Here is a 42,529-nt window from a genome sequence, read left to right as displayed (position 1 = left end):
AATCGAGAGGACTTGCCCCGGCAAGCCGGGTCAAGCCTCTCATCTCAAACGTTAGACCTCTTGAGGCTTATGTGCTCAACCTAGAAATATCTCCGCTAATTGGCGTTGGCCCCATAAAGCTTGGAAGTCTTCGTGCGGAAGCTAGAGAGTTGTTGCTCAGTGCAGGCTTCCCGCTTGAGTCATCTCGTCGTGCTCTGGACTACTTTTGCAATGCTTCAATTCAGGTTGAATGCGACCCAGACGACCGAGTTAGATTTATTGGCATATCCGCTAGCGAGCGCTTTATTGCAACATTCCAAAGCCGTGATGTCTTTTCCCTCTCTGCCGAAGAGCTGTTCTCTCTAATAGCCAACGCAGATAACTCTGGCCCTCATCAGTTCATCGCCTCAGAGTACCTATTCCCAAATCAAATAATTACGCTTTGGGATGCTGACGAACAATATGACAGGCAAGGCAATGAAGCACGCCCAGTTTGGGCTCAGGTAGGAATTGGTAATGATTCATATGCAGCAGCTGTTGCCGCCATAAGGAGTAGAGTCTAACAATTGGTTCAAGTCACTCGCTTCGCTCGCTCGGGACCGGCTAAAGCCGGCCCCTTAACCAAACGTTAGAGATCATGGATAAATACGGACTACCACCACTAGTTTCAAAAATCCATAACAGGGATGTCACCTGGCAACGCATAGAAAGCATCGACTATGAGCTGCTTGGATATTTTCTTTCCTGCCACCTGATCATTGAGTATTACCTTGACGAATATTTGAAAACAAAATACTCGGAGCTTGATTGGGGCGCATCCAGACAGACATTCGCGCAGAAAATATCGCTTTTATCAAAAGAGCACTACCCAGATAAATACAATTCAATACCAGCAATAAAGCACCTCAACAGCATTAGAAATAAACTAAGCCACAACATCCAATTTAAAATAACTGAACCTGATCTGCTGCCTCTGACCCACTACCTACAAAAATCATGCGAAGGACTTGAAATCCCTAAAGATCCTAAAGATATTTTGGACCTTTTCACATCTATGGTTTGTGTATGGTTTGCATCTGGAATCAGCTCAACAGCAAGGCACAACAAGGTTACGAGGTAATGCTCTCTAACAATTGGTTCAAGTCGTTCGCTTCGCTCACTCGGGACCGGCTAAAGCCGGCCCCTTAACCAAACGTTATGCATATGAACGCACTGACAATTGAGTTGTACTTGGCAGTATCAATCCTGCTAGCTCTGCTTGCTATCCTTTCGGCGGCGGCTTTGCGCTTTTGTATACGCAATAATCCGTCTGCCTCTAAAACGCTTCTGAAAACTGGCAACCCCTTACTTGGGGCAACGGCCGTAGTCTCGACGCTGAATGGCTCATTTTTGCTTCCGTGGAAAAAATTACCGCCTACAGTTCAACTACAGGGCTGGGCCCTTACATTTTTCTGGGCGGCAAGGTTATGTGCTTGGAGCTCAGCAATAGTATTAATCTGCATGGCGCTAGCTAGCCAGTCGAGCGTGGTGGCGTAATGCATAACAAATGGTTCAAGTCACTCGCTTCGCTCGCTCGGGACCGGCTAAAGCCGGCCCCTTAACCAAACGTTAGAGTTCATTCGCTCATGCACATACCAGCCCTCATCATCATTGATATGCAGCGTGGCATGCTCGAACCGTCAGCAGGCGCTCGCAATAACCCGCAAGCAGAGCAAGCAATCGCAATTACGCTGAAAGCATGGAGAGATGCAAAGGCACCGATTGTTCATGTGCGTCACATTTCAAGAACACCTGGCTCTCCGTTCTGGCCTGGGCAGCCTGGTGTTGAGTTCCAAGAAGAACTACAACCATTAAGCACCGAGCATGTAGTTGAAAAGAACGTCCCGGACGCATTCATTAACTCCGGGCTTGAGCGCTGGCTTCGGATCAGAGGCATCGAAACCCTTGCAATCGTAGGTGTGAGTACCAACAACTCTGTCGAAGCAACAGCTCGTACAGCAGGCAATCTTGGGTTCAAAACTTATGTGGCAGCTGATGCAACGTTTGCATTCGCAAAACCTGACTACAACGGAGTTCTACGCAGCGCTGAAGAGGTACATGCTATGGCATTAGCAAATCTTCATGGTGAGTACGCAACAGTAGTCACAACCACCGAGTTACGAAATGCCCTCTAACAACTGGTTCAAGCCGTTCGCTTCGCTCACTCGGGACCGGCTAAAGCCGGCCCCTTAACCAAACGTTAGGCAATCAGTATGGCTAATACCGAAGAAGACTCTATTACCTACGTTATCGTCGTCAACGGCACAGAGCTGGAGGCCAGGAGTCTTTTTTGCGAGCACTTCCCAAATTTCCGGGGCGGAGCAAGGCCTGAAACATTGATACCCTATAGCTCCGTACCGTGCGAGCTAAACGAAATTGAAAGTGCCTTGGCGTGGGTCACAAAGAATCTAACGGGCAGTTACTCTGACATTTGTATTGGTATTGGAATTTACTCAACACGTAACTGGGCAAACTTCGCCGTACCGCATCAAATCATAGAGCTAGCTGAAAAATATCAGGCCAACTTAAAAATTTCGTTCTCTTCGCCAGTTCAAAAAAACAACAATGAAAGTCCGAGCAGGCCTAACAAGTGGTTCAAGTCGCTCGCTTCGCTCACTCGGGACTGGCTAAAGCCAGCCCCTTAACCAAACGTTAGACCTCTTCAATAATTTAATGTGAGATCCCGGAAAATGGATATAAAAAAAGCAGCAGGAATCGCAGGCAGCGCAGCCGCAACTATGTTTATCCCAGGAGGTTTTTTAGTTGGTCCTGTAGCAGCAATCGCTGCAGCACTTGCCGCTTCACAAGACGATATAAAAGAAGCTGAAAATAAAAGCCTGGAATCACTTGAGGCCGAGGCTAGAAAACAACAAATCGTCATGGACTTTCAAGCTCACCAAGCTCGTGTAGCACAAGAAATCTCAATTGCTCAACGTATAGCCTCATCAGAGGAAGTTGAAATAGAGGAATACTACGACACTTCCGGAAAGGCTAACGCAGGTCTAAAAGCAGAAAAAGAATCTCTGACATTAGGTTTGGCTGGTGAAGGCAGGAAAGTTACAAAACGAGTAATCAAATTCAAAGGCTGGAGCCCTCTACCTTCCAGCGAAGATAGTGCAGAAGTCTAACTAGTGGTTCAAATCGCTCGCTTTGCTCGCTGGGACGGGCTAAAGCCCGCCCCTTAACCAAACGTTAGGCGTCAGTCACTTTTAATATCGGTGCCAACATGGAAGTTGCGTCAGTTAGCCACAACATCAAACTTACTTCCGGCGCATCGCGCGGCCGGTTGGCACCCAATCCGCGCCTTCTGCTTGGCTCTCGCCCACACACCGCGCCAAGGTCTTCTACCTGCAACGCCGTATCGGGCCGGACAGCTCGCATGAGTGAGTACCCAGCAAAAACGAATCAGTTGCTTGCAAGGCCCTGGCGGGTTGGCCACAGTGCGGTATTCATCGCCTGCGCCCGGCTCGAAGTCCTCTGCCTAACAACTGGTTCAAGCCGCTCGCTTCGCTCGCTCGGGACCGCGTTCCGCGGCCCCTTAACCAAACGTTAGGCTCATATGGAAAAAGTCGTCTACGGAAGTCTAAACACTCAAGGTATCGAGGTCGTTATTCGCGAAGGACGATACCTCGTTCGATATGATGCAGGGGCTCATCAAGAGGCTTGGAGAGAGGATGAAATCACTCCATCTGAGTTCACCCGCCTGTCAGCCGGTGGCAACACAGAGAATGAGGTTATGTTCGAGATCCAACGTCGCCTAGAGAAATCCGGAGTAAAGCCATATGTGTCAAACTGGACTCCTAAAAAAGCCTAACAACTGGTTCAAGTCGTTCGCTTCGCTCACTGCAGGACCGGCTAAAGCCGGCCCCTTAACCAAACGTTAGGTGTCTTTAGTTATGCTCAGTAAGCTTCTTAGCCTATTTTCAAAAAATAGCATTAAAAATATTGAATCTTCTGAGCATTTAGAAAACTTCAAGCCAACATATCAACACCTTACAAAAGGGAAAACATATATTATCTCCAAGCAATTTCAAGACTATGACTACAAAATCCACAATGTCGGAACTGTCATTGAGTTTCTCGGTTATAATTTTTTCCCTTACGATGCAGGCTTAACCTTGCTATTCAATCAAGAATCATCTGAATATGTTATTCGCTTACGGTTAGACCAAGAAGATTCGCAAAGCGAGGTCAATGAAAATCTGGAGCAATACATTGCCAAACACGAAGAAAAACACACCTAACAATGCGCTCAAATCGCTCGTTTCACTCGCTGGGACCGGCGAAGCCGGCCCCTTAGCTTAATCGTTAGGCTTTAAGCATGAAGCGAATACTCTTGATTCTTGTACTAGCCAGTAGCAGCACAGTAGCAGACGAGAAAGACTGTATGTCGAGGGCCCAATCACATACCGAGCAGGATCAATGTCAGCTTGAAGAGTTAAACCGATTAGACAAAGAACTCAATCGTATTTACCCCTACGCGCTAAATTCTTTACCTGTGCACGATGAGTCAGACCCGAGAAAACAACAAGAACAGTTACGGAAATCGCAGCGCGCCTGGCTAGTTTATGTCCAAGAAAATTGCGCACTAGAAGGTGGGCTAGAAGGCGGCTCAAGTGCTTGGGTGTCGACGTTCAGTTCGTCTTGCAAAAAAGAAGAGCTTCGGAAGCGAATCGAATATTTAAGGAAAATCGCATGCAGAACTCAGGATTTCTGCAATTGAGTTTTCAACCCAAGGTCTGTGCTGCTGGCAATTTAATTTTAGGCTATCCAGCCCAGCATCCCGAGCCTAACAAATGGTTCAAGCCGCTCGCTTCGCTCACTCGGGACCGGCTAAAGCCGGCCCCTTAACCAAACGTTAGGCTCACAACAAGATCCAATCCACCCAACCTTCAAGGAAGAAAATGAAATACATAATCCTCATAATCTTGGCTGTCGGCGGTTACTACGCATACACAAACTATGCAGTAGAAAATATCACTGTGGATAGTTATCAGGCGCTACTCAAAAAAGTAGAGACAACAGAGGTAACTCTACAAGAGGTAAAAACCGGCTCAAACATGTTGGCCGAATTCTTCTGCAATGACGCCGAATTTCAAAAAAGCGGAGGTTCTAGCGTTAGCGCCTGCATGAGTAAGCTCAATAACTATCGCGAAATGTGTGAGTCCCGCATCTTCAATGATGCACCTGCTACCTTTACCGCCAAAGAGCAAGTAACAACCATTGCAAAAAGCTATGCCGCCTGCACTGGCAGCACCGGCTAGCCTAACAACTGGTTCAAGTCGTTCGCTTCGCTCACTCGGGACGTCCAAAAGCTACGCTTTTGGACGTCCCTTAACCAAACGTTATGCCCTGTGCAAGGATCGCATCATGAAGAAATCCACTTTATTTACTCTAATTACGATTAGCTTATTAAGTTCTCACGGCTGGAACAACGCACTTGCTCAGACCGAAATAAATCTAAGACTAAGAACCACGGATAAAACCGGCTGTTATCTGACAGATGGGAAATTTATCGGACCCACTATCGTACTAGCGGCCGGTCTGTATCACGAACCAGGATTCCCAAAAGACAAAGCCTTGAAGATAATTGATGTTGCTTTATCGTCCGGATGCAACATTGAAGAACCAGACGAAATAGGCTCAACCCCACTGATTGCCTCAATTATTTATAATGAGCCAGACTTGGCAAAAATACTTTTGGAAAAAGGTGCGAACCCCTACCTAAAAATATCAAGTCATAAAAAATATCTTAATGGGTTAAACTCCTTTGAGATAGCAGAGTTCCTAATTAAGAATCAGCCATCACAAAATAGAGAAAAAATATATTCCGAACTTAACATGTATAGAAAATAAGCATAACAAGCGGTTCAAATCGTTCGTTTCGCTCACTGGGACCGCGTGCCGCGGCCCCTTAACCTAAACGTTAGCGGCCACGGGGAGTTATATGAGACTCATAACAGCAATACTGTTAATTTTGTCCACGTACTCAGCCTTAGCCGATGAGCGCTATGAATTTTATAAATTCAACTGCTCCACAGTAATCCCCAGCTTCGAAGTCGATCGCATTAGTTACTGGAACATAAGGCAAGCCATCTGGCCAGAAGACTATGACTGGACAAAACACGTCCAACTACTTAAACGGCTGGAGCGCGAAAATAATATTTATGTCTTCAATGAATGGTACGGATATTACGATTCCCCTCAAGTCACTTTCAGTTGTGGAGAGTTTCAGGCAACGATCAACTACGACAAACAGAACCGCGAAATTGGCCCTGTTGGCTCTGAAAAGCCCGTACGCAGAAATGCATCAATCAGTGTTACATCAAAAAATCGAGAAATTATTAAAAAAATCAACATGGAGTTGATTGCCAGAATGAGTCTTTACAAAGACGAATCAGGACTAATTCTTGCCGAATACTGTACAGGCAATAACTGCACAGAACACCACATTGAAAACATCGAACCACTTTCTAACGAAAGTTTTTTACGGTTAGGTGAAAGTGGCCGCTAACAATGCGCTCAAAGCGCTCACTTCGTTCGCTGGGACCGCGTTCCGCGGCCCCTTAGCTTAATCGTTAGGCCCTTCAGGGAAAATCGATGATATTCGCCGAAATGGAGTACCCAGAAGAATACTGGGAGTTTCATGAGGAGCTAAAGCAGTATCTATCTCAACATTTCGAGAGTGTCGAGCATGGACTGCAAGCTGACTCTTGGTTTTGGATACACATCGAGAAAAACAAGGTCGCTATAGATACATTTTCCTCAATGAAGCATCAAGTCAAGTCCGCTGAGCACGGCTCACACGTTCAACAAGTCATCAGTGTGCTTCAAGATAAATACAAAGTTAGTGTTTACTCAGCTCCAAAACTAGAAGGGCATGAAGACTTTTTATAAGCCAGCCTGCAGCAACGAGCCTAACTACTGGCTCAAGCCGTTCGCTCCGCTCACTCGGGACCGGCATAGCCGGCCCCTTAGCCAAACGTTATGCACAGACACGTCGTTAAAACCATGAAAATCAATACAGCCTTGCTTTTATTACTTATATTTATTTCACTACCATTACATGCCAAGCCTATTACCCTTAAAAATGAAAAGGAGATCCATAGAGCAAATCAACTAAATCTGGCCATGGACGCTGTCTCAGAAAAAGTAATGGCCTGCATTAATGCAGGCAATAGCTCAAAAGAATCTTGCACATGCCCAAACATGGACTCTTGCAAATTCAAATCTGAATTCAAAAAAGCCACCTCACTATACTGCAGTTTAAAGTCCGACTTTCCAAAATGGATAAACAAACCCATTATTTACTCCATCAAAGGAAGCAAAATCACTCACGCATTAAGCATGGAGGCTCTTGAGAGACACTATGGCAAGTACTGTGAGTAAGGCATAACAATTGTATATGGACCCTCCCCACAAGTAGTGGGCAAAGCTTTTGCTCTGCTCCTGCCGGCGGTGCGGTTGCATGCGTATATCCGGCCTTTGCTGGGCGCAAGGCCCTGGCCATTCTGTAATTCGCGCAGCGGGGGCCCAGCGCTCAGTCGATCTATCAGATCATGATGGTTATAGGCCTTGCTCCGCTGCAGAACTCACCCTTTCCGACAGTCTCGCTTCTCACCACAAGCGCAGGAAAACTTCCGCGTCTTGCTGATTACCCCGCCGTCAGACGTTCCGGGGTATCTGCCTGGCAGCGTTTCACCGCCCGCAGCACCGCTCGTGCGCCGTGGGTTAAGCAGGGTGCCTCCGGCATCCCCCTCCGCCGCCTGCAGAGCGCTGACCGTGAGCAGGCCAATGCTCACTTCACTCGCTGGAACGGGCTAAGTTCCGTCTCTTGGCTTATGCTTAAAAACGAAAACACAGAACATTTCAGCCATCCAGATGTAACTTCACGATGAAGCCCATTGATAATTCAAAGTTCACAATATCCGTCATGTCGCGGGATGAGCTAAATACGGCAATAACCTGGGCAGCCAAAGAGGGATGGAACCCTGGGATTAACGATGCCTCGGCATTTTATGCAGCAGACGCAACCGGCTTTCTTGTCGGTAAATATGACGAAGCCCCGATAGCCACGATATCCGCCGTCAAATATGGGCAGTCATTTGGTTTTATTGGCCTGTACATCGTGCATGAAGCATTTCGCGGCAATGGCTTCGGATTTAAAATATGGGAGTCCGCCATCTCCAACCTAAGGGGAAGGAACATAGGCTTGGACGGGGTCTTGGCGCAGCAGGACAATTACAAAAAATCAGGCTTCAAACTGGCCCACAGAAACATCAGGTTCGCCGGGAAATCAACAAGGCAACAAATTCCAGTCAGCACGGTCGTCGAAGCCAAACACATTAATTTTCAAGGAATCGAGGAATACGACCGAGCCTTCTTTCCTGAGCAGAGAAGTATTTTCCTCAGAGAATGGATAGATCCCAAAAACTCTCACACGCTAGCAATAATTGAACAGTCGAAAATCATTGGCTATGGCTCCATTCGCGCCTGTGAGCACGGATTCAAAATCGGCCCTCTGAATGCCGAGAACAGCGACCTGGCATTTGATCTATTCCTGGCTTTAACGGCGCGAATACCTGAAGGCTCCGAGGTGTTTCTGGACGTACCGGAACCGAACCCAAAAGCCATCCATCTTGCTCAAAAAGCCGGGATGACTGCGGTCTTTGAAACAGCAAGAATGTACACAAAAGAATTCCCGCAACTGCCACTCGAGAAAATATACGGCATAACGACTTTTGAGCTGGGGTAAATGCCTCTAGCCGAGCATTACGCCTGACGCTCCCCACGCGCAGTATCACGTCCAAGCCACACACAATGCCCCGGAATCGCTCGCTCCGCTCACTGGGAGCGGCTAAGGCTGGCCCCTTGGCGCAAGCGTTAGGCGCCACTCGCTCTTGCTTACGGCGCCAACAGGGGGGACAGGCAAACGCTTCTCCCCTGCCTTACACGACCACTTGGCGGTAGATCCGCGGCGTCTTCCTTGCGCTTGCCCAGGCTCCGCGCCAGTGCGCAGGATGGCTTGCAGAGCGCAGGTCCCTGCCCCGTCGTCCGTACAGGACACTCCCTATACCGTCCAGCGGTGCGCGCGCCAGCGTTCGCCTCGCTCATCGGCTCGCCTGCTAGCCTAGTCGTTAGGCGCGGCAGAGTATCCACAGAGGAGGCAGGCATGGGCAAGGATCTGATCCCCAAGGTGGCTTGGGCCAGTTCGAGGCGGGCCTTCCTGTACCGTGGCACCTTAGCCCTTGGCGGTGCCCTGCTGGGCGGCCCAGTCTTTGCCGCCGAGCAAGTCTGCCGGCTCACCGAGCCCGAGATACTGGGCCCGTTCTATCGCTTTGGCGCGCCATTGCGCAGCCAGCTGGCTGGGCCCGAGGAGCCCGGTGAGCGGCTCGTCCTGACCGGCACGGTATTCAGCTCCGATTGCCACAGCCCCTTGCGGGGAGCATTGATTGAAGTATGGCAAGCGAACAGCGCTGGCCTATACGACACCCTCAAGCCCGGCAACTTCACCGAAGCCTCGACGTTCCACTTGCGGGGGACGTTGCAAACCGATGCGCAGGGGCGGTACGTGATCGAGACGGTCATGCCGGGGCGCTACCCGGTGCCCCCGAATCTGCCGGGGCTTGAGAAGTACGCGGGCATGATGCGGCCGGCCCACATTCACTTCCGGGTCATGGAATCGTTGCACATCCCGCTCACCACCCAGCTCTACTTCAAGGGCGACCCCTTCATCGCCACAGACCCCTGGGCCGACCACAAGCCGTCGCTGGCCATTGCCCTGGAGCAGGACGGCAAGATCCGTCGCGGGGTTTTCGACATCGTGCTCGCAAGGGGTTTCTAGCATCACCCTGCACAACGGTATGCGGCGACGCCTTGAGGCGCGCGACTCATGCCTGGCGCTCAACCACCATGGATGATCAACATGCTGAAAGTTGTCGCTGCACTTTCCTTCGCTATTGGATTACCCGATAACGCGGCGAATGCCACCCCGCTGGCTCTGCCAACGCCTAAGGAGGCTACCCAGGCCTTCATTGAAATGATGGACTTCCCCGAGCTGGCGACGGCCCGGCTCAAGCTGGGGACCTGCATTCCCGCGGTTCAAGCCGAGTACCCGAACCAGGTGGCTTGCACCGCCGCGGTGACGCTCGGTGCCGGCACCTCGGAAACCCAGGTCGACTTCTACCATGACGGCAGCAAGTGGGTGGCCCAGCCCAGCAACTCGCAGGATCAGTTGCCGTTTCCCGACCCCAAGCTCTAGCAGCCACGGCCGCACCCTCACGAGCAGGCTCACCCTGGCCGCTGGCAGGCGCCATGCCTCGTCCGCGGGCCCAAGGTTGTGCCTGCGGCGCTGGCGCTGGGGAATGGAGCGAGCCGCCCCTGCCCTCCAGGGGGAAAGCTCGGCCCCTCAACCCAACCGCTACTGCTGCATCTGCAGCAACGGCGAGACCTTGACCCGGGCGTGCATCTGTTCGCCGCCACCGCCGCGGCGCATGCCGCGCACCGGGCAGGCGTCGAGGTAGTCCAGGCCGACCGCCAGCTTGAGGTGGCGCTCCGGCCGGGCCAGCTGGTTGGTCACGTCGAAGCTGTACCAGGCGTCGTCCAGCCAGGCTTCGGCCCAGGCGTGGCTGGCCAGGTGGCCGCTGTCTTCGGTGAACAGGTAGCCGGACACGTAGCGCGCCGGTACGCCCAGGCTGCGCGCGCAGGCGAGGAAGGCATGGGTGTGGTCCTGGCAGACCCCGGCGCGGCCGGCGAAGGCCTCGGCGGCGGTGCTGTCGACCCGGGTGGCGCCCGGGGTGTAGGGCATCTGCGCGTGCAGGCCGTGCATCAGCTCGACCAGCCCGTCGCGGTCGCGGCGCCCGGCGCTGCCGAGCCGGGCGAACTCGCGCAGCGCCTCGTCGGGCTGGGTCAGGCGGGTGAAGCGCAGGTAGGGCAAGGCCGAGCCGCTGCCGCACTCGGATTCGCAGTGCTCGTCGATCTCGACCTGGCCGCGGGCGCCGATCACCAGCGCCTCGTGGGGTTCGTCTAGGGTCAGCACATGGAGGATATTGCCGAACGGGTCGCGCTGAGCGCGCACCTGGCGCGGCAGCTCGAGCTGCCAGCTGAGCACGTGCTGGCGCGCGCTTTCCTGCGGGGTCAGGCGCAGGTACTGGATGCTGGCGCGCACCTGGTCATCGTAGTTGTAGGTAGTGTCGTGACGGATCGAGAGTCTCATACGACCTCCAGATAGGACGTGTGGATGGCGCTGCCCAACTGCCGGACGAGCAGGATGAAATCGGTGAGCCAGACATGCAGACCCTCGCCCAGGACCTCGTCGATGCTGGTGTAGCGCAGGCGCGCGTCCAGTTCGGCGGCCATGCGCTGGGCCGGGCGGCCGTTCTCGCCGGGCAGGCCGGAGAGCATCAGGTTGAGCTCCTCCATGCAGGAGCGCAGCGAGCGCGGCACCTCGGGGCGCAGCAGCAGCAGTTCGGCGATCTTGTAGGTGCGCGGTGAGCCGCGGTAGATCTCGGTGAAGGCCTCGAACGAGGACAGCGCGCGGAGCAAGGCGCTCCACTGGTAGTAGCCGCGCGCCGAGGTGTCGCTGACCGTGTCGGCCTCCTCGCCGAGCATCTCGTAGCGGGCATCGAGCAGGCGCAGGGTGTTGTCGGCGCGTTCGATGAAGGTGCCCAGGCGGATGAAGCGGTAGGCCTCGCCGCGCATGATGGTGCCGAAGGTGGCGCCGCGGAACAGGTGCGAGCGCTCCTTGACCCACTCGCAGAAGCGGCTGATGCCGTAGCGGCCCAGGCCTTCGGCGGCGATGCCGCGCATTTCCAGCCAGGTGGCGTTGATGTTCTCCCACATGTCGGCGGTGATCCGCCCGCGCACCGCGTGGGCGTTGCTGCGCGCGGCCTGCAGGCAGCAGTAGATGCTCGCCGGGTTGTCCGCATCGAGGGCGAAGAAGTGCAGCATGCGCTCGGCGTGCATCTGCCCGTGGCGTTCCAGGTATTGGTCCAGGGTGCCGGTGATCAGCAGCGGCATGGCCAGTTCGTCGAGGCCGTCGCCGTGGCCGTCCTGCGGCATCAGCGACAGCGAATAGCTGACGTCGAGCATGCGCGCGAGGTTCTCGGCGCGCTCCAGGTAGCGCGACATCCAGTACAGATCGGAGGCAGTTCTCGAAAGCATGATGCGGTTTCCTTAATCCTCGACCACCCAGGTGTCCTTGGTCCCGCCGCCCTGCGACGAGTTGACCACCAGCGAGCCATCGCGCAGCGCCACGCGGGTCAGGCCGCCGGGCACCAGGCGGGTTTCGCGGCCGGACAGGACGAACGGGCGCAGGTCGATATGGCGCGGCGCCACGCCGCTCTCGACGAAGGTCGGGCAGGTCGACAGGCACAGGGTGGGCTGGGCGATATAGGCCGCCGGGTTGGCCTTGAGGCGGGCGCGGAAGGCCTCGATCTCGGCCTTGCTCGCCGCCGGGCCGACCAGCATGCCGTAGCCGCCGGAACCCTGGGTTTCCTTGACCACCAGTTCGGCCAGGTTGGCCAGCACGTGGGACAGGTCCTCGGGCTTGCGGCACTGCCAGGTCGGCACGTTCTTCAGGATCGGCTCCTCGTCCAGGTAGAAGCGGATCATGTCGGTGACGTAGGGGTAGATCGACTTGTCGTCCGCCACCCCGGTGCCCACCGCGTTGGCCAGCACCACGTTGCCGCTGCGATAGGACGAGAGCAGGCCGGGCACGCCGAGCATGGAGTCCGGGTTGAAGGCCAGCGGATCGAGGAAGGCGTCGTCCAGCCGGCGGTAGATCACGTCCACCGCCTGCGGGCCGGCGGTGGTGCGCATGAACACCCGGTCGTCGCGCACGAACAGGTCGGCGCCTTCGACCAGCTCCACACCCATCTCGCGGGCGAGGAAGGCGTGCTCGAAGTAGGCGCTGTTGAAGCGCCCCGGGGTCAGCACCACCACGCTGGGGTTGTCCAGCGGGCTCGCGCTTTTCAGGGTATCCAGCAGCAGGCTCGGGTAGTGGTCGATCGGCGCCACGCGCTGCATGGCGAACAGCTCGGGGAACAGGCGCATCATCATCTTGCGGTCTTCGAGCATGTAGCTGACGCCGCTGGGGGTGCGCAGGTTGTCTTCGAGCACGTAGTAGGTGCCGTCGCCGTCGCGCACCAGGTCGACCCCGGCGATGTGCGCGTAGATGTCGCGGTGCAGGTCGAGGCCCTGCATGGCCAGCTGGTAGCCCTCGTTGGCCAGCACCTGCTCGGCGGGGATGATGCCGGCCTTGATGATGCGCTGCTCGTGGTAGAGGTCGGCAAGGAACAGGTTCAGCGCCTGTACGCGCTGAATGCAGCCGGCCTCGACGATGCGCCATTCGCTGGCGGGGATGCTGCGCGGGATGATGTCGAAGGGGATCAGGCGCTCGGTGCCCTGCTCGTCGCCATAGAGGGTGAAGGTGATGCCGGCGCGATGGAACAGCAGATCGGCTTCACGCCGGCGCTGGGCCAGCAGCTCTTGCGGGGTGTCGGCCAGCCAGCGGGCGAATTCCCGGTAGTGCGGGCGGACGCTGCCACTCGCTTCGTACATTTCGTCAAAAAAGGTGCGGACCATGCCGTACTCCTTGCCACCTGGTCGTCAGTACCATCGCAAGGCCCGTGCCACAGAATTTTATTGTTTATTTTCAATAACTTGAATATTCGACCAGACGGTCACGCACCAGTTGAGGGCGTTAATCCAAGCCCCAAAACGGGTCACGCCCCAATCGGTGGCAGCTGGCGTCCGGCGTGGGAGCGGCTTTAGCCGCGATGGGAGCTGGTGGTGCGTGCAAGCGCATCGCGGCTGAAGCCGCTGCCACAGAGAGCGCTGGAGCCGGACAGCACGGCGCGGCAGGTGGACGTCGTTGTAGGAGCGGCTTTAGCCGCGATGGGAGGCGGTGGTGCGTGCAAGCGCATCGCGGCTGAAGCCGCTGCCACAGAGAGCGATGTGGGCGGATAGCACGGGGCGCCGCTGCCACGGAAGGCAGTGGAAACCGGGGGCTTTTTCACAGGCAAAAAAAAACCGACCCACGCCGGGAGACGTGGGCCGGAAAGCACTATCGGGTCGTGCGTGGTGCCCCGCCGGCAGGCACTGGGCCTGTGGCGGGGCTAAGGCAGCGACTGGACGACCGGCCAGCCGCGCCTGGGGGTATCAGATGTGGGCGTCCTGATATTCCTTCTCGGCTTCGTCGAAGCGCTTGAGCATGGTTTTCGACGGGCCGCTGCCGATGCGGCTGAACACCAGGATGGCCAGGGTGGCGAGGATGAAGCCCGGGATGATTTCGTACAGGCCCATGCCGATCCAGTTCTTCCACACCACCACGGTCACCGCACCGACCACCATGCCGGCCAGGGCGCCGTTGCGGGTCATGCCCTTCCACAGCAGGGACAGGATCACCACCGGACCGAAGGCGGCACCGAAGCCGGCCCAGGCGTAGGAGACCAGGCCCAGTACGCGGTTTTCCGGGTTGGAGGCCAGGGCGATGGCGATCAGCGCCACCAGCAGCACCATGGCGCGGCCGACCCAGACCAGCTCGACCTGGCTGGCGTTCTTGCGCAGGAAGGCCTTGTAGAAGTCTTCGGTCAGGGCGCTGGAGCAGACCAGCAGCTGGCAGCTCAGGGTGGACATCACCGCTGCCAGGATGGCGGACAGCAGCACACCGGCGATCCACGGGTTGAACAGGATCTTGGCCAGTTCGATGAACACCCGCTCCGGGTTCTCGGTCACGGCACCGGCCATGTCCGGATGCGCCGAGAAGTAGGCGATGCCGAAGAAGCCCACGGCCACCGCGCCGCCCAGGCAGAGGATCATCCAGGTCATGGAGATGCGGCGGGCATTGGGGATCGACTTCACCGAATCGGCGGCCATGAAGCGCGCCAGGATGTGCGGCTGACCGAAGTAGCCCAGGCCCCAGGCCATCAGCGAGATCACGCCGACGAAGGTGGCGCCCTTGAGCATGTCAAAGTTGGTGGCGTCTTCCAGCTGGATGGCAGCGAAGGTGCTGTCCATGCCGCCGGTGGCCACCATGACCATCACCGGAGCGAGGATCAGGGCGAAGATCATCAGGCTGGCCTGCACGGTATCGGTCCAGCTCACCGCGAGGAAACCACCGATGAAGGTGTAGGCGATGGTCGCCGCGGCGCCGGCCCACAGGGCGGTCTCGTAGCTCATGCCGAAGGTGCTTTCAAACAGGCGCGCACCGGCCACCACGCCCGAGGCGCAGTAGATGGTGAAGAACACCAGGATCACCAGGGCGGAGAAGATGCGCAGGATGCGGCTGCTGTCTTCGAAGCGGTTGGTGAAGTAGTCCGGCAGGGTCAGGGCGTTGCCGTTGTGCTCGGTCTGCACGCGCAGGCGGCCGGCGACGAACAGCCAGTTGAGGTAGGCGCCGACGATCAAGCCGATGGCGATCCAGCTCTCGGAAAGGCCGGACAGGTACACCGCGCCCGGCAGGCCCATGAGCAGCCAGCCGCTCATGTCGGAGGCGCCGGCGGACAGCGCGGTCACGAAGCTGCCGAGGCTGCGGCCACCGAGGATGTAGTCGGAAAGGTTCTTGGTACGCAAGTAGGCGAAGAGGCCGATAAAGACCATTGCCGCGATGTACACCACGAAGGTGATCAGCATCGGAGTGCTAGCTGTCATGGGGGAGTACCCTCTGGATTGTTTTTATCTCTCCGCAGCGGTTACTCCGCAGCGGGGTTGGCAAATCCGCCCGCTTGTGACGGGCGTTGCAATGGCCGCCGCCACCACGGGAGACGGACCCAAAACAAGGTTGGCCTGATCCACTTGCCTGCACGCCGCCTCCCTCCCGGAGACGGTTGGCTGCGGGTTGCCCCGCAGCGCGGCGCCGGCCCTTGTGGGGCCGGCGCCTGGTCCTGCCTGGTTACTCGGCGTCGCCCAGCGACAGCAGCGAGGCGTTGCCGCCCACCGCGGTGGTGTTGACCGAGGTGGTGCGCTCATTGGCGAAGCGCAGCAGGTAGCTCGGGCCACCGGCCTTCGGCCCGGTGCCGGACAGGCCGCAGCCGCCGAACGGCTGCACGCCGACCACCGCGCCGATCTGGTTGCGGTTGACGTACAGGTTGCCGACGCGGGCCTGGGCCTCGATGCGCTTGGCAGTTTCCTCGTTGCGGCTGTGCACGCCGAGGGTCAGGCCGTAGCCGGTGGCGTTGATCGCCGCGACCACCTGATCCAGCTCGTTGGCCTGGAAGCGCACCACGTGCAGGATCGGGCCGAAGTGTTCCTTGCTCAGCTCGTGGATGCCGCCGATCTCGAACGCCACCGGGGCGATGAAGTGGCCATTCAGGCCGGCCGGCAGCTTGGCTTCGGCAATCAGCTTGCCGGCGTCCTTGAGCTGCTTGATGTGGGCTTCCAGACCGGCCTTGGCTTCGCCGTCGATCACCGGGCCGACGTCGCTGACGCGCAGGTGGGTCGGGCCGACGGTCAGTTCGGCCATGGCGCCCTTGAGCAGGTCGAGCACGCGCTCGGCGATGTCGGCCTGCACGTACAGCACGCGCAGGGCCGAGCAACGCTGGCCGGCGCTGGTGAAGGCGGACTGCACGGCATCCTTGACCACCTGCTCGGGCAGCGCGGTGGAGTCGACGATCATCGCGTTCTGCCCGCCGGTTTCGGCGATCAGCGCGGCGATCGGGCCCGGCTTGTCGGCCAGCTGGCGGTTGATGATGCGCGCGGTGTCGGTGGAACCGGTGAAGCACACGCCGGCGACGCGGGCATCGCGGCAGAACACGCCGCCCAGGGTGGCGCCGTCGCCCGGCAACAGGGCGAACACGTCCTTGGGCAGGCCGGCCTCGAACATCAGCTCGGTGGCGCGGGCGGCGATCAGGCTGGTCTGCTCGGCCGGCTTGGCCAGCACGCAGTTGCCGGCGACCAGCGCGGCGCTGATCTGGCCCAGGTAGATGGCCAGCGGGAAGTTCCACGGGCTGACGCAGGCGAACACGCCGCGGCCTTCGTGGAACAGCTCGTTGCGCTCGCCGGTCGGGCCCTGCAGCTCTTCGCGGCCCAGGCGCAGGCGGGCCTGCTGGGCGTAGTAGCGGCAGAAGTCGACCGCTTCGCGGACTTCGTCGATGCCGTCCTGCAGCGATTTGCCGGCTTCCAGGGTGCACAGCGCCATCAGTTCGGCGCGGTTGGCTTCCAGCAGGTCGGCCAGACGGTCCAGCACGGCGGCGCGTTCGTCCACCGGGGTGGCGTTCCAGCGCGGCCAGGCGCCGCTGAGCACGTCGAGGGCCTTGGCGGCCTGCTCGGCGCTGGCCCACTGGGCAGTGCCGACCAGCTTGTTCAGGTCGTAGGGGCAGCGCACTTCCTGGGCGGTGCCGGCGAGTTTCTCGCCGTTGATCACCGGCGCAGCTTGCCAGGTCTTGTTCAGGTTGGCGTTGAAATCGGCCTCGAGGCCGGCCCACTGGCTCTGGATATTCATGTTGATGCCCTGCGAGTTTTTCCGCGCCGCGCCAAACAGCGCCAGCGGGTGGGGGATTCTGTCGTTACCGGGGGTTTTGAACTTGCGCAGTTGCGTCACCGGGTGATCGATCAGCGACTCGACCGGCACGCTGGGGTCGACCAGCTGATGGACGAACGACGAGTTGGCGCCGTTTTCCAGCAGGCGCCGCACCAGGTATGGCAGCAGGTCCTTGTGCGCGCCGACCGGGGCGTAGATGCGCACGTTCTTGCGGTGCTTCTCCAGCACCGTGTCGTACAGCGCATCGCCCATGCCGTGCAGGCGCTGGAACTCAAACTCGCGGTCGCCGGCCATGGCCAGGATGCAGGTCACGGTGTGCGCGTTGTGGCTGGCGAACTGCGGGTAGATCACCCCGCGGGTGTGCTCGCTCAGCAGGTAGCGGGCGCAGGCCAGGTAGGAGGTGTCGGTGCCTTCCTTGCGGGTGAACACCGGGTAGCCGCTGGCCCCCTGCACCTGGCACTGCTTGATCTCGCTGTCCCAGTAGGCGCCCTTGACCAGGCGCAGCGGCATCTTGGCGTCGAGTTCCTTGCCCAGCAGGGTCAGCCACACCAGCACCGGCAGGCAGCGCTTGGAGTAGGCCTGGACCACCAGACCGAACTCGCCCCAGCCTTTGAGGGCCGGGTCGCGCATCAGCTTCTCGTACAGTTCCAGGGACAGTTCGAGGCGGTCGGCCTCCTCCGCGTCCACGGAAATGCCGACATTGAGCTTGCGCGCACGGATGGCCAGCTCGCGCACATTGGCGAACAGCTCGCTGAGCACGCGCTCGCGCTGCGCCACTTCATAGCGCGGGTGCAGGGCGGACAGCTTGATCGAGATCGACGGGCGCGGGCCCGGGCCGACCTGCGGCTCGGCGCCGACGGTGTCGATCGCCTTGCGGTAGTCGGCCATGTACTTCTCGGCGTCGTCGGCGGTCAGCGCCGCCTCGCCGAGCATGTCGAAGGAATAGGTGTAGCCCTGTTCGCGGCACGGCCGGCCGTTCTTCAGCGCCTCGCTGATGCTGCGGCCGAGGACGAACTGCTTGCCCATCATCTTCATGGCCTGGTTCATCGCGGCGCGGATCACCGGCTCGCCGGAACGCTGGATCAGCTTGCCGAGCACGCTCTTCGGGCGGCCGTCGGCGGTTTGCGGGTCGACCACCTTGCCGGTCATGACCAGGCCCCAGGCGGCGAAGTTGACCAGCACGCTGTCGCTCTGGCCGAGGTGGCGTTCCCACTCGGCGGCGTTCAGCTTGTCGCGGATCAGCGCGTCGGCGGTGGCGGCATCCGGCACGCGCAGCAGCGCCTCGGCCAGGCACATGAGCATCAGCCCTTCCTGGGTGTCGAGGCTGTACTGGCGCAGGAGTGCGTCGAGGGTGTCGACGGCGTTGTCGCGGCTGCGCACGTCGTCGATCAGCCGGCGCGCGTTGCCGCGGATCAGGTCGATGCCCGGCTCGCCGGGATCGGCCAGCTGCAGCAGCTCCTGCAGGTAAGCGGCCTCGTCGACAGCGTAGTTGGCGCTGATGACGGGGAAGAATTCGGCGGCGGTCTTGTTGAGCGCATCGCCCTGCAAGACGTGACTGGCTTTGAACATCACGCCCCTCCTCTGTTCGAGACTGTTATTTTCGGTCTAGCCCATTGCCACGAACGCACAGGAACGAATCGTTCTATGCGACCAATCTGGCGGGATGCAGGACTCTAGTGACAGGGGGGTGACAGCTTCTTGCAGAAAGCTCTGGAGTTTTTGCGGAAAACTCCGGCATGGGGAACTTTCTCGAAACGCTTGTTTGAATCCAGCCGCTCCGGCGCAGCCCGCAGAATCAGTGGCGGCAAGGCCCGGTGCCGGCTCAGGAGGGCATCGCCGGGAGAAACGGCCGCGGCTGGCGCAGCCACTGCTCGAATGCCGCGGCCGCCAGCGGCCGGCTGATCAGGTCGCCCTGAACGCTGTCGCAGCGCCACAGGCGCAGCAGGTCGAGGTTGCGCTGGTATTCGAGGCCCTCGGCCACCACCCTGAGGCCGAGGCTGTGGCACATGTCGATGGTCGAACGGACGATCACCGCGTCGTCGCCGTGCTCGCTCAGTTCGCGGATGAACGACTGGTCGATCTTCAGTTCCTGCACCGGCATACGCTTGAGCTGGGCCAGCGAGGAATAGCCGGTGCCGAAGTCGTCCACCGCCAGACGGATGCCGCAGGCCCGCAGGCGGTGCAGCACCTCCAGGGCGCGCTGCGGGTTAGCCATCATGGCGCTCTCGGTGATCTCGAACAGCAGCTGCTCGGCGGCCACCGCATGCCGTTGCAGCAGCGCGGCGACCCGCTCGGCCAGCTCCAGGCTGCCCAGATCCTCGGCGGAGATGTTCAGCGAAACCTGCAGGGCCAGGCCACGCCCGTTCCACTCGTGCAGCTGGCGCAGCACCTCCTCGATCACCCAGGCGGTGAGGATCTGGATGCTGCCGGTGCGCTCGGCCAGGGGGATGAACTCGCCCGGCGCGACCATGCCGAACTGCGGGTGATTCCAGCGCAGCAGGGCTTCGGCCGCGCTCACCCGTCCCTCGCCCAGGTCCAGCTTGGGCTGGTAGTGCAGCAGCAGCTCGCCCCGTTCCGCGGCATGCTGCAGGTCCCGGACCAGGCCGACCTGGCGCTGGTGGGCGGCATCGCGGCCCTGCTGGTAGACCTGCAGGCGCTCCGGCTGCTGCGCGGCGTCCTGCATGGCGATGGCCGCGCGGCGCAGCAGATCGTCCGGAGTCAGGCCGTCGGCCGGGTAGGAGGCGATGCCGATGCTGCAATCCAGGCCGATCAGCTGCTTGCCGATGTGCATCGGCTTGAGCAGCAGCTGCTGCAGGCGGTCCGCCGCGGCGACGGCGCTGTCGTTGTCGCAGTGTTCCAGCAACAGCAGCATCTCATCGGAGACCAGCCGCGCCAGGCTGTCGCCGGGCCGCAAGGTCGCCTGCAGGCGTCGCGCCAGTTGCTGCAGTACCAGGTCGATACCCGCCGCGCCGACATTGTCGAGCAGGCTGCGCCAGTTGGCGATGCCCAGATAGAGCAAGGCGGTTGGCCGCCCGGCGGTAATCGCGCTGCCCAGCCGCTCCAGGGCCAGGGCCCGGTTGGGCAGGCCGGTCAGGGGGTCGTGCAGGGCATTGTGCACCAGTTGCCGCTCGCGCTCGGCAATGCCCTCCTGCATGGCCTGGAAGGCCTGTGCCAGGCGGCCCAGCTCGTCGCTGCGGCGGGGTGTGAGCGGCGTCTGGTAATCGCCCTGGCCGATGCGCTCGGTCACCCGCACCAGCTCGCGCAGCGGCTGCACCAGGCTGCGCGCCAGCAGCCGCGCAACGAGCAAGGCGGCGCACAGGGCCAGCAGGGCAACCAGCAGCAGGTAGCGGTCCAGCGCGGCGAAGGCCGCCTCGGCCGGGTCCGGCGACTTGTGCAGCAGGGCCAGCACCCTGTAGCCCGGCCCGCTGGCCAGGATGCGCCACTCGCCGAGGTAGCGCCGGCCGCCCTGCTCCAGCCAGCGGCGGCCGCCGGCGACCTTCTGCTGCATGATTTCGCGGCGCAACGCCTCCTGCAGCGCGGCCGGCAAGGTGCTGATCCAGACGCTCGGCTGGCCCTGCTCGAGCGCCACCAGGGTCAGCTCCAGGCCGGTCAGCTCACGTATCCGGTTGACGAAGGCGGCGTCGACGGGAAACCCCATCACCACCCGGGCGCTGGCCTGTGGCGCCTTGAGCGGCGCCGCCACCAGCTGGAACAGGTCGCCGTCGACCGGCAACAACACCTGCGGCCCGCCGCGAGCCTGGCCCCGCAACTGCCCGGCCAGGCGAGCGGCCGCCGCCTCGCCCAGGCCCGCCAGCGTGCCGACCTGCAGGCGGCCATCGCCCCCCAGCAGCAGTACCTCGGCGTTGCCCCGGGCGCCGTGGCCGGCCATTACCGAGCGCATGCGCGCGCGGGCGCCACGGGCCAGCGCCGCCTGCAGGCCGGAGTCGGCCGCCAGCAGGCGCGCCGCCTCGTGCAGCTGGCGGCGGCGCGCATCGAGCAACTGGTCGAACACCCGGCCGCCGACGCCCAGCTGCTCGTGCAACTGGCTCTGCATGGCGTCCCCGGTGGCCGCCTTGACCAGGCAATACAGGGCAGCGAACGCCAGCACCAGCAGCAGGATCAAGCTGCCGGCGATGCGCGTCTGGAAACTAGGGGCGAATTTCACGCGCGGCCTGCCGGGATGCAGGGTCAGAGGCGCTCGGCGCAACACCCGGGACAACAAGGAACGGCTTGATCATGTGCACGCCCATGCCCCGACGCGGAATCGGGGCGCCAAGGAGAATGCCTGCCGTCCCTGACTGCCTTGAATCGCTATGCCTGCAGATTAGTCGAGGCGCCGGCGAAGATCACGGGCAACGGCTCGGCCCCGAAGAGCAGGCCCTGGTGTTTTCGACGGGCTCACCCCAGGCAAATCGCCGCGGCTCTACCCTGCACTTTGCCCGCGGATCAACGTAAGCTTCGCCATCGACGCCAACCCGGCCTGCGACAAACCCGGGGGCGGGCCCTGACCAGCGTGATCAAGAACTTCGTGCGCCACCTGATTCCTGTTTTTCGCGTCCGCGACGCCCAGTGAGGACTTTGAAATGAGCAACCGCCAAGCCGAAATCGCCGCCGCCCTCGCCGTGGTGCCGCCCTTCGCCGACGAAGCGGCGCTGGTCGCGCAGATCGACAAGCGCAAGGCCTTCATCAAGCAGTGCCTGCAGAACGCCGGCCTCAAGGTGCTGGTGCTGGGCATCAGCGGCGGCGTCGACTCGACCACCGCCGGGCGCCTGGCGCAATTGACGGTGGAAGAACTGCGCGCCGAGACGGGCGATGCGGCCTATCGCTTCATCGCCGTGCGCCTGCCCCATGACACCCAGCACGACGAGGAAGACGCCCAGGCCTCGCTGCGCTTCATCCGCGCCGACGAGGAAGACACGGTGAACATCGCCGACAGCGTGCGCGGCCTCGGCGAGCAGGTCACTCACCTGCAACAGCTGAGCGATGCCCGCCGCGATTTCGTGGTCGGCAACGTCAAGGCGCGCATCCGCATGGTCGCCCAGTTCGCCATCGCCAACGCCAACAACGGCCTGGTGATCGGCACCGACCATGCCGCCGAGGCGGTGATGGGTTTCTTCACCAAGTTCGGCGACGGCGCCTGCGACCTCGCCCCGCTGTCCGGCCTGGTCAAGGGCCAGGTGCGGGCCATCGCCCAGTACCTCGGCGCCCCGCAAAGCCTGGTGTTCAAGGTGCCCACCGCCGACCTGGAAGAACTGCGCCCAGGCAAGCCGGACGAGGAAGCCCACGGCGTCAGCTACGCCGAGATCGACGCCTTCCTGCATGGCCTGCCGGTCAGCGAGCACGCCTACGCCACCATCGTGCGCACCTACGACAACACCCGGCACAAGCGCGAGCTGCCGCTGGTACCCTGACGCGCCGTGCCGCCCTGAGGGTGGAAACTGCTCGGCAGTTTCCACCGATGGGCCAAGGCAGGAGCCTGATTCATGAGACGTTGAACCGCTTCTGAGCACCTATTTCGCCGGCTGGAATGCCGGCGGCAGGCTACTCTTTTTGTAGTAATGGATCCGCCGATCAGTCCGTGCAGGTCTAAGCCACGTCAGGAAAGGAACCCCACATGTCGCGCAACGCCATCCCTGGAAGACAACTCACGCATACCCTCCTCGATACGCTGATCCGCGCCGGCCTGATCGCAGCGCTGGTGGTTGCCTGTTACCAGGTATTCAGCCCCTTCCTCAGCCTGATGATCTGGGCCCTGATCCTGGCCGTCACCCTCTACCCGCTGCATAACATGCTCAAGGCGCGCACCGGCCACAGCGACAGCCGCGCCGCCACCCTGCTGGTGGTGCTGGCCATTGCCGTCCTGCTGATCCCCATCTACCTGCTGGGCACCTCCCTGACCGAATCGGTGCAGACGGTGATTGCCACGGTCAAGGAAGGCGGCGTGCATATCCCACCGCCTCCGGACGCGGTCGCCCAATGGCCGCTGATCGGCAAGCCGCTGCATGGCTTCTGGGCGCAGGTCGCGTCCGACCTGACCGGAGTCCTGCAGCGCCTGGCGCCGCAACTCAAGGACATCACCCTGAGCCTGCTCGGCAAGGCCGCCGGGATAGGCATCGGCATGCTGGTGTTCATCGCCGCGCTGATGATCGCCGGCATCATCATGGCCTTCGGTGAAACCGGCCACAGCAGTGCCCGGCGCATCGCCACACGGGTGATCGCGGCCGAGCGTGGCGATCAGCTGGTCGATCTGTGCACCGCCACCATCCGCGCCGTGGCCCAGGGCGTGATCGGCATCGCCTTCATCCAGATGCTGCTGATCGGCGCCGGCTTCGTCTTCATGGGCGTCCCCGGCGCCGGCCTGCTGGCCCTGGCCGTCCTGCTGCTGGGCATCATGCAGCTGCCGGCCACGCTGATCACCCTGCCGGTGATCGCCTTCGTGTTCTTCAGCGAAGGCGCCTCGCTGGCCACCATCGTCTTCGCCATCTACGTCTTCGTCGCCGGCCTGGCCGACAACGTGCTCAAGCCGCTGCTGCTCGGCCGCGGCGTGGATGTGCCGATGCCGGTGGTGCTGATCGGCGCCCTGGGCGGCATGGTCACCGGCGGCATCATCGGCCTGTTCATCGGCCCGGTGCTGCTGGCAGTGGGTTACAAGCTGTTCTGGGAATGGGTCGACACCCCGTCCGCTGGCAGCGTGACCGGCCCGCAGGATGGCGAATAAGCCAGGGCGCGCCTGGGCTCTACTGGCCGCAGCCACCCTGGGTGGCTGCGTGCGCCTGGGCCCGGACTTCCAGTCGCCCCGCCAAGACTGGATCGACCACTGGGACAGCAGTGCCCTGGCCGCGGCCAGCCAGCAGCGACCGCAGCCGGACAACCGGCAATGGTGGGCGCAGTTCGACGACCCACTGCTCGAACGCCTGATCGGCGTAGCCGATGTGCACAACCCCAACCTGCGCATCGCCGCCCTGCGCATCCTCGAGGCCCGCGCCCAGCTCGGCATCGCCCGCAGCGGGCGCTACCCGCAACTGCAGCAGGGCAGCGCCGATGCGTTCTACCTCGACCGCAACCAGTACGATGGCGCCCCCGAGCTGGACAGCAGCGCCTGGCAGTATGGCGCCGGCTTCGACATCGGCTGGGAGCTGGACTTCTGGGGCCGCTACAGCCGCGCCATCGAGTCGGCCGACGCCGGCTACTTCGCCGCCCAGGCCAACTACGAGGATGTCCTGGTGCTGCTGCGCGCCCAGGTGGCGCAGACCTACTTCGCCCTGCGCACCGCCGAGGCGCGCCTAGGCATCGCGCGCAACAACGCCAGGCTGCAGAAGCGCAGCCTGGCCATCACCGAACGCCTGTTCAACAGCGGCAACAGCGACGAACTCGACCTGCAGCAGGCCAAGACCCAGTACCTGGGCACCCTGAGCACCGTGCCGGAGCTGGAGACCCAGGTCGCGCAGACCCGCAATGCCCTGGCGGTACTGATCGGCCAGCCGCCAGGCAGCCTGCCCGAACTGGCCGCCGAGACCGGCCTGGTGCCGCTGGTCGACCGGGCCCTGCTCGACGACGTGCCGGCCAACCTGCTGCTGCGCCGCCCCGATGTACGCGCCGCCGAGCTGCAGGTGGCCGCCCAGTCCGCCCTGATCGGCGTGGCCGAAAGCGACCTGTACCCCTCGATCAGCCTGCTCGGCAGCATCGGCTGGTCGGCCAGCAGCCTGGATGGCAGCCCCGACACCCTCAGCCTCGGCGCCGGCCCCAGCCTGACCTGGAACCTGTTCGACCACGGCCGCCTGCGCAACAACGTGCGCGTGCAGGACGCCCGCCTGCAGCAGCTGATCGAGGCCTACCACGACCGCGTGCGCCAGGCCGCGCGCGAGGCCGACGATGCCGCCACCGGCCTGAGCAAGGCCCTGGAGCGCGAACGCATCCTGCGCGAGGCCGCGTTCTCGGCCGAGCGCTCACTGACCCTGGCCAACGCCCAGTACCGCGAGGGCTATTCGGATTTCCAGCGGGTGCTGGACGCCCAGCGCGCCCTGTTCGCCCAGCAGGACGGCTACCTGGTGGCGCGCAGCGCCGCCCTGAGCAGCCTGATCGACCTCTACCGCGCCCTCGGCGGCGGCTGGTACAGCAGCCAGCCGCTGCTCGACAGTGCCACCCGCGAGCAGATGCGCCAACGTACCGACTGGGGCGAGCTGCTCGACGAGCAGCCCGCCCACCCAGGCAAACCCGCCATGACCGACAATCCCGCGCACACCCCGGCCCCGGCCGCCCAGGCAGACACGCCATGACCGACAGCCCCGCGAACACCCCGGCAGCCGCCGGCAAACCCGCCCCCCAGAGCCGGGACCCGAGCCGCCGTGGCGTGCAGATCACCCTGGCCCTGATCGGCCTGACCCTGCTCTGGTACCTGCTGGCCGACCGCTATACGCCTTACACCCAGCAGGCGCGGGTGCAGGCCTACGTGGTGGCGGTGGCGCCGGAAGTGGCTGGGCGCATCAGCCGGGTGCTGGTCGGCAACAACCAGATGGTCGAAGCCGGCCAGGTGCTGTTCGAGATCAACCCCGAGCCCTACGCGATTGCCGTGGGCAAGGCCCGTGCCGAGCTGGAGAACATGCGCGGCCAGGTCGGCGCCAGCACCGCCGCCATCGACTCGGCCCTGGCCTCGCAGCGTGCCGCCGAGGCCGGCGAGCTGGAGGCCCGCCAGGATCGCGACCGCCTCGAACGCCTGTACCGCGAGGACCCCGGAACCATCTCCCTGCGCCGCCTGGAAATCTCCCGGGCCAATCTGGTCCAGGCCAGCAGCCAGGTGGCCGCGGCCCGCGCCGAGGTGCAGCGCGCCCGTGAAACCGAAGGCGGCAGCGGCGAGGACAACGCCCGCCTGCGCAGCGCTGCCGCCGCCCTGGAACAGGCCGAGCTGGACCTGACCAAGACCCAGGTGCGCGCCGCCTCCACCGGGCTGATCACCGACCTGCGCAGCGAGGTGGGCCAGTACGCCGCGGCCGGCAACCCGCAGATGACCCTGATCGGCCTCAACGACCTGTGGATCAGCGCCGAGATGAGCGAAAACAACCTCGGCCACCTGCAGCCCGGCACGCCGGTGGCCATCGTCCTCGACGCCCGCCCCGGGCATGTCTACCGCGGCAAGATCCGCAGCATCGGCTACGGCGTCAGCGTCGGCCAGAGCAGCGCCCCGGGCAGCCTGCCGACGGTGGAGAACAATCGCGACTGGCTGCGCGCGGCGCAGCGCTTCCCGGTAGTCGTCGAGTTCGAGGCCGGCGAGCTGGGCGACTACCGCGGCCTGCGCGTCGGCGGCCAGGCCGAAGTGATGGCCTTCCCCAGCGAGGGCAACCCGCTGAACCCGCTCGGCCGCGCCTTTCTGCGCGTGATGAGCTGGCTGTCGTTCGCCTACTGATGAACCCGTCCGTGGCCGATCCCCGCCCGCAACGCGCCCTGCGCCTGGCCTGCGGCACGGCTCTGGGTACGGCACTGGGTTTCGGCCTGGCCCTGCCACTGCCCTTTCTCACGCCCGTGCTGCTGCTGTTCCTGCTGGCCATGAGCAACCAGCCGCTGGGCCTCAAGGGCAGCCTGGCCCTGGCGCTGGTGGTGGCCCTGACCTGCGGCTGCGGCCTGCTGCTGTTGCCGCTGCTGCGCCATTCCCCACTCAGCGGCGTACTGCTGGTGGCGCTCGGCCTGTTCCTGTGTTTCCGCTTCGCCCTGCGCGGCGGCAGCGGCCTGGTCGCCAACCTGATGGTGGTGGGCCTGACCCTGATCACCGCCGCCGGCACCGCCTCGATGGCGCTGGGTCAGGAAGTGCTGATCGCCCTGGTCAAGGCGGCGCTGCTGACCGGCCTGTGCGTCAGCCTGGTTCACGGACTGTTCCCCGAACCCAGCAGCCTGCCGCCCGCACCCGCGCCCACACCGGCGAGCGACCCACTCAGCAGCTGGATCGCCCTGCGCGCCACCCTAGTGGTGGTGCCCACCTGGCTGCTGGCATTGGTCGACCCGGCCAGCTACCTGGCCCTGATCATGAAAGCGGTCAGCCTCGGCCAGCAGGCCTGCGTGACCAACGCCCGCGTGGCCGGCCGCGAACTGCTCGGCTCCACCCTGCTCGGCGGCCTGCTGGCCATCGCCCTATGGTCGCTGCTGAGCATCCTGCCGCACCTGTGGCTGTTCTTCCTGCTGGTCCTGCTGTTTGTCCTGCTGCTGGCGCGGCGCCTCTACCAACTGACCAGAACCCGCTACAGCGCCAGCTTCTGGCTCAACACGGCAATCACCCTGCTGATCCTGCTCGGCCAGTCGGTGCAGGACAGCGCCAACGGCAAGGATGTCTACACCGCCTTCGCCATCCGCATGGGCCTGTTCATCCTGGTCACCCTGTACGCCTACCTGGCAGTGCTGCTGATCGACCAGCGCAGCCCCCTGCTTCGAGAGGAAAAACCATGTTGATGAACCTGTTGCTCGGCATCCCCATGACGGTGCTGTGTCTGGTGCTGCAAGCTGTGGTGGTGGGCCTCAGCCTGCACCACTACCTGGATTACCGGCAGCACCAGGAGCGCCACGGCCGCATCAATACCATCCTGGTGCTGAGCGGGGTCATGCTGCTGATGCTGCTGGGCAACCTGATGCAGATGGGCCTCTGGGCGCTGCTGTTCGTGGTTCTCGGTGAATTCGACAGCTTCGCCCGGGCCCTGTACTTCTCCGGGGTAACCTTCGCCACCCTCGGTTACGGCGACGTGGTGCTGTCGCCCAAATGGCAGCTGCTGAGCGCCCTGGAGGCGGCCAATGGCATCCTCATGTTCGGCGTTTCCACCGCCGTCTTCACCACCGCCCTCGGCGACGTGATGAAACACTACCGGCAGCGGCTCCAATAGCGCGGTGGGCGGTAGCGGCCCGCTCAGTTGGCGTTGAACTGCACGGTGATCGACACCAGCACCCGCTGCTCGGGGTCGTCGCCCAGGTGGTAGTCCGGCGCCGGGCCGTAGCCCAGCCAGAGCTGCTGGCCGTTCTTGATCCGCACATCGGAACGCTCGTCGCCATCGCCCTCCAGCCCGGCGAGGAAGGCGCTCACCTGCGCGCGCGGCATCCCCAGGCGCAGCCGGTCATCGACCACGAAGCCCTGCATGTCGGCCCTGGGCTCGACTTGCTGTAACCAGCCGAGAAACAGGTCGGAAGTAAACTGCTCCTGCTTCCAGCAGCGCACCTCGCGCAGCGTATCGCCCTCGAACACCAGCAGCAGCGAGTTGCCATAGAGCAGCCCGCGCGCGCCCTGCCGCAGCGGCAGCTCGGCCGTGGGCGGCCCCAGCCGCTCGACGAAAGCGGCCTTGGCGGCGCTGGGAGCCAGACCGAACGCCGCCTTGCCGACCTGCACCTGCAGCTCGGCACGCACCAGACCAGAGCCGCCCAATAGCAGCAGGACCGCCACCAGCTTCAGTATTTTCATCGCCATCTTCCTTGACGCCTCTTTCAGGCAGGCACAAAAAAGCCGGGCATGGCCCGGCCTTTCATTGTGTAACCGATCAGGTCTTCGGCAGGGTCACGCCGGTCTGGCCCTGGTACTTGCCGCCGCGGTCGGCGTAGGACACTTCGCAGGCCTCGTCGGACTGCAGGAACAGCATCTGCGCCACGCCCTCGTTGGCGTAGATCTTCGCCGGCAGGGTGGTGGTGTTGGAGAACTCCAGGGTCACGTGGCCTTCCCATTCGGGTTCCAGCGGGGTGACGTTGACGATGATGCCGCAGCGCGCGTAGGTGCTCTTGCCCAGGCAGATGGTCAACACGTCGCGCGGGATGCGGAAGTACTCGACGGTGCGGGCCAGGGCGAAGGAGTTCGGCGGAATGATGCACACCGGGCCTTTGACGTCGACGAAACTCTTCTCATCGAAGTTCTTCGGGTCGACGGTGGCCGAGTGGATGTTGGTGAATACCTTGAATTCGTCGGCGCAGCGTACGTCGTAGCCGTAGCTGGAGACCCCGTAGGAAATCAGGCGCTCGGCGCCTTCGGTGCGCACCTGGCGCTCGACGAAGGGCTCGATCATCCCGTGTTCCTGGGCCATGCGGCGAATCCACTTGTCCGATTTGATGCTCATGGCGGGCGTCCTGACTCAAGGTGTGGAGAAAAACTGAGCGCGCATCTTACCGGGAGGCAAGGCGCGCTTCAAAGGCTCCCGTCGGAAGCCTTCAATGCACGATTTAGCAAATGCCGCCAATCGTCAGTCGTCGCTGATCTCGATATTCGGCATGGCGCTGGCGCCCAGGCCGCTCTGGGCGATGCGCGCACCGACGCAACGGGCCATTTCCTGGTAGATCATGGCGATCTGGCTTTCCGGATCGGCGATGGTGGTCGGCTTGCCGCCGTCCGACTGCATGCGGATGGCCATCGACAGCGGCAGCGAGGCCAGCAGGTCGACGCCGTACTGGCTGGCCAGTTTCTCGCCGCCACCTTCGCCGAACAGATGCTCGGCATGCCCGCAGTTGGAGCAGATGTGCACGGCCATGTTCTCCACCACGCCGAGCACCGGGATGTTGACCTTGCGGAACATCTCCACGCCCTTCTTGGCATCCAGCAGGGCCAGGTCCTGCGGGGTGGTGACGATCACCGCGCCGGCCACCGGCACCTTCTGCGCCAGGGTCAGCTGGATGTCGCCGGTGCCCGGCGGCATGTCGACCACCAGGTAGTCGAGGTTGTCCCAGGCGGTCTGGGTGATCAGCTGCAGCAGCGCGCCGGAGACCATCGGCCCGCGCCACACCACCGGGGTGTTCTCGTCGGTGAGGAAGGCCATCGACATGACCTGCACACCATGCGCCTCTAGCGGCACGAAGAACTTCTCGTCGCGCACCTTCGGCCGGGTGCCTTCGGCGATGCCGAACATGATGCCCTGGCTGGGGCCATAGATATCCGCATCGAGGATACCGACCCGCGCGCCTTCGCGGGCCAGGGCCAGGGCCAGGTTGGCCGCGGTGGTCGACTTGCCCACCCCGCCCTTGCCCGAAGCCACGGCGATGATGTTCTTCACGTTGGCCAAGGCCGGCACCTGGGCCTGGGCCTTGTGCGCCTCAATCACGCAGTCGACCTCGACCTTGGCGCTGTCGATGCCTTCGACCCCTTCCAGGGCCATCTGCAGCATCTGCGCCCAGCCGTTCTTGAACAGCCCGGCGGCGTAGCCCAGCTCCAGGCGCACGCGGACCTTGCCGCCGTCGATCTCGACTTCGCGCAGGCAGCCGGCGGACACGGGATCCTGGTTGAGATTGGGGTCGGTGAACTGGCGCAGGGTCGCTTCGACCACTTGGCGGGTAACGGCGCTCATGGGGCAACTCCGAAAGGCTGAGCAAAACAGGTGGGCATATTACCGCAGGCGCTTGATCCGTAGGGTGGATGACGCCCTTTTCATCCACCAGGGCCGTCGCTCGGTGGATCGGTACAGCGCGATCCACCCTACATCAGCCATCCGCCCCGCCACGGGTGAAAAAAAACCGCCGCGCCTATATAGTTGCCGGCTTCCCTCGTAACACCAGTGCAGCCGATCATCATGTCCGAAGCCCGCAAGATTCTCGTCACCAGCGCCCTGCCCTACGCCAACGGCTCGATTCACCTCGGCCACATGCTCGAATACATCCAGACCGACATGTGGGTGCGCTTCCAGAAGCTGCGCGGCAACCAGTGCATCTACGTCTGCGCCGACGACGCCCACGGCTCGGCGATCATGCTGCGCGCCGAGAAGGAAGGCATCACCCCGGAGCAGCTGATCGCCAACGTGCAGGCCGAGCACAGCGCCGACTTCGCCGATTTCCTGGTCGACTTCGACAACTTCCACTCGACCCACGCCGAGGAAAACCGCGAGCTGGCCACCGGCATCTACCTCAAGCTGCGGGATGCCGGGCACATCGCCACCCGCTCGGTGACCCAGTATTTCGACCCCGAGAAGGGCATGTTCCTCGCCGACCGCTTCATCAAGGGCACCTGCCCCAAGTGCGCGACCGAGGACCAGTACGGCGACAACTGCGAGAAATGCGGCGCCACCTACGAACCGACCGAGCTGAAGAACCCGCGCTCGGCCATTTCCGGCGCCGTGCCGGTGCTGCGCGATTCCAAGCACTTCTTCTTCAAGCTGCCCGACTTCGAGGCCATGCTGAAGACCTGGACCCGCAGCGGCACCCTGCAGGATGCCGTGGCCAACAAGATTGCCGAATGGCTGGATGGCGGCCTGCAGGAGTGGGACATCAGCCGTGATGCGCCCTACTTCGGCTTCGAGATCCCCGACGAGCCGGGCAAGTACTTCTACGTCTGGCTGGACGCGCCGATCGGCTACATGGCCAGCTTCAAGAACCTGTGTTCGCGGCGCCCGGAGCTGGACTTCGACGCCTTCTGGAACAAGGACTCGAGCGCCGAGCTGTACCACTTCATCGGCAAGGACATCGTCAACTTCCACGCCCTGTTCTGGCCGGCCATGCTCGAAGGCGCCGGCTACCGCAAGCCCACCGGGGTCAACGTGCACGGCTACCTGACCGTCAACGGGCAGAAGATGTCCAAGTCGCGCGGCACCTTCATCAAGGCGCGCACCTACCTGGATCACCTCAATCCGGAATACCTGCGTTACTACTACGCCAGCAAGCTGGGCCGCGGCGTCGACGACCTCGACCTGAACCTCGAAGACTTTGTGCAAAAGGTCAACTCGGATCTGGTCGGCAAGGTGGTCAACATCGCCAGCCGCTGCGCCGGTTTCATCCACAAGGGCAACGCCGGGGTGCTGGTCGAGGCCAACCCCGAGCCGGAACTGTGGGCCGCCTTCCAGGCTGCCGCGCCGAGTATCGCCGACGCCTATGAAGCCCGCGACTTCTCCCGCGCCATGCGCGAGATCATGGCCCTGGCCGACCGCGCCAACGCCTGGATCGCCGACAAGGCGCCGTGGGCGCTGAACAAGGTCGAAGGCAAGCAGGCCGAAGTCCAGGAAATCTGCGCCCTGGGCGTCAACCTGTTCCGCCAGTTGGTGATCCTGCTCAAACCTGTGCTGCCGAAGCTGGCCGCCGATGCCGAGGCCTTCCTCAATGTCGCCCCGCTGAGCTGGGGCGACCTGAGCACGCCGCTGGCCAACCACCAGTTGAACCCGTTCAACCCGCTGCTGACCCGCATCGAACCGGCGAAGATCGACGCCATGACCGCCGCCTCCAAGGAAGACCTGGCCGCCACCGACGCACCGGCCGCTCCCGCCGGCAACGGCGAGCTGGTCAAAGACCCGCTGGCCGCCGAAATCGCCTTCGACGCCTTCACCGCCGTCGACCTGCGCATTGCCCTGATCGAGAAGTGCGAGTTCGTCGAAGGCGCCGACAAGCTGCTGCGCCTGACCCTGGATATCGGCGACCAGAAGCGCAACGTGTTCAGCGGCATCAAGAGCGCCTACCCGGACCCGAGCAAGCTGGAAGGCCGCCTGACCCTGTACGTGGCCAACCTGGCCGCGCGCAAGATGAAGTTCGGCATCAGCGAAGGCATGGTCCTGGCCGCCGGCCCCGGCGGCGAGGAAATCTACCTGCTCAGCCCGGACAGCGGCGCCAAGCCGGGGCAACGGGTCAAGTAGAGGAGAGCCCGCGCCGCCACTGGCAACAGTGGCGAGCGCAAGGCCAACCCTACATCCAGGTCAGGAACAGCTGCCGACGGTGGTTTTCTCGACCATGGCGCGTCCGGTCGCCGACACGGTGACGACGCGCTCTTCCCTGCCAACCGGGCTCGCTCGGCAGGCCGTCAGGGTCGCCTGAGTCGACCCCATGCCACTGGGCCGAAACGATAGCGAATTGGTGCTGGACGACACCTGATAGCCGGAGGGCAGTGCCTGCTGACGACGCAGGACCGTGCTGCCACTCAAGACGATCCAGCCCTGCTCCCAGCCACCCGACGTCACACAACTGGTGCCATTCGCGGATTTGCACAGGGTAACCGCAGCATTGCGCTTCATGGCCTCGCTCTTGGCCAGCTGCACACTGGCCGACAGGCTATTGGCAACGGTGCGCAAGCGGCTGCTGACCACGAAGTTATCGAAGGCGGGCACGGCGACGGCCAGCAGAATCGCCGCCACGACCAGCGCCACCATCAGCTCGACCAGCGTGAAACCCCGCATTGCCACGCTTCCTGCCTGCATGACCCGCCTCCTCATTGCGCCTGCTCGACGTTCCAGAACACCCGCGAGGTAGGCTGGGTAACCGACAACTGCTCTACCGGTGGGCTGCCCTCAAGCGGAGAGTCCGGGTTAGCGCCGATGACGAAAGGCACGGTCGTACCATCGTCCAGCGTCACCATACCGGCTACCGGAGAGGGCGGCAGACCATCACCCGCCAGATCCGCGAAACGCGGTTCGCCTTCACGCGGCGAAGCATCCGCGTAATTGATGTTGTAGACGCGGGTATCGCCGAGGCTGGCGCACGTACCCGCCTCAGGCACGGAAGGTTGGTGGGTACTGAAGGTAGTGATACCAAACACGGTGATTGCCGACGTCACCACCTGCTCGGTCGAACTAAGCCCCAGGTACCAGCCCTTCTTGCCAGCCAGATCGGCGGATGAGGGTGTGGCCGACGAGGTGATCGGTTGCAACGAGTTCAGGCACAGGGAATCACCGCAACTACCATTATTGGTGCTGAGCCAGGTGCTGTCGTTGGGACGATCCTTGAGCATGAAGAAGTAGTTGGTGACGGAAGAGGCGCTGGTGTAGCTGTTCAGCGGCTTCTCGCGATCGCCCGAACCGAGCAGCAGCGCATAGCCTTCGCCATCGGCCACGATGTCCGGGGCGAACATGAACTTGCGGTTGGCCGTGCAACTTGACGAACCGCACCCCAGCGAGGCGACCTTGGTCATGGTCCAGGCACTTGGGGCATCGCTACCCATGTTGATGCGGTAGACGTTGCCGCCCAGATCCGCGGTATAGCCATAGATACCCTGGCCGGCGGCATTCGGCACCAGGGTCACCTCGGCCACCACGCTACGCTCGGTGGTAAAGGTCTTTCTCAGCGCACCGGACTCGGCATCGAGCACATAGACCTTGTTGCCCTTGCTGTCGCTGTCACAGCTGTTCGGATCGGCATCCTCGCAAGTGTCATAGCCACCGCCCATGATCAGCAGCGGACCGGTGTGGCCAGCCGCGCTGAATACCTTGGGGGTGGACCAGGTCTGGCCGATACCACTAAAGCCGGAGGAGCAATCGGAATCATCGACCGAACCGGAGGTCGGGAAGTTGCTCGAGCAGCCCTGCTTCCAGAGCAGGGAAGGCGAATCGGCATCCGTGACATCGAAGGCGTAGACAGCCCGACCGCCGCGCCGCATGGTGGCGAAGATCCAGGCATCGTCCGCATCCTTGTAGGCCGTTACCGGGCCGTCCATCCCGTAGGGCTTGGGCATGGTCTCGACAGGCGGCTCGACGACAGGGCGATTCGGGTAGCTGATGCCGATCGTGTTGTCGTACAGGCGCTTGACGTTGCCATAGAACTCCGGCGGGATAAAAGACCAGAGCTCGGCACCTGCGGCAAAACTACTAAAGGTTCCGGAGCGATTGCCGTTCACCGCCCGCAGGGCTCCATCGTTGCCGCCATAGAACACCACCACATCCGGTGAACTGGCGGAACCGTAGTTGATGGCAACCGGCCTGGAATGGACCACATCGCCGTGAACCGAGGGACGCATCTCGGTCAGATTCGCGTCGCCATCCTCATCCTTCAGATCCTGGCCACGCAGCCAGTTGATCATGGCGTTGCGCTCTGCATCGTCAGCCGCCCCCGGCAGGACGATATTCGAGTTGCTGGTATTGAAATTCGCCAAGCTGGTGCAGCTCGAACAGGTGTAGACGTTGCGCGCCGCATCGCTGCGCAGCACATAGGCCTGTGCGCCCTTCTCGACGATATTGCCGTCCGGGGAGTTGGAGCTTTCCAGGCCGGCCGCAGCCAGGCAGGCATCGGCGTTCTGCGCACGGAAGGCCCAGTAATTGTCTGCCTCGGTCGGTGTCCAGAAGCTACGGGCACATTCGGCGATGAAACCCGTTGAGGCGTTGATGGCGCTGTCGCTATCGGCATCGAGCAGTTTGAGGTCGCCATTGACCAGACCCAGCTTGTATTGCTTCAGGTTGCCATACCAGCTGGGCAAGGCATTCTGATCCGGGCGGAACATGCCGACGAACACCTGGTTCAGGTAGGTCCCCTGAGTGTTGACGCTGACCGGCAGACTCACCGAGGCGAACACGCTGTTGACCGACTGGATTTCCGAAAAGATCGAGTTCAGGGCCTCGGCGATATCCGAACCATCGCTGGAAACCGAGAAGTACTTGCCGCTGCTGACTCGTGCCACGCTCTGCATCAGCGCAGTCATGGCCTTGTCCTGGGTCTGGTCGCCGCGGTCGATCTCCACCGTATAAGTGGTGATCTGTTCCGGGCTCTTCTTCATGAAACGAGCCCACTCATCGGCGGGGTTATCCTGCATGCCGCTGGGTGAAATGGGGATGGCAGTGGTAGCGCCGCCTTGCGCCGCCAGAGCATTGGTGGCCTGAGTACGGTCGCTGTTGTTGTCCTGGGCCGGGCCATTGCTGATGTAGATAACGAAGTTCTTCGCACAACCCGAAGCGATCGGGCTGTTGTACTTGGTCGCAGCCTTGCTGGCCAGGGCATTGCCCGTCAGGGCATAGACTGCAGCAGATTGCGCGGTACCGGCCAGGTTGCCGGTATAGTCGGTCTTGGCCTTGTTGTTGCCGGCGTAAGGAGCCTTGGCCGCGAAATACAGGTAAGACTCCTCCATCGCCAAGGCCAGCTTGGTGCCGTTGCCCTTGTCCTCCGCATTCAGGCTGGAAACCAGGTTGGCGTAGGCTGTCTTGTTCGCCGCATTGAGCGGGCGAATGGCCGCACGCACATAGGCGCCGGAGTCCCCCGAGTTGCTCAAGCCACCCTTGTTGCCGGTCTCCGAATACATCATCACACCAACGCGGAAGCGATCCACCGGGATCGATCCGATCACCGAGGCCAGGGCCGCCATCTCGCTCTCGTAGACAGGACCGCCGGTCACATCGGAGGTCGCAGTCCAGTTGGCACCATTATCCAGCACGATCAGGATGTTCGGCGCCTCATTGGCGCTGGGAGGGTTGCCCACGAACAGGTCAATGTCCTCGGCATGGACAACACTGGCGGATGCCAGCGCAGCCGCCAGCAGGCCTCTCATCAGGACGCTTCTCATGGCACTAACCCTCATGAACAAATCTTGTTCTTGCGATCATCGGAGAGCAGCACCCGCACTCCCGATCGAACTTTGACGGAGGCGCCAGTATCTGCATCCTGCACGGTCGCCACGATTTCCCAAACGGTGTTCCAGGTCGAGTTGGACATGCCCACCAGAGTCAAGCTGCTTGGGGGCGCACTGCTGGACAGCTTCGCCTGCACGCATAGCGGCTCATCCACAGCCACCACGTAATCCGTGGTGTCATCGCGGTTGATATCCACATTGATTTCATCGGCCGCCGGGTCAGTCTTGGCCAGGTCGGCCGCACCGATGATCTGTTCGATGGCGATATCGGCCGCCGCCAGCGCCTCACCGCGCCATTGCTGATTCCCCACCGCCTCGACATTCGTCGAACTCAGGTTGAAAGCGGAAACCGCCATCACCGTCATCAACAGCAACATGATCAGGGCGATGATCAGGGCAACACCTTGTTGTCGGGCTTTCATGGGGTTTCCCTCCGGCCGGAAACGTTGATCAAGCGCACCGTGGTGGAATACACATGGCGCTGGAAGGCATCCGAGTACGGACCAAAAGTCTCCCCGGCAAGACTGTAGGTCTTGGTGGAGTTGTAGCCCTGGGTCGGTTCGAGGCTGCGCACCAGTAGGTGCACCTTGACTGCTACGGTATTGGCCAAGTCATCCAGAGCACAGGGCGTGGACGAGGTGCAGGTCGCATCGGGTGCGCCATCGCCACGGTTGCGCGGCGACGTCCGGTTCTTGTCGTTGGCCCAGAGCACCGCAGCAGTCGGCGCGATGGCCTCGCCACTGTCGCTCAAGGCATCCACGGCGAACTCGAAGCGCATGGCTTCGACTCCCTCGATCATCGGCGAGGCGGCCAGCTGAGTCACCGAACCAGCGGACAGGTCCAACGTCGACAGCATCAGGGTGGGAATGCCATCACCGGGAGTTACGGCATAGTCACGAATGTAATAGATGTTGTTGACGAACTTGCGCAGGGGCGCAGGGGTCACACAATCGCGCTTATTCAGGGTAAGCCCGCTGGTGGCCAGCAGATAGGCTGACTCGCCCTCGCAACCGGAGGTCTGCCAATACAACTTGCCGGATACTTCCGCCTCGCAACCGGCATCCCCGGCTGCACAAGTCTGTACGTGGCGTACGACCAGGACGTCGCTGTCCTCTACCTTGTCGGGTAGTACAGCCGAACAGTCACTGGGCACATCCGTATAGAGATCAACCGGTAAACCAATACGGTTGGTAATACCCGCGGCATCCCAGCCAGAAAAGGCGACGCAGGGCGATGGAATCTCGTCGGGGTAATCCGTCGGTTCGACCTTGGCGGTCATGTCGTCGAACATCGGGATGAAGCCGTCCCAGAAACCGGCGTGGATCAGGTCGTCGCGCAACAGAGCGATGGCCAGGCGACCGCTCTCCATCTGCATATTGGTCTTGGCCAATTCGTTGTTGTTGCGACTCATGTCCAGATAGAGCGTCAGGGTAGCCGCAACCAGCACCAGGCTGATGGTCATGGCCACCATCAACTCGATCAGACCGAATCCTCGACTTGCTTGCAGGGGCATCTTCATAGCGGTGCGACTCGGACGATGGTGGTGACGACACGCCGACACAGATCATTCGCGCAAGCACTGCCGGCCTGGTCGTATGCATTCTTGGCGCAGGCGATGCCAGCCGGCGGAGCCACCAATGGGGCAACCCCCTGCCAGGCGACGGTGATCAGGTATTGATTGCTGCCTATGGACTCGACACAGCCACGACCACCGACCATGGCCCCCACCCGACTGGAGCCATTCAGTTCGCCAACCCCCTGCAAGGCTTCGCACCATTCAGACTCATCTACCTCCTGCTGGGTGGAGGTGCCTGTCGGGCAGTCCGAGCCTGCACCCAGCGGGCTGGATGAGCCCGTGACATAGCTGCTGGCGGCATTGCGGTTGGCAGCCAAGCGACTGGCCATGTCATCCAGCAGGATCAGCGCCTGCGAGCGCTGGTAGGATTCCATCTCGGACTCCTGCAACTTGGCCTGCAGCGCCATGACACCCAGCAGGCCAACCGCGAGGATAACCATGGTGATCAGCACCTCGATGAGGCCAATCCCGCACTCATTCGGTCTAGAGTCGCGCATGACCATCACCACTTAGCCGCAGGGGTCTTCTCGCCCTGATTGTTCAGGGTGAGATCACCGTCGCTAGCCTGAGAGCCCTTGGCGGTGAAAGTAATGGTGAACGTAGGCACCGTGCCTGTGCCGACAGTAATGTCATAGTCGTAACGGCTGCCGATATCGTCAGGCAATGCATAGCCGCTGTTTTGCAGCTCCGTCTTGCTGGCATAGGCACGATTGGCGAGGAGCATCTGTCTTTGCCGGTTGGCAATTTCCATCATCTGCGCCTGAGCGGCGGTGCGATTACCGCGGATGACGTATTGCTGATAACTCGGCAAAGCAATGGCAGCGAGGATAGCGACAATGGCGACCGTCACCATGAGTTCAATCAGGGTAAAGCCGCGCAACTGCTGTGATTCCAATGTAGGTCACTCCTGCGAACTTCGAATGCGCAAGCGCATTGGCTGGAGACCTTCCGTGGCGGTGCTTTTTTTGTACAGCTCGTCATTCCGTTGAGTTCGAGCTTAGTTATATCAACCGGGGCTGCACATTAGCACGCGGACAAATGGTGTCCTAATTGGAGGAACGGACATTTTTCACCCCTGAGCGGTAGTTCACGCCGCGCATTGCAGGCGCAGAGGCTCTTCCCGATAATAAGCGCCCTCCTCCTCCGGCCTTTCCGCCCGCAACGGTAACCCGATGACCGAACTCGCCTTGATCATGGTCAGCGCCATCCTGGTCAACAACTTCGTACTGGTGCAGTTTCTCGGACTGTGTCCGTTCATGGGCGTATCGAAGAAGATCGAGACCGCCATCGGCCTGTCGCTGGCCACTACCTTCGTCCTGACCCTGGCCGCCATGTGCAGCTACCTGATGCAGGAGTACGTGCTGGAGCCGCTGGGCCTGGAGTTTCTGCGCACCATCAGCTTCATCCTGGTGATTGCCGTGGTGGTGCAGTTCACCGAGATGGTGGTGAACAAGACCAGCCCCCTGCTCTACCGGGTGCTGGGCATCTTCCTGCCGCTGATCACCACCAACTGCATCGTCCTCGGCGTGGCCCTGCTCAACGCCAACAAGGCCGAGTTCACCTTTATTACCGCCACCGCCAATGGCTTTGCCGCCGGCCTGGGTTTCTCCCTGGTGCTGGTGCTGTTCGCCGCCCTGCGTGAGCGCATCGCCATCGCCGACGTGCCGCAGTCCTTCCAGGGCGCCGCCATCGGCCTGATCACCGCCGGGCTGATGTCGCTGGCGTTCATGGGCTTTGCCGGGCTGATCAAGCTATGAGCCTGGTGCTGATCGCCGTCCTCGCCCTGCTCGGCCTGTGCCTGGTGTTCGGCGCCATCCTCGGTTTCGCCGCCGTGCGTTTCAAGGTCGAGGGCGACCCGATCGCCGAGCAGATCAACGCCCTGCTGCCGCAGACCCAGTGCGGCCAGTGCGGCTACCCGGGTTGCAAGCCCTACGCCGAGGCGATTGCCGGTGGCGACAAGATCAACAAGTGCCCGCCAGGCGGCGAGGCGACGATCCAGGCCCTGGCCGATCTGCTGGATGTCGAGGCCGAGCCACTGGACGCCGTCGAAGGCGAGAAACCGCAAATGGTCGCCTATATCCGCGAGGCCGAGTGCATCGGCTGCACCAAGTGCATCCAGGCCTGTCCAGTGGATGCCATAGTCGGCGCAGCCAAGCAGATGCACACGGTAATCGTCAGCGAATGCACCGGCTGCGACCTGTGCGTCGAGCCCTGCCCGGTCGACTGCATCGACATGATTCCGCTCGGCAGCACCGTGCAGACCTGGAAATGGCAGCTGCCGCTGGCCCCCGGCCAGTTGATCGCCAGCGACCGGGAGCACGCCGCATGAGCACCTTGATCGACCACGCCCAGCAGATCTGGGACATCCCCGGCGGCATCCACCCGGCGGAGCACAAGAGCCTCTCCAACCGCACGCCGATCCAGCCGGCGCCGCTGCCCAGGCGCCTGATCCTGCCGCTGGGCCAGCATATCGGCGCCGCCGCCGAACCCTGCGTGGCGGTGGGCGAGCATGTGCGCAAGGGCCAGAAGATCGCCGAGGCCAACGGCTTCGTCAGCGCCGCCCTGCATGCGCCGACTTCCGGCACCGTCGGCTTCATCGGGCCGCAGCCCTACCCGCATGTGTCCGGCATGCCGGCGGCGGCCATCGTCATCGACAGCGACGGCCTGGAGCAGTGGACCGACCTGCAGCCCTGCCCGGACTACCGGCACCTGGAGCCCGCCGCACTGCTGGAGAAGATCCGCCAGGCCGGCATCAACGGCCTGGGCGGCGCCGGCTTCCCCACCGCGGTCAAGCTCACCGCGCGGCCGACACAGAAGATCCACACGCTGATCATCAACGGCACCGAGTGCGAGCCGTACATCACCGCCGACGATGTGCTGATGCGCGAACGCGCCGCCGAGCTGATCTCCGGCATCGACATCCTGGTGCAGCTGATCCAGCCGGATCAGGTGCTGATCGGCATCGAGGACAACAAGCCCGAGGCCATCGCCGCCGTGCGCGTGGCCCTGGCCGAGCGCAGCTACACCCTCAAGGTGTTCCCCACCAAGTACCCGTCCGGTGGCGAGAAGCAGTTGATCCAGATCCTCACCGGCGTGGAAGTGCCCAGCGGCGGCCTGCCGGCCGATATCGGCATGCTCTGCCAGAACGTTGGCACCTGCGTGGCCATCCATGACGCCATCGTGCTGGGCAAGCCGCTGATCTCGCGCATCACCACCCTCACAGGCGAGGCCCTCAGCCGCCCCGGTAACGTCGAGGCGCTGATCGGCACGCCGGTAGGTGAGCTGCTCGACTTCGCCGGGCTGGATAAGGCCAAGCTCAATCGCCTGGTGATGGGTGGGCCGATGATGGGCTTCACCCTGCCCGACCTCGGCGTGCCGCTGATCAAGACCAGCAACTGCCTGCTGGCTTCGACCCGCGAGGAGCTGCCCGCGCCGCCGCCGGCCATGCCGTGCATCCGCTGCGGCGAATGTGCCGAAGCCTGCCCGGCCAGCCTGCTGCCACAACAGCTGCACTTCTTCGCCCTCGGCCAGCAGCACGAACAGCTCAAGGCGCACAACCTGTTCGACTGCATCGAGTGTGGCGCCTGCGCCTATGTCTGCCCGTCGAGCATTCCGCTGGTGCAGTACTACCGCGCGGCCAAGGCCGAGATCCGCGACCTGGAACAGAAACAGCACAAGGCCGAGCACTCCAAGCAGCGCTTCGAACTGCGCCAGGAGCGCCTGCGCCGCGAGGAAGATCGCAAGGAAGCCGAGCGCCTGGCCCGTGCCGAGCGCGCCGCCAAGGCCAAGGCGGCCCAGGCCGCAGCCGCCAGCGCCGCACCGGTTGCCGCAGCGCCAGCCGCCGACGACCGGCTCAAGCGCCTGAAGATCGAAGCCAGCATGGCCCAGGTCGCCCTGAAAAAGGCCGAGAAACAGCTGGCCAGCCACGACACCCCGGAGTTGCAGGCCCAAGTCAGCAGCCTGCGCGCCGCCGCCGAGGCCGCACAGAAAGCCCTGGAAGCCGTGCAGGCCAGCGCCCCGGCAGCCACAGCCGCGCCGCCGGCTGACGAAGCCCTGAAAAAGGCCAAGATCGAAGCCGCCATGCTCAAGGCCCAGCTGCGCAAGCTGGAGAAGCTGGAAAGCCCCACCACCGAGCAGCAAGCCGAGCAGCAGCAGGCCCGCCAGCAGCTGGCCGCCGCCGAGCAGGCTCTGGAAGCCCTGCAAAGCGCAGCGC

Annotated in this window: 41 protein-coding genes; 26 read left to right on the top strand and 15 right to left on the bottom strand. The window is 62.2% G+C overall.

From position 1 onward, the window contains the following. From F3I62_RS15350 to F3I62_RS15275, 16 genes are all read left to right on the top strand, one after another. Positions 1-542: hypothetical protein (locus F3I62_RS15350; RefSeq protein ID WP_218572890.1), on the top strand; the 542-nt coding region annotated here is incomplete at its 5' end. Positions 543-616: 74 nt separating this feature from the next. Then, positions 617-1,099, top strand: coding sequence for a hypothetical protein (locus F3I62_RS15345; RefSeq protein ID WP_160490510.1), 483 nt, complete (start codon positions 617-619; stop codon positions 1,097-1,099). A gap of 505 nt (positions 1,100-1,604) precedes the next feature. Continuing rightward, entirely contained in the window at positions 1,605-2,153 is a 549-nt protein-coding gene (locus F3I62_RS15340; RefSeq protein ID WP_160490509.1) for a cysteine hydrolase family protein, read from the top strand. Positions 2,154-2,231: 78 nt separating this feature from the next. Then, positions 2,232-2,663: a hypothetical protein gene (locus F3I62_RS15335; RefSeq protein ID WP_160490508.1), complete on the top strand. Its 432-nt coding sequence runs from the start codon at positions 2,232-2,234 to the stop codon at positions 2,661-2,663. 45 nt (positions 2,664-2,708) lie between these two features. Continuing rightward, the gene (locus F3I62_RS15330; protein WP_160490507.1) at positions 2,709-3,146 is read left to right on the top strand and encodes a hypothetical protein; all 438 of its coding nucleotides are present in this window, start codon (positions 2,709-2,711) and stop codon (positions 3,144-3,146) included. Between the two features lie 431 nt (positions 3,147-3,577). Next, positions 3,578-3,832: a hypothetical protein gene (locus F3I62_RS15325; protein WP_160490506.1), complete on the top strand. Its 255-nt coding sequence runs from the start codon at positions 3,578-3,580 to the stop codon at positions 3,830-3,832. An 82-nt stretch (positions 3,833-3,914) separates the two neighbouring features. Continuing rightward, entirely contained in the window at positions 3,915-4,262 is a 348-nt protein-coding gene (locus F3I62_RS15320; RefSeq protein ID WP_160490505.1) for a DUF3601 domain-containing protein, read from the top strand. Positions 4,263-4,339: 77 nt separating this feature from the next. Next, complete coding sequence (locus tag F3I62_RS20560; RefSeq protein WP_160490504.1) at positions 4,340-4,741, top strand: lysozyme inhibitor LprI family protein; 402 nt, start codon at positions 4,340-4,342, stop codon at positions 4,739-4,741. A gap of 181 nt (positions 4,742-4,922) precedes the next feature. Next, positions 4,923-5,282, top strand: coding sequence for a hypothetical protein (locus F3I62_RS15310; protein WP_160490503.1), 360 nt, complete (start codon positions 4,923-4,925; stop codon positions 5,280-5,282). Between the two features lie 106 nt (positions 5,283-5,388). Then, positions 5,389-5,874 (top strand): hypothetical protein, encoded by a 486-nt coding sequence (locus tag F3I62_RS15305; protein ID WP_160490502.1) that lies wholly within the window; start codon positions 5,389-5,391, stop codon positions 5,872-5,874. Between the two features lie 91 nt (positions 5,875-5,965). After that, the gene (locus F3I62_RS15300; RefSeq protein ID WP_160490501.1) at positions 5,966-6,532 is read left to right on the top strand and encodes a hypothetical protein; all 567 of its coding nucleotides are present in this window, start codon (positions 5,966-5,968) and stop codon (positions 6,530-6,532) included. A gap of 86 nt (positions 6,533-6,618) precedes the next feature. Then, a complete protein-coding gene (locus F3I62_RS15295; protein WP_160490500.1) occupies positions 6,619-6,915 on the top strand; it encodes a hypothetical protein in 297 nt (98 codons plus the stop codon). A gap of 114 nt (positions 6,916-7,029) precedes the next feature. After that, positions 7,030-7,407: a hypothetical protein gene (locus F3I62_RS15290; protein WP_160490499.1), complete on the top strand. Its 378-nt coding sequence runs from the start codon at positions 7,030-7,032 to the stop codon at positions 7,405-7,407. A gap of 505 nt (positions 7,408-7,912) precedes the next feature. Then, positions 7,913-8,773 (top strand): GNAT family N-acetyltransferase, encoded by an 861-nt coding sequence (locus F3I62_RS15285; protein WP_160490498.1) that lies wholly within the window; start codon positions 7,913-7,915, stop codon positions 8,771-8,773. Positions 8,774-9,190: 417 nt separating this feature from the next. Continuing rightward, entirely contained in the window at positions 9,191-9,862 is a 672-nt protein-coding gene (locus F3I62_RS15280) for a twin-arginine translocation pathway signal protein (protein ID WP_160490497.1), read from the top strand. A gap of 81 nt (positions 9,863-9,943) precedes the next feature. Next, positions 9,944-10,279, top strand: a complete 336-nt coding sequence (locus F3I62_RS15275) for a hypothetical protein (protein WP_160490496.1) — start codon at positions 9,944-9,946, stop codon at positions 10,277-10,279. Between the two features lie 159 nt (positions 10,280-10,438). Here F3I62_RS15275 and F3I62_RS15270 read toward each other — a convergent pair whose 3' ends face one another. The 6 genes from F3I62_RS15270 to F3I62_RS15245 form a co-directional block, all read right to left on the bottom strand. Beyond that, positions 10,439-11,233: a transglutaminase family protein gene (locus tag F3I62_RS15270; protein WP_160490495.1), complete on the bottom strand. Its 795-nt coding sequence runs from the start codon at positions 11,231-11,233 to the stop codon at positions 10,439-10,441. After that, a complete protein-coding gene (locus F3I62_RS15265; RefSeq protein WP_160490494.1) occupies positions 11,230-12,180 on the bottom strand; it encodes an alpha-E domain-containing protein in 951 nt (316 codons plus the stop codon). Before F3I62_RS15265 ends, F3I62_RS15270 begins: the two co-directional genes overlap by 4 nt. 12 nt (positions 12,181-12,192) lie before the next feature. Next, entirely contained in the window at positions 12,193-13,602 is a 1,410-nt protein-coding gene (locus F3I62_RS15260; protein WP_160490493.1) for a circularly permuted type 2 ATP-grasp protein, read from the bottom strand. A gap of 576 nt (positions 13,603-14,178) precedes the next feature. After that, entirely contained in the window at positions 14,179-15,669 is a 1,491-nt protein-coding gene (gene putP, locus F3I62_RS15255) for a sodium/proline symporter PutP (protein WP_160490492.1), read from the bottom strand. Between the two features lie 241 nt (positions 15,670-15,910). After that, positions 15,911-19,066: a bifunctional proline dehydrogenase/L-glutamate gamma-semialdehyde dehydrogenase PutA gene (putA, locus tag F3I62_RS15250; protein ID WP_160490491.1), complete on the bottom strand. Its 3,156-nt coding sequence runs from the start codon at positions 19,064-19,066 to the stop codon at positions 15,911-15,913. A 253-nt stretch (positions 19,067-19,319) separates the two neighbouring features. Then, positions 19,320-21,662, bottom strand: coding sequence for an EAL domain-containing protein (locus F3I62_RS15245; RefSeq protein ID WP_160490490.1), 2,343 nt, complete (start codon positions 21,660-21,662; stop codon positions 19,320-19,322). Positions 21,663-22,080: 418 nt separating this feature from the next. On the opposite strand from F3I62_RS15245, the gene nadE reads away from it, so the two are divergent. The 6 genes from nadE (at position 22,081) to F3I62_RS15215 (ending at position 28,356) form a co-directional block, all read left to right on the top strand. Further along, entirely contained in the window at positions 22,081-22,908 is an 828-nt protein-coding gene (gene nadE / locus F3I62_RS15240) for an ammonia-dependent NAD(+) synthetase (RefSeq protein WP_160490489.1), read from the top strand. Between the two features lie 203 nt (positions 22,909-23,111). Continuing rightward, the gene (locus tag F3I62_RS15235; protein WP_160490488.1) at positions 23,112-24,215 is read left to right on the top strand and encodes an AI-2E family transporter; all 1,104 of its coding nucleotides are present in this window, start codon (positions 23,112-23,114) and stop codon (positions 24,213-24,215) included. After that, a complete protein-coding gene (locus tag F3I62_RS15230) occupies positions 24,205-25,773 on the top strand; it encodes a TolC family protein (RefSeq protein ID WP_160490487.1) in 1,569 nt (522 codons plus the stop codon). Before F3I62_RS15235 ends, F3I62_RS15230 begins: the two co-directional genes overlap by 11 nt. Further along, positions 25,770-26,897, top strand: a complete 1,128-nt coding sequence (locus tag F3I62_RS15225) for an HlyD family secretion protein (RefSeq protein WP_160490486.1) — start codon at positions 25,770-25,772, stop codon at positions 26,895-26,897. The genes F3I62_RS15230 and F3I62_RS15225 overlap by 4 nt, the downstream gene beginning before the upstream one ends. Next, entirely contained in the window at positions 26,897-27,931 is a 1,035-nt protein-coding gene (locus F3I62_RS15220; RefSeq protein WP_160490485.1) for a DUF2955 domain-containing protein, read from the top strand. The genes F3I62_RS15225 and F3I62_RS15220 overlap by 1 nt, the downstream gene beginning before the upstream one ends. Then, the gene (locus F3I62_RS15215; protein ID WP_160490484.1) at positions 27,925-28,356 is read left to right on the top strand and encodes a potassium channel family protein; all 432 of its coding nucleotides are present in this window, start codon (positions 27,925-27,927) and stop codon (positions 28,354-28,356) included. Before F3I62_RS15220 ends, F3I62_RS15215 begins: the two co-directional genes overlap by 7 nt. Positions 28,357-28,379: 23 nt before the next feature. Here the strand turns inward: F3I62_RS15215 and F3I62_RS15210 are convergent, their stop codons facing one another. The 3 genes from F3I62_RS15210 to apbC all read right to left on the bottom strand — a co-directional run bounded on the left by F3I62_RS15210 (position 28,380) and on the right by apbC (position 30,786). Continuing rightward, positions 28,380-28,925, bottom strand: coding sequence for a hypothetical protein (locus F3I62_RS15210; protein ID WP_256667781.1), 546 nt, complete (start codon positions 28,923-28,925; stop codon positions 28,380-28,382). Positions 28,926-29,001: 76 nt separating this feature from the next. Further along, a complete protein-coding gene (gene dcd, locus F3I62_RS15205; RefSeq protein ID WP_160079766.1) occupies positions 29,002-29,568 on the bottom strand; it encodes a dCTP deaminase in 567 nt (188 codons plus the stop codon). Positions 29,569-29,691: 123 nt separating this feature from the next. Then, the gene (gene apbC, locus F3I62_RS15200; protein ID WP_160490483.1) at positions 29,692-30,786 is read right to left on the bottom strand and encodes an iron-sulfur cluster carrier protein ApbC; all 1,095 of its coding nucleotides are present in this window, start codon (positions 30,784-30,786) and stop codon (positions 29,692-29,694) included. A 222-nt stretch (positions 30,787-31,008) separates the two neighbouring features. Between apbC and metG the strand changes: the two genes are divergently transcribed. Continuing rightward, positions 31,009-33,051, top strand: coding sequence for a methionine--tRNA ligase (gene metG / locus F3I62_RS15195; protein ID WP_160490482.1), 2,043 nt, complete (start codon positions 31,009-31,011; stop codon positions 33,049-33,051). A gap of 60 nt (positions 33,052-33,111) precedes the next feature. On the opposite strand, the gene F3I62_RS15190 is transcribed toward metG, so the two are convergent. Genes F3I62_RS15190 through F3I62_RS15165 form a run of 6 tightly spaced genes read right to left on the bottom strand, consistent with a single transcriptional unit; the run spans position 33,112 to position 39,211 of the window. After that, positions 33,112-33,609: a GspH/FimT family pseudopilin gene (locus tag F3I62_RS15190; protein ID WP_160490481.1), complete on the bottom strand. Its 498-nt coding sequence runs from the start codon at positions 33,607-33,609 to the stop codon at positions 33,112-33,114. Positions 33,610-33,620: 11 nt separating this feature from the next. After that, a complete protein-coding gene (locus tag F3I62_RS15185; RefSeq protein WP_256667780.1) occupies positions 33,621-36,659 on the bottom strand; it encodes a pilus assembly protein in 3,039 nt (1,012 codons plus the stop codon). Between the two features lie 26 nt (positions 36,660-36,685). After that, the gene (locus tag F3I62_RS15180; RefSeq protein WP_160490479.1) at positions 36,686-37,162 is read right to left on the bottom strand and encodes a PilX N-terminal domain-containing pilus assembly protein; all 477 of its coding nucleotides are present in this window, start codon (positions 37,160-37,162) and stop codon (positions 36,686-36,688) included. Next, positions 37,159-38,259, bottom strand: coding sequence for a PilW family protein (locus F3I62_RS15175; protein WP_256667779.1), 1,101 nt, complete (start codon positions 38,257-38,259; stop codon positions 37,159-37,161). Before F3I62_RS15175 ends, F3I62_RS15180 begins: the two co-directional genes overlap by 4 nt. Continuing rightward, positions 38,256-38,819 (bottom strand): type IV pilus modification protein PilV, encoded by a 564-nt coding sequence (gene pilV, locus F3I62_RS15170; RefSeq protein ID WP_178122517.1) that lies wholly within the window; start codon positions 38,817-38,819, stop codon positions 38,256-38,258. The genes F3I62_RS15175 and pilV overlap by 4 nt, the downstream gene beginning before the upstream one ends. After that, positions 38,819-39,211 (bottom strand): type IV pilin protein, encoded by a 393-nt coding sequence (locus tag F3I62_RS15165; protein ID WP_160490478.1) that lies wholly within the window; start codon positions 39,209-39,211, stop codon positions 38,819-38,821. Before F3I62_RS15165 ends, pilV begins: the two co-directional genes overlap by 1 nt. A 277-nt stretch (positions 39,212-39,488) precedes the next feature. On the opposite strand from F3I62_RS15165, the gene rsxA reads away from it, so the two are divergent. The 3 genes from rsxA to rsxC form a co-directional block, all read left to right on the top strand. Further along, complete coding sequence (rsxA, locus tag F3I62_RS15160) at positions 39,489-40,073, top strand: electron transport complex subunit RsxA (protein ID WP_160490477.1); 585 nt, start codon at positions 39,489-39,491, stop codon at positions 40,071-40,073. Continuing rightward, positions 40,070-40,645: an electron transport complex subunit RsxB gene (rsxB, locus tag F3I62_RS15155; protein ID WP_160490476.1), complete on the top strand. Its 576-nt coding sequence runs from the start codon at positions 40,070-40,072 to the stop codon at positions 40,643-40,645. Before rsxA ends, rsxB begins: the two co-directional genes overlap by 4 nt. Then, positions 40,642-42,529: electron transport complex subunit RsxC (gene rsxC / locus F3I62_RS15150; protein WP_160490475.1), on the top strand; the 1,888-nt coding region annotated here is incomplete at its 3' end. The genes rsxB and rsxC, both read left to right, overlap by 4 nt.

Source organism: Pseudomonas sp. R-28-1W-6, assembly GCF_009799925.1.
Taxonomy (GTDB): Bacteria; Pseudomonadota; Gammaproteobacteria; order Pseudomonadales; family Pseudomonadaceae; genus Aquipseudomonas.
Note: the sequence above shows the minus strand (reverse complement) of the source record. Positions and strands in the feature narration are given on the sequence as shown.

Coding starts and splice junctions, on each gene's coding strand:
- F3I62_RS15275 (WP_160490496.1), top strand. CDS start 9,944: ATGCTGAAAGTTGTCGCTGCACTTTCCTTCGCTATTGGATTACCCGAT.
- F3I62_RS15190 (WP_160490481.1), bottom strand. CDS start 33,609: ATGCAGGCAGGAAGCGTGGCAATGCGGGGTTTCACGCTGGTCGAGCTG.
- F3I62_RS15325 (WP_160490506.1), top strand. CDS start 3,578: ATGGAAAAAGTCGTCTACGGAAGTCTAAACACTCAAGGTATCGAGGTC.
- F3I62_RS15340 (WP_160490509.1), top strand. CDS start 1,605: ATGCACATACCAGCCCTCATCATCATTGATATGCAGCGTGGCATGCTC.
- F3I62_RS15330 (WP_160490507.1), top strand. CDS start 2,709: ATGGATATAAAAAAAGCAGCAGGAATCGCAGGCAGCGCAGCCGCAACT.
- F3I62_RS15345 (WP_160490510.1), top strand. CDS start 617: ATGGATAAATACGGACTACCACCACTAGTTTCAAAAATCCATAACAGG.
- F3I62_RS15175 (WP_256667779.1), bottom strand. CDS start 38,259: ATGAAGATGCCCCTGCAAGCAAGTCGAGGATTCGGTCTGATCGAGTTG.
- metG (WP_160490482.1), top strand. CDS start 31,009: ATGTCCGAAGCCCGCAAGATTCTCGTCACCAGCGCCCTGCCCTACGCC.
- F3I62_RS15285 (WP_160490498.1), top strand. CDS start 7,913: ATGAAGCCCATTGATAATTCAAAGTTCACAATATCCGTCATGTCGCGG.
- F3I62_RS15215 (WP_160490484.1), top strand. CDS start 27,925: ATGTTGATGAACCTGTTGCTCGGCATCCCCATGACGGTGCTGTGTCTG.
- pilV (WP_178122517.1), bottom strand. CDS start 38,819: ATGGTCATGCGCGACTCTAGACCGAATGAGTGCGGGATTGGCCTCATC.
- F3I62_RS15320 (WP_160490505.1), top strand. CDS start 3,915: ATGCTCAGTAAGCTTCTTAGCCTATTTTCAAAAAATAGCATTAAAAAT.
- F3I62_RS20560 (WP_160490504.1), top strand. CDS start 4,340: ATGAAGCGAATACTCTTGATTCTTGTACTAGCCAGTAGCAGCACAGTA.
- nadE (WP_160490489.1), top strand. CDS start 22,081: ATGAGCAACCGCCAAGCCGAAATCGCCGCCGCCCTCGCCGTGGTGCCG.
- F3I62_RS15290 (WP_160490499.1), top strand. CDS start 7,030: ATGAAAATCAATACAGCCTTGCTTTTATTACTTATATTTATTTCACTA.
- F3I62_RS15185 (WP_256667780.1), bottom strand. CDS start 36,659: ATGAGAGGCCTGCTGGCGGCTGCGCTGGCATCCGCCAGTGTTGTCCAT.
- F3I62_RS15300 (WP_160490501.1), top strand. CDS start 5,966: ATGAGACTCATAACAGCAATACTGTTAATTTTGTCCACGTACTCAGCC.
- putA (WP_160490491.1), bottom strand. CDS start 19,066: ATGTTCAAAGCCAGTCACGTCTTGCAGGGCGATGCGCTCAACAAGACC.
- F3I62_RS15260 (WP_160490493.1), bottom strand. CDS start 13,602: ATGGTCCGCACCTTTTTTGACGAAATGTACGAAGCGAGTGGCAGCGTC.
- F3I62_RS15220 (WP_160490485.1), top strand. CDS start 26,897: ATGAACCCGTCCGTGGCCGATCCCCGCCCGCAACGCGCCCTGCGCCTG.
- F3I62_RS15335 (WP_160490508.1), top strand. CDS start 2,232: ATGGCTAATACCGAAGAAGACTCTATTACCTACGTTATCGTCGTCAAC.
- F3I62_RS15270 (WP_160490495.1), bottom strand. CDS start 11,233: ATGAGACTCTCGATCCGTCACGACACTACCTACAACTACGATGACCAG.
- F3I62_RS15235 (WP_160490488.1), top strand. CDS start 23,112: ATGTCGCGCAACGCCATCCCTGGAAGACAACTCACGCATACCCTCCTC.
- F3I62_RS15210 (WP_256667781.1), bottom strand. CDS start 28,925: ATGAAAATACTGAAGCTGGTGGCGGTCCTGCTGCTATTGGGCGGCTCT.
- F3I62_RS15230 (WP_160490487.1), top strand. CDS start 24,205: ATGGCGAATAAGCCAGGGCGCGCCTGGGCTCTACTGGCCGCAGCCACC.
- F3I62_RS15305 (WP_160490502.1), top strand. CDS start 5,389: ATGAAGAAATCCACTTTATTTACTCTAATTACGATTAGCTTATTAAGT.
- rsxB (WP_160490476.1), top strand. CDS start 40,070: ATGAGCCTGGTGCTGATCGCCGTCCTCGCCCTGCTCGGCCTGTGCCTG.
- apbC (WP_160490483.1), bottom strand. CDS start 30,786: ATGAGCGCCGTTACCCGCCAAGTGGTCGAAGCGACCCTGCGCCAGTTC.
- F3I62_RS15295 (WP_160490500.1), top strand. CDS start 6,619: ATGATATTCGCCGAAATGGAGTACCCAGAAGAATACTGGGAGTTTCAT.
- F3I62_RS15310 (WP_160490503.1), top strand. CDS start 4,923: ATGAAATACATAATCCTCATAATCTTGGCTGTCGGCGGTTACTACGCA.
- F3I62_RS15180 (WP_160490479.1), bottom strand. CDS start 37,162: ATGAAAGCCCGACAACAAGGTGTTGCCCTGATCATCGCCCTGATCATG.
- putP (WP_160490492.1), bottom strand. CDS start 15,669: ATGACAGCTAGCACTCCGATGCTGATCACCTTCGTGGTGTACATCGCG.
- rsxA (WP_160490477.1), top strand. CDS start 39,489: ATGACCGAACTCGCCTTGATCATGGTCAGCGCCATCCTGGTCAACAAC.
- F3I62_RS15265 (WP_160490494.1), bottom strand. CDS start 12,180: ATGCTTTCGAGAACTGCCTCCGATCTGTACTGGATGTCGCGCTACCTG.
- F3I62_RS15280 (WP_160490497.1), top strand. CDS start 9,191: ATGGGCAAGGATCTGATCCCCAAGGTGGCTTGGGCCAGTTCGAGGCGG.
- dcd (WP_160079766.1), bottom strand. CDS start 29,568: ATGAGCATCAAATCGGACAAGTGGATTCGCCGCATGGCCCAGGAACAC.
- F3I62_RS15225 (WP_160490486.1), top strand. CDS start 25,770: ATGACCGACAGCCCCGCGAACACCCCGGCAGCCGCCGGCAAACCCGCC.